Genomic DNA, 57,671 nt, shown 5'->3' on the forward strand with positions numbered 1-57,671 from the left:
GCAGCAACCGTTCTGATGAACAAACAAGTGGAGGGTTAACTCAAGGAGGTTCAATAAAGATGACATTGGCTATTGATGTATCGAATTTGCATAAAAAGTATGGAAATCACACCGCATTGAACAGTATTTCATTCCAAGTCCGTCCGGGAATATGCTTCGGCCTGCTTGGCCCGAACGGAGCTGGCAAATCGACGACGATGAAGATCATCTCCGGCATTCTCCAACCGAATAGTGGTGCGCTACGTGTATTTGGGATAGATGCCGTAAAAGAAGCCGCCAAGGTGCGGAACATAATCGGCTATGTCCCCCAAGGCATCACCTTGTATGAGAAGCTCAGTGCGTACGATAATTTGAAGTTTTTTGGAGAAATGTATGGCTTAAGAGGAAGCCAGTTGAAGGAACGCATCTCAACCGTACTAACACAGGTCGGGCTTCTGGATCGCGCTAAGGATGCAGTTGGCACCTTCTCTGGCGGCATGATGCGCCGCGTGAACATCGCTGCTGCACTCCTCCACCGTCCGAAGCTGCTTGTGCTGGATGAACCTACTGTCGGCATTGACCCACAATCGCGCAATCATATCTTCGAGATGATTCGCAAGCTGAAGCAAGAAGGGGTATCCATCATCTACTCGACTCACTATATGGAAGAAGTCGAAACACTCTGCGAGGAACTCGCCATCATCGACCACGGCTCGGTCATTGCCCAAGGCGTCCTGCATGAACTGCTCATGCAGCATGGCACGAATTCCGTATATGTCGAAACGGATAAGCAGACTGCAATTTCCTTCGATTCGATTCCTGGCACAGTGACTGCCCATGAAGAGGGCTGGATTATTGATACCGACGATACGCTGACAACGATGAACCGCGTATCTGAACTTTGCCTGCAGCAGCAAGCGAAGGTTACTCGTCTCGAAATCGTGCAGCCTTCATTAGAAACGGTGTTCTTGAACTTAACCGGTACATCCCTGCGGGATGCGTAATAGGCGCTTTGGAGCGCAAAGTATTCGCAAGAGAACGATTCAAGGAGGAGAATTCGAATGATTACCAGCTTCACACGCAAGGAAATTCAATTGCTGCTCAAGGAAAAGGGTACCTTCTTCTGGCTCATCCTTATGCCTATCATCTTCATCGTGGTGTTTGCCTCTGTGTTCGGCAATATGGGGAACTCCAGCATCACGTTAAATTATGTCGATCAGGATCAGTCTCCTGCTTCGAAAGCGATTGTTGCATCGTTAGCCAAAGTGCAAGGTTTCCAACTGAAGGAAGACACAGAACGCACGCTTGATCAACAAATTACAAGTATACGTGATGGCAAGCAATCCTCCCTCCTGCTCATTCCGCAAGGATTTGAAGCCAGCATGAAATCAGGCAAAGGCTCTGCTGAAATGACACTCTACCGCGACGAGAACGACAACACCTCAACGGCTCCAATCAAAGCCGTGCTTGGACGAATCGTCGATGAGCAGCGTCAGGTAAGCGCTGCGGAGCAGCTTGCAGCCAAAGGAATTCAGGGCGAAGAGATGAAGCAAATCTTCACCCCGCCATTCGTAGTTAAGGAGCAGATGGAGAACGTTGTTCCTGTTGATATGGTTAGTCAAGTCGTTCCTGGATATACCGTTATGTTCGTGTTCTTCATTATTATCTCGATGGTTCGCCGCTTCATTCGGGACAAAGAAAGCGGGATGACGGCGCGCCTGTGCAGCACACCAATGAAGCCGCTCAACTATTTAGTCGGCATGTGGGTTCCTTATATTATCGTTGTTCTCTTCCAAAGCGCGGTACTGCTGGCGTTCGGACACTTCGTTTATGGCATGCAGCTCGGTGATGTGCTCGCCATCGCATTAGTCGTCGCAGCACTTGGTATCTGTGTAACGGGTCTTGGCCTCTTCATCTCCCTTATCGCTAAGGGCGAGAATCAAGGGCTTGCCATTACCCAATTGATCGCGCTTGGCGGTGCGATGATTGGCGGACTGTGGTTCCCGCATGAAATGATGCCGAAGTTCATGCAGACGATTGGCCAATTGCTTCCTCAATATTGGGCGCAGGATGCACTGAAGCGCATCATTTCCCACGGCGCTCATGTACAGGATGTGTGGCTGAATGCAGTCATTCTGCTCGGTATCGGAATCGCTGCACTTGTACTCGCATGGGTACAATACCCACGCTTTATGAAGCAGTCGATCGGTTAAGTTTAGGTCAAATCGCGGGACAATCCTGAAATACTCGTAATAGCTTTTCCACTTATACAACTGCCCTATAAAGGCTGATTCTGTTAGGTACAGAGTCAGCCTTTTTATTGCCTCGAATACATCGGCATTACTGTCCATTATGGTATAATATATTCCATATGATAGGAGGTGCATTCATATTCTGACTCGAATAACACTCCTTCCCCTTGCCCTTCTCATTTAACAACAATGAAAGGTAGGTCTGTCATGATACATCTACGACGAAGATTCATTTCCATTATGCTACTCGGATGCATACTCCCTGCACTAGTCGGATGCACGAAAAAGACCACCATTTATAAGGCAGCAAGCCTGGATTGGGACGTGCAGCTTTCTCAACCAACAGATACGGAATCATTTACGCTGGATATGAAGTATCATGGACCAGAACAGCATATACAGGATTTATCATTCCGTCTCACAAATCCGGATTTTGAACGTTCTGATTCTATATCTGATCTTAACTCTTCACATTATGCCGCACATTACGAATACCGGATTAAAGGGTTAAAACAACTTCAAGAACCTATTCGTATTCGACTGGAATGGGATCATCAACAAGAAACTCTTACATTAGAAAAAGCTCTCCGTGAGTAACCCGGAGAGCTTCTGACATTTACAAATAGAATTAGTTCATTGCAGGCTCTGCTTCGTTTGCCAACTGCTCACGGACGAACTCTTCAATAGAGATAGTACGCTTCTCTATGCGCGCCTTCTCCGCCGCAAATGACATCATATGGCTTTGAACAGATATATCAGCGGATGTACGTCCTTGCAATGCACCGTCCGCTTCTACCAGCCTCAGGAAGTCCTTCACGAGACCTTGGTCACCGCCGCCATGTCCAACATGTCCGCCTGGTGCTTGCAGGCTGAGCAGCTCTCTAAAGCCATTTTTGAAATGAATGATTTCAATCTCATTCTTCTCCATGTGAGCACGAATTTCCCCAGTCGTTCCCATCAACTTCAACGTACGACCGGAGTCGTAAGTGAACGCCGTCATAGTGAATACCGCGGTTACCTCGTTCGCGAATTCCATGTTCACCACTTGATGGTCAACCACATCATTGTCGCAGTGGTATACGCAGCGGCCATATGGGCCTACCTTCAAGGCCTGAAGGCGAGATTCATAGCTCATATCATCCGCAATAACTGATGTCGGCCAGCCAATATCATCCGTCAAATACCACTTCGGCGCATAGTATGGGCACTCATCAGCGACAGGACACCCATCCAGACAGCGCTTCGTTGCGCCTTCCGGCGCACCTTCTGGGCGGAAGTGCGATAATGTGCCGAAGGAAGAAATATGGGTACACTCGGCACCAGCAAGCCACAACAGGATGTCCATATCGTGACAGGACTTTTGCAGAATCATTGGAGAGGACTGTGCCGAATTGCTCCAATTGCCGCGCACGAAGCTGTGCGCCTGATGCCAGTAAGCAACATTTTCATTATGCTGTATGGACATAAGGCGGCCGATTCTTCCCTCTTCCAACATCTGCTTGAGTGTAGCGAAGAAGTTCGTGTAACGCAGTACATGACAGATCGAGAAGACAAGGCCTCTCTTCTTCGCTTCCTGCCCCATCTTAATACACTCTACTGGCTCTGGAGACATGGGCTTCTCCAGCATCACGTGATAGCCTGCTCCTAGTGCTGCCATCGTAGGCTCATAGTGCATCTTATCTTGCGTACAAATAAACACAGCGTCAGCAAGCTTCGGCTGAGAGAATAATTCTTCCCAAGAGGAAAATTGGCGTTCTGCAGGAATGCCGTGCTTATCGGCAATACGCTGACGGCGGGCTGCACTCGGATCTGCCACAGCGACAACTTCCATCTCATACGAACGGCCAATCGCATAATCCGTATAGATTTCCCCGCGTTGACCGGCTCCAAGCAATGCTACAGTAACCTTCTTCATTTCCCATGCCTCCCTAAATGTCTGTCTCTATTGGTTCGTATTTGGTTCGTATAGATATTTCCCAACTTGCGCTCTCTTTTCATCCATCTTATACCATGCGAGAAACCGCTTGCAAGGAGTAAAATTCCTTTTTTAAAAATATTTTTGGATTATTCAGCTCAAATGTTTGAAATCATACACAACTTTCCTAGATCAGATTTCTACTTTTTAACATTGAACTTACCGCTTCGTTTCATTATACTTAGCAAATATAAGTAACAATGATGGCTTGGCCATCTTCATAGTGCAACAAATCCTCATCCTATTCCACGATGAGGTAGAGGTTGCGGTTGTTAAGAGTACATTCGCGGAGGCAGGAAGAAGCCAATGATTCGAATGGGAAGGAACAACCGCCGAAGTTCGCGTAACCCGCTTCCGGGACGCGTGCTGGGGTCGCTGTCGAATAGGCACGACACTGTCATACGCAGATTACCCGTCTACGTATGATGCGCTATCTTTAAGGAAGGGTATGATGGGGACGGTCAAACCGTTTGAACGTATACGCTTCAGCGGTTTTTTTATGTTCTCCGCTCCTTTCCGGTAATACTAAGATTAGAACAGGAGTGAGCAACATGAGTAAGCAACACAACGAGCAAGGGCTTCGCAGAAGCCTGAAGACACGCCATCTCACCATGATTGCGCTTGGCGGCTCCATTGGTACTGGATTGTTCCTTGCCAGCGGCGGCGCTATTGCACAGGCTGGTCCTGGAGGTGCGCTTCTCGCTTATGCTGCAGTCGGCATCATGGTATATTTCTTAATGACAAGTCTTGGCGAGCTGGCGACCTACATGCCGGATTCCGGCTCATTCAGCACATATGCTTCGCGATTTGTAGATCCTGCATTCGGATTTGCGCTTGGCTGGAACTTCTGGTTCAACTGGGCAATCACGATCGCATCGGAGTTAGTCGCAGCTACGCTTATCATTAAATATTGGTTCCCGAACAGCAACTCTTTCATATGGAGCTTCCTGTTCTTAAGCATCATCTTCTTATTGAATTTCATCTCCGTTAAAGGGTATGGAGAGTCTGAATATTGGTTCGCAATAATTAAAATCTCGACCGTCATCATCTTCCTAGTTACTGGCGTATTGATGATATTCGGCATCATCGGCGGAGAACGTATCGGATTCGAGAACTTCCATATCGGAGATGCGCCATTCCATGGCGGATTCTTTGCGATTCTTGGTGTATTTATGGTTGCTGGGTACTCGTTCCAAGGTACGGAGCTTGTCGGTGTTGCCGCCGGCGAAAGCGAAAATCCAAGCGAGAGTGTACCGCGAGCGATTCGCCAAGTATTCTGGCGCATTTTGCTTTTCTATGTTCTGGCGATATTCGTTATCGCAATGATCATTCCATATACACATCCAAGCTTGCTATCGAGCGAGGTCAATAATATTAATGCGAGCCCATTCACGCTCGTATTCGAGAAGGCCGGGTTCGCATTCGCCGCTTCAGTTATGAATGCAGTCATCTTGTCCTCCGTGCTGTCCGCGGGTAACTCTGGCATGTACGCCTCAACACGCGTGCTCTGGGTGCTTGCGAAGGAAGGCAAGGCGCCGAAGTTCCTTGGCAAGCTGAACAAACGCGGCGTACCGGTCAATGCGCTTATTATGACCAGCATCATCGGCATGATGGCGTTCCTTGCAAGCTTTTTCGGAGATGGGATTGTCTATACGTGGCTGCTGAGTGCATCCGGCATGTGTGGATTCATTGCTTGGCTAGGCATTGCAGTCAGTCATTACCGATTCCGACGAGCATTCAACAAGCAAGGCCATGACCTGAAGGAGCTGCCTTATCGTGCCCGCTTCTTCCCGTTCGGTCCGATTTTCGCCTTCGCGCTTTGTATGTTCGTCGTACTTGGTCAGAACTATCAAGCCTTCCTCGGAGAAGCGATCGACTGGCAAGGGCTGTTGATGACCTACATTGGTCTTCCGCTCTTCCTGATCATATGGTTCGGCTACAAGTTCAAGCATCGGACGAAGGTCATTCCACTTGAAGAATGCAAGTTCGATCATAAATAATCAATCTCTATATTGTCTATGAAGTAAATAAAATAAGGCTCTGCTTTACGCATTTAGTTGCGTAAAGCAGGGCCTTTGTTACGTGGTCCCATCGCTTTTTCCGGGTAGTGAAACTCCTGTATTCATTCCTCTGGATTCATTCGTGATGTGAATTCCTAATGTGAGTTTCGATTTCCCACACCAGCTCTTATGCTGATGTTCTGTCCCCTTATTTCTGAAGCTGAATATCGACAAGTAGGTCATCACTGTTATTCAACGTCGATACTCTGTATTCGAACGGAGTAGACAATCCTAGCTTGTCCATCATATCATGCAGGTCAGCACGCAGCTCCAGCTCGCTGCCTATATAGCGAATCTGGAACTGCACCCGGTTCGCCTTCTGTGCAGACCGATAGCGTTCTACTAGTCCCTTCACGTCCTTGACCTGCCGTTCTGGAAGCAGTACATCCGGACTCCAGCCGTGCTCCAACTCAGTAACGAATGAGCGCAGGCTCTTATCCGTCCCTTGGCGCATCTGATTCAAGACATGCTCATAAGGGTCGTTCGCCTTCGGAAGCTCCGTACTTTCCTCCCAATCATGATCGGTTCTCATCTCCGCGTCGGTGCGCATATAGTACGTGTAGCGTACTTGCTTGCCTCGATCCGGAAGCGGGTCGTCCCATGTCGCATCAACATGATACCATTTTCCATCCAGTTCAATCAGGTTCCAAGCATGGAGCAATCCGCCCGCCTTACCCTCGACAACCTTGGATGGAATGTTCGCCTCTTCCAGCATAGCCTGCATGAGCAGCGCATATCCTTGGCATACGGTTGTACCTTCCGTTAGCGCCTCATAGGCAGTAAATTTCGTCATACCCTCGTCATAGGTCACGTGACTGACAATATAATCATGAATTGCTTTTACTTTGAGATGCGGGGATTGTCCTGGACTCGTTATGTTTCTTACGATTTCCTTGGCTTGCTCCCTTACATATTGTGACTGTTCGTACGTCTCACGATAGTCCACATACACATTGACGACTGCAGAATCCGTACTGCCTTTCCATTGATAGGAGTACTTGCTGATGTTATACCGAATGAACGGATCCGAGTATAATGCTGCCGACAAGGACTTGCCTGCCATCTCTGTTAAGGATTTCGTGTCACCTTCGTATCGAAATGAAATGGCCGCTTCTCTGCGAGTGAACTGCTCGCTCAGCCATTGTTTCATCTCTGATTGACTATGCAGCGTTATCATAGATGAGCGCGCCTCAACCGTAGGCCATAAAGCGAAGCCAACCATGATTCCTAACAGAACACTTCCCAGCATCAGCATTCGGAATATAGAGACTCTAGGGAATCGAATCCATCTCCTCGCTCGCCTCTGCCTCGCTCGTTGTAGGCGCGATGGAGTCTGTGAATCGATGTACATGCCTTCACCACCTTCGCATCAGCGGAGAACATCCGCCTATGTGTGCTAGGTAGCGTAACATAGCGCTATCGCAAATACTGTCTAGTTATAGCATGCCCATCGCAAGTGTGGATTCGCTGCCTTTCTGTCGTGCTCGACATGCTGCGGCAGCATGAGCCGGGAATTGCATCGTATTCCGATGGATTGTAGCGATTCGAACATGAGGAATATGACGAGGGGTAGCGAACCGATGCAGCATTTGCCTATAAAAAATATAAAAAAGTTATTCTCAGTGACGAAAACATACAAACCCACCTCTCCCCAGAAGGTCAAGCCTTAGAGGGAAGAGATGGGCTTGCTTATCCCGATATATCCAATTGACGCTTGAAGAATGGGATCACTTCCGCCCAGAAACGCGAATCAGTCTCCGAACAGCTATGCCCATCCGTATCAACAAAGAGATGCGATTGCTCATACGGTAAGCGTTCAACAAGCTGCTCAAGCTCACTAGGGGGAATAAATCCATCTAGTCGAGAATGAACCATATAGATGGGAATCCTGCCTGCCGTCCGCACATGATGGTCGGCTAAGATTTGACCTACATCCAAGCCGTCGTATACTGCAACCGGAATGCGGGAGCGATAAAGCCATATTCGAGGTATAACCACTGCCAGCGGAAATGCCGGCAGCTTGCGCCGTCTGAGCTCCGCTTCCACCATGGACAGTGGGCGGGACGGCATGGAATCCGTTACAATTGCCCTTACGTTCAGCCCTTCTTCAAGAGCCAATACCGCTCCGAAGCCGCCCAAGGAGTGGCCGAGGACTGCAATCCGATCCGGATCTACATCCGGCCGTTGACGTACGTAGCGGACTGCGGCTAGCATATCATCACGGAATAACAGCGCCGATGGTGCCTTTACGGCCCCGCTCTCTCCGTGACTTGTCACGTCATAGACCAATACATTGAAACCTGCATCTACCAGCGGGATCGCATACCTCATCACCCTCGCTCGGTTCGATCCCCATCCGTGCGAGATAACGATAACCGGCGCCCGCTTCTTAGGGGAGTTCCCCTTGCCCCATATGAACCACCCTTGCAGAGATGCAGTCCCTTCGAACACCACTCGATCGAAGGGACGTTCCGGTTCCTTATGTATCGGAATCGGACGAGGGGACTGACTCTTCACCGCAAGCATCCAAGTACCACTTGCGGCACTGCCGGCTAGCACGAGTGTGCCTATTCCATATGTCCACAGCATAGCCATAGATTCGCCTCTCTTCATACCATTACCGTAGAATTGGTTCAAATTCTGATGTATGTATATCATTCACGCAATCACATGATTTCACACCCGTTCCACGCTCTATGGATTTCTGGTCATCGCCGAACGGGATCAAGCTTGCGAACCGCCTCAACGAACTGAATTGCATTTGCAGTGAGGGCTTCATCATTGCCGGAATTCATATATTCCTTGGGAAGAAGCTTGGAACCAAGTCCGAATGCGGACGCTCCTGCAGTTCCGTATGTGGATATCGTATGCAAGTCGACTCCTCCCGTTGCAATGATCGGAATGTGATCAAGAGGACCTCGGATCTCTCGGATATATTCGGGCCCCAATGTACCAAGCGGGAACAGCTTGACGGCCTTCGCCCCTGCCTTCCACGCCCGTACAATCTCAGTAGGCGTTAGTACTCCAGGCCATACATCGATTCCACGCTCAGCTGCATATGCGATGACTTCCTCATCCAAATTCGGAGAGATGAGGAACTGCGCTCCGCATTCCAATGCTCTACGAGCCGAGGCCAAATCAATCACTGTGCCTGCACCGATATAGGCCCGTCCTGCAAATCGCTCACGCCAATGGGAGATAATCGCTGTGGCTTGCTCTGTATTCATCGTCACTTCCATGAATCGAATGCCCCCTGCCACCAACGCCTCTGCCGCTCTATTAGCAAGTTCTCCTGTATAGCCGCGGAATATTGCGACAATGCGCTCTTGGAGCATTCGCTCTGTGATATCAGCACCGTAGGGGAAATTCTGAATATCTCGATCCGACATCGTCACTCGTTCCTCCCGATTCTCTTCTCTCTCTTCTCTTTCTAGTTGATCTTATACCGACACGTGTCTCAGCTTCTCTGCACGGCTTTTCGCAAAGGCTGCACTTCCAATAACGCCTCCGTCATCAATCAGCTCACCCTGGCGTATCGTCAAACGCTCCAAATAACCGTGATATACATAACGCTTCAAGGTGTCTCGTACAGGCTTCATAATACGTTCGCCCGCGAGTGCACCGCCGCCGCCGATTACAATCATATCCGGGCTGAGCAGCGAGATGGAATACGCCAAGCCCTTGCCCAGCACCTGTCCTGTATGCGTCATTATCTCGATTGCGAGCTCATCGCCCTTATCGTAAGCCTGCGAGACGTGAGCTGCGGTCAGTTCACCGCGCTCATATGGTGTGCGCAGCAAGCTCTCGCGCCCCTGCTCAAGCGCTTCCTTCGCTTGTCGCGCAATGCCCGTGGCGGATACGACCGTCTCTAGACAGCCCGTCAAGCCGCAACCGCAAGGCGTCGTCTCGCCATCAATCGCTACATGCCCCAATTCGCCTGCCATGAACCCACTTCCATAGTGAAGCTCTCCATTGACAACCGTCGCAGCCGCAAGCCCCGTACCAATCGTTATCCCGTGTACAACTCCTGCACCGCGTCCTGCACCGCTCATCGCCTCACCAAATACATACATACGCACATCATTATCAATAAAGACTGGTACGCCTACCTTAGCGCCAAGTCGACCAGATACATCTACGTTGTCCCACTTCAAGTTGGATGCAAACACACATACGCCGCGCACTGGATCAATGAAGCCCGGAATCCCAGCTCCAACCGCTATAAGAAGACTGCGATCCACCCCTGCCGTGATGAACAGTTCATCAACCATATCAGACATTTTATTCAATACATGCTCTACACCAAGATCAACCTCTGTAGGCCGCTTTACCTTGGCTATCAGCTCATATTGCTCATTGACCAACCCACATACAATGTTCGTCCCGCCCAGATCAATCCCAACCATATACTGCACCATTGATTGCTCTCCTCGCCTTCCCATTCTTTCTATTTGTTTTTTTGTAACTGCTTACATCACTAAATATACTCATATGTCGTATTTCGATTATAGCATGATGCCTTCCATCATTTGTGTGAAGATATCCTTTCATTTGATCATAGTTCACACGTATATGATCACATCGTACAATCCGTAATTCGAACCTGTCAATGCTCGCTTGCATCTCCTTCCATCGTCATAATTTCGCCTTAAAATCGCCTTAATATTGGAAACGAAATGACAGACGAGCGGCTGTGAAATCGATATAATAGAAACTGTGATCCTTATCACACTGCCGGGTAGGAAGACCAATGATTCAGGTTAGACGATCGATAACTGTCTTGCTTGATGGTAACGCTTATAAAGAGGTGTATATCCATGACGTATGTAGATATCAGTTCAATCTCGCCACAATTGTTCGTAACGATCCTATTTTTCCTGCTCATCGTCTGTCCGCTGCTTAGTCTTGGCGTTGTGCGCTTATTCCAGCAGCGAATCAAGGTAGGGATAACGTATATTGCATCGGCGCTTGTCTCTTACGTTATCTTTCTCATTGTGGCAGACTTCGTACACCGAACATGGAGCTAGAGACAGAGCTCATTAAATGTGTTTACCTGTTCGAATTCGGCGCTCTTACACCATACAAAAAGACCGTTTCAAAGCATGAAGTGCACCCCTTATAGTAGACATTGGATAAACACCCCTCGTGTTACGTCCGATGAATCTATTATAGGGGGTGCATTTTTTATGGCTATCAAAGGACAGAAGTTCAAAACATATTCAGAAGAACTAAAGGCTGAAGCTATTCGTCTACATGTCGAGGAAAAGTGGACTTATCGGCAGATCAATGAACATTTCGGAATTCATGATAAACAGAGGATGAAGAAATGGATGAGGAAATATCGTGAAAAGGGCGAATTTGGGCTTCTGGATCAACGGGGAAGACGCCAGCAATATATCGATCAAGACCGTTACCTAAATCAGCTAAAACGGGAGAACGAAATGCTAAAAAGGTGTTTAGAAATCTGGGTGCAGGAGGTACGACTCAAAAGTATAGAGCGATAAAGGAAGCAGCAGTCGAGTACAACGTTAGAGATTTATGCAAAGTGTTCGGTGTCTCTAGAAGTGGATATTATGCTTTTTTAAAGAGGCATGAGGTGGATCATGACAAGCCATTGAAAGACTTGATTCAGAATGTTTATCAGAAGTACGACGGTAAGTATGGATATCGACATATCCAGCTGTTCCTACTTCAAGATCACGGTGTATGGGTAAACCACAAGAGGGTTCTACGCTTGACGCAAACCATGAATTTACGATCTAAGATCCGCCGAAAGCGTCGTTGTAACTATTCCTCTTCCACAGGTGGACGAGTAGTTGAAAACTTGCTACAACGGCAGTTTCAAGCCGAGGTTCCCAATCAAAAATGGGTAACCGATGTCACTCAGTATCGTGTAGAAGATAAATGGTTATACCTTTCGGCCATCAAGGACTTGTTCAATAATGAAATTGTAGCTTATCAGATGAGCTTACATAACGATAATCAACTTGTTCTCCAAACGTTTGAGAAAGCCTTCAATAAGACGAAAGACGTGACTGGATTGATCGTTCATAGCGATCAAGGGTTCCAATACACGTCCTACGCTTACCATGACATGCTGCCGAAGGTTGGCGCCCAAATCAGCATGTCTCGGAAAGGCAATTGTTACGATAATGCCTCTATGGAGAGCTTCTTCTCGCATCTCAAAACGGAAGGGCTCTATCCTTATCATATCCGAAGTTTGGACGAGGCACAAAGGCGAATTGAAGAATATATTCATTTTTATAATCATAATCGACCACAAAGAAAGCTAAAGAAGCTGCCGCCAGTAGAGTACCGACGACAGCTTGCTGCTTAGGTGTTTTTTCTATGTCCACTAAATGGGGTCTTGACCAGCAGTCTACCTGCTTCGGAACGGTCTTTTCTTTTCTAAACTATAAGGGTAATTCTCATATAACATTAGGCAGCTTCTTGCTGACTCGATATGCCCGGCTCCACTTCGTATCACTTACGAAGTTGCACCTTCGCCTTCTTTCTTCTCTGTGCCAGTTACTTGCATTCCTGCCTCTTTGTAGAATTCAGACTTCTTCGTATTGAACGATTTCGTATAGTCATTGAACTGGATCTTCAACTGCTCAACCTGACGATAAGCCTCATTGCGATCAGATACAGCCTTCGTAATCGTCTTCAGCTTCGTATCCTTCTGCTTCAGCTCGTTATACAAGGCTTGCTCTTGCTGAATCCATTTCCCATACTTCTCGTACATGGAAGTGAAGGTTTCGTAGCGCTTCACATATGCGTTATATGCCTCTGTTGCTTGCTTCTTCAAGCCTTCTTCCTTCAAATTGCTGATTGCGCCATCGAGCTCGCCCATCTTCTTGCGAGCGTCGTCCAGCATGCTCTTCAGTTGATCCATTGCCTGTGTCCGCTCTTCAAGCGACTTGCTCGAATTGTCGATCAGCGTCTGTACATTGCGATTGTCCTGCTTGCCCTGAGACAGGATGCTATTGTATTGCTTGCTATCCTTCGCTTCCAGCGTGCTTAGCGTCTTCACCGCTTCAGCAACGTCCGCTTCCGCTGCGGATGCTTTCTCGAAGCCTTCAAATATTTGTGTCGTCGGTGCAGCGCCGCATCCAGTCAAGCCAATGAGCAGAACGGATGCCAACGCGACAGCGGCGGTTAGCTTTTTCCAACTAGCCAATGTGTTAACCTCCTATCCCTATGCTACAATCGTTTGTCGTGATGGAAATTGCATACGAAATGCGCATTCGGGTCGTACACTTCGAACTCGTAGCCCTTGCTTTGAATGTAATCAATAATGGCTGGCAATGCATCTAAGGTCTGCTGACGATCATGAAGCAAAATAACTTCAACATCTTCCGTCAGACCTGCCTTTACTTGCTCTAGTACTCGATTTGGTTGGCCGATATATTTCCAATCCCAGGAGTCGAGTGTCCAATCCCACATTTTAAACCCTGCATCTGCGATATCCTTACGGAATGACTCACCAATTTGCGGAGCGCTGCCATATGGGGCACGAATCATCGTAGGCTTGAAGCCTGTCAATTCTTCAACGATTCCCTGCGCTTCCTTGAATTCATTAATGAAGTTCTGGGAGCCGCCGCTCTTGTACAGCTTCGCATAATCATGTGTCATACTGTGAAGTCCTGGGTAATGTCCATCTTTCATCATGCGCTTCACGGCATCCGGGTATTGTCTCATGTTATCGCCAAGCATAAAATAAGTAGCTTTAATATTATGCTTATCCAATAAGTCCATCATATCATTGGAATATTTGCTCGGCCCGTCGTCAAATGTCAAGTAAGCGACCTTGCGCGTTAAGCCGTTATACTCCTTCGGTGATTCCTTCTCTTGTGATACTTGTGCTGCTGTTCCAAATGGAACGACTTCTGTCACGATCAATTCGCTGCCAGATGCTGAGTCTGATCCGAGCAAGCTCTTCGCTCCAGCGTATATTCCGACGCCGACGGCGACAAGAAGCATGAGCAATACGGTGCGTCCAATTAACTTTTTGCGTTTTTTACGGCGACGGTTGCCGGCCGACACCACACCTCGATCCATCATTATCCTTATCCACTTCCTTCTAGCGACTTGTTTCGACAACTACTATAATATAAATCTACCATTAGGGCATTACAGAAACATTACAACTCACTATATTTTATCAAAAAATAGAGACAATGTTGTTACCATTTCAAGAAAATGGTTACAAGACTATGAAAAAGTTAACAAAAAGGCCCTCTGACCACGAAGAATCGGTACAGAGGGCCTATCTATGACAATGAAGCATATGCTCATATAGGTCATACGACCCTCCTAAGTCGCTTCATTTTACAAGTATGATGTCGCTGTTTACGGTTCAACACCATTTGCTATTGTTTGACTCAATTCGAAGTCCCACAGTAAACACAATGGTCTCTTTTATCTATTTCTGCTCTTGATGCTCTTGATGCTCTTGCAGCTTTTACTTCTCCTCCTGCTTCGCCATCGCTGCCTTCAGCAGATCACCTAGGCTGTTTCCGATTGACTCCTGCTTCTCGTATTTCTTAATCAAATTCCGTGTCTCATGCTTGCGCGCCTTGCCTCCGCCCTCTTCCAGCTTCTCTGTAATATTGCATGCGAGACATTGTACATACTTGCCTGCCTTGCCGATCTTGAACTCCATCTTCTTATGGCACTGCGGACAACGGCGATTCGATAGCTGCTTCTCGTCAGAGCGCTTATATTCGCAAGACTTGCTGGAACAGATAAGACGTGTTCCACGTTTCGACTTCCGTTCCATCAGACGCGAGCCGCATTCCGGGCAATGACGGTTCGTCAAATTATGCGGTTTGTACTCGGCGCTGCTCGTCTTCACTTCTTTGACCAACTGCTCGGTCATATCCCGAATCTGATTCATGAACGATGATGTGCGCGCTTCGCCGCGGGCAATGCGCTCCAATTCCCGTTCCCAACGTGCAGTAAGCTCCGGTGAACGCAGCTGTTCAGAGGTAAGGCGAATCAACTGCTCTCCCTTGCCAGTCGGTTGAAGTGAAGCTCCTTGGCGCTCAATCGTATCCGAAGATACCAGCTTCTCAATAATATCCGCACGAGTTGCTGGCGTACCAAGACCGTGCTTCTCCATCTGTGTCAGCAATGTCGCTTCCGTATAGCGTGCCGGCGGCTTGGTGCGGTCTCTGCGCGTCATGACCCGCTTGACTGCAAGCTTCTCCCCTTGCGTCAAGCTCGGGAGACGCTGATCCTTATTCCACGCCGATTGATTGTCGTGCTCTTGCTCCTCATTCGAGGACGCATCGTCCCAATCGCCTTCATAGGCTTGGCGCCAGCCGCTGTCCAGCATCGTGCGGCCCTTTGCAAATAGTCGTTCGCCGCCAATCTCGATGGTAACTGCAACTTGCTCGTACTTCGCTGCAGGCAGGAACAGTGCCAGATAACGCCGCGCGATCAGGTCGTACAGCTTGCGCTCATCTGTAGACAACGCTGACAACCGCAGCGGCTCATCAGTTGGAATGATCGCATGGTGATCCGTTACCTTGCTGTCGTCCACAATACGCTTCGTAACAGACAGACTGCCGCGCATGAGTGACTTCGCAACCGCGGCATATGGACCAATCGCCATCGCGCTCAATCGCTCCTTCAATGTACCGACCATATCTGAGGACAAGTACCGGCTGTCCGTTCGCGGATACGTGACGAGTTTATGCTGCTCATACAGACGCTGCAGTACATTCGAGGTTTGCTTGGCTGAGAATCCATAACGGCGGTTCGCATCCCGCTGCAGTTCCGTTAGGTCATAAGCGAGCGGGTGCGGCTCACTCTTCGTAGACTTCTTCAGTTCCGTCACGACCGCTTGCCGACCATTCTGCAGCTTGGCTGCTGTTGCCTGCGCCGACTGTTCGTTGAAGATGCGGCCATCTCCATTCGCACCGCGCCATACCGCTTCGAAACCGCCGCAATCGACGTGAATGGTGTCATACTCTTCAGAGCGGAAATTCTTGATCTCCTGTTCGCGTGACATCATCATCGCAAGCGTTGGCGTCTGTACACGACCTGCAGATAATGGAGTCTCGAACTTGCAGGTTAAGGCGCGTGTCACATTCAAGCCGATCAGCCAATCCGCTTCTGCCCGGCAGCGAGCAGACTCATACAGCCGATCGAATTGATTGCCTGGCTTCAGCTGGCGGAATCCTTCCTTAATCGCCTTATCCGTCTGCGACGAGATCCATAGGCGGCGGAACGGCTTGTTCCACTTCACCATTTCCATGACCCAGCGCGCCAAGAGTTCTCCTTCCCGGGCGGCATCTGTCGCAACGATCAGTTCCTTAATATCCTGTCGCTTACACAGCTGCTGAACAACCTTAAATTGATGAGACGACTCCCGTAGCACCTTTAGCTTCATTTTCTGCGGGATCATCGGTAAGTCTTCTAGATTCCATGTCTGATACTTCTTATCATAGTCTTCTGGCTCCGCCAATCCAACCAAATGGCCTAATGCCCATGTGACAACATAGTCAGGCCCTTCAAAATATTGTTTATGAGACGTGCGGCATCCAAGCACCCGGGCGATCTCACGACCGACCGACGGCTTCTCTGCAAGTACGAGTGATTTCATACATCCATTCCTTCCCTTCATTCTGCTGCCCCTATTATAGCATGACCTTCAACCGACTTCTGGCTTCTGATATGATAAGGGTGTTGTGTTTAGCAATTTGCATGGCATATGTAGGGAAAGGAGAAACTAAAGTTATGTCGTTCAACACTTTTCAGCTGAAGCTGCTTGCAGCCATGCTCATGACATTGGATCATATACAGGCATACTTTCCGGACTCCGTACCTCTCGCTTTTCATTGGCTCGGCCGCATATCAGCCCCCATCTTTTTCTTCCTGCTTATCGAAGGCTATACATACACCCGCAATCGGAAGCGTTATATGCTCCGTCTTGCTGCTGGAGCTGCCAGCATGGCTATCGGAAGCACATTGCTCCTCCAGTTGCTGCCCGGCGGCTCGATCCCGAACAATATTTTTCTATCAATGCTCGGGGCGCTAGTCCTACTGGCATCCTATGAATGGTCGCTGCATTCCGAATCCGGTGCTGCAGGATGGATGCTCTGTTGTGCGGTAGCCGCTGCTATGGTTGTTGGCGTCGAATTCAGCTGGCTAGCCGTATCCATGACCCTCGTGTTCTATTTGTTCCGTGGACGCAAGCAAGCGATGGCAATTGCATATATCGCCTCGTCTCTCGTGTTCACAGTCGGGCTCGATTTGTTCGATATGTTCATTTACGGTGAGACAGCGATGTGGGTCGAAGAATATAGCTTGTGGACCTATTCGCAGTGGATGATGGTATTCGCCATTATTCCCATTGGGTTATACAATCAGCGCCGCGGGTATCAGTCCATGTCGGCCAAATATGGATTCTATTTGTATTACCCGCTCCATATCTGGATCCTGTATGCAGGCAGTATTATGTTTGAATGAAGGAAATCTATGAGCCAACGCTGACTAGCTCCCATTCTACAGCGAATTAAGCTGGCATCTACGAACAACAACATCAGAATAGAATTGGAGGATTCAATGTGCGTTTGGATGGTTTCAAATTAAAACTGCTCGGCATGACGCTTATGCTACTTGACCATATGAAGCAGTTTCTGCCGGATATGCCTATATGGTTCGGATGGCTTGGCCGCATTGTCGCTCCGATCTTCTTCTACTTCATCGTAGAAGGCTTCTTCCACACACGGAACCGAGGCAAATACATGCTCCGCTTATTTACATGGGCGGTCATTACCAAACTTGGCAACACACTGCTTACACTCGCCCTTCCAAGTGAGTCTGTCAGCATCATGAACAATATCTTCTTATCCTTGCTGCTGGCGCTTCTTCTCCTAACTGCTATCGAATGGACGAAACAGACTCGCAACTATGCGCTAGGAACCCTGTACATCATTCTTGCTATTATGGGCGGATCAATTACAGAAGCATCCATACTTGGTGTGGCCATGACGCTGATCTTCTACCTGCTCCACGAGCGCAAGGAACAGATGGCATTCGCATATGTAATCGTGATGCTGCTTATATCCCTAGGCCTCGGATCGCTCGGCGTCCCGACTGAAGAAGTATTCACCTATGACAATTTATTTGTCCTGAACTACCAGTGGATGATGATATTCGCAATTATCCCGATACTGCTCTACAACGGAGCACGTGGTTATCATGCCAAATGGTCCAAGTATATGTTCTATGTATTCTATCCGGCGCATATTTGGATTCTATATACAATCGGAGTGCTCATTCGAGGATAAAGGGAGTGGGCTATCTCCTCCATAGTTATTGAACAGCATGGAGCGGAACTGCCCTGTTTCTGTTGAACGCTATTGGATGGGATAGAACGGACAAGGTAACGTTATGATTTTTCACCTAAATACGACAGCAACCTTCCATTTGGATAGCCTTTGAAAGCACAGCTATCTTGTGTGCAGTTGTTGCGGATGTACAATCAGAGGTACCACCACTCCTTTTGAATTGTACACAATTTAATTTTGCAAAATACAATTGCATCTATTCGTGTTCCATGCTATAACTATTACAACAACTATGCCACATTCCTTCCCTCACAGCTGTCACATGTTTGGCGTGACCGATTTGAAGGAATGAAGCGTGTATGTACGTGTAAACTGCCATTCATCATTTCATCTCAATGATGACAACAAAGGAGAGAACGAATAATGACTACGGTATATGATTATTCCGTTAAGAAGCCTAATGGAGAAGTAACATCGTTGGATAGCTATGAAGGTCATGTGATCCTTATCGTCAATACTGCCAGCAAATGCGGCTTCACCCCTCAATTTACTGAGCTTCAGCAATTGTATGATCAGTATAAGGACAAAGGGTTGGTCGTTCTCGGGTTCCCTTGTGACCAGTTCGGCAATCAAGAGTTTGGAGACATGAAGGAGACGATGGAGTTCTGCCAATTGAATTATGGCGTCAACTTCCCTATGTTTGCGAAGGTAGATGTGAAGGGCGACAATGCAGAACCGCTGTTCCAACACTTGGTAACAGAGAAGAAGGGGCTGCTGGGAAGCACTGATATTAAGTGGAACTTCACGAAGTTTCTCATCGACCGCAAGGGCATTGTCGTGAAGCGATACGCACCGCAGACGTCCCCATCTAAGCTGAAGGAAGATATAGAAGCCTTGCTGTAAGGCACAACAGGAGATGAAACCATGACTTCTAAGCCGGACAACACCATGCAGCCTAGCGACATGCTCAAGCTGGATCAACAGCTCTGCTTCGCCATCTACGCAGCATCCAAGGAAGTAACGAAGCTCTATCGGCCTATGCTGGAGAAGCTGGAGCTAACTTATCCACAATACATTACACTGCTTGCATTATGGGAGCAAGACAATGTCACCGTGAAGGAGCTTGGCCAGCAGCTGTTCCTCGACTCAGGAACATTGACACCTATGCTCAAGCGGATGGAGCAGCAACAGTTGATTGAGCGGAAGCGGGGCGCACAGGACGAGCGGCAAGTATTCATTACCTTAACGAATAAGGGACGTGACTTGAAGTCAGCTGCCAGCTGCATTCCAGCGGAGCTCGTCAGCAAAGCGGCTGGCGCCGATATTCCAGTTGACAGCTTGATGCGCAATCTTCAGGAGCTTACCGCTTATCTGCAAGCTATCAACCATGTGGGCGAATAGTGCGTTGACTTTTGGGAAAGATGCTATATAATGATATCAACAAATTAGATACGGTTATTCGCCAATGAAGAGCATCCAACTCGGAGGCGTTCTCGTCAAGGCGTCGGCTTGCCCGGCGTGCCCTAAGTGAACCGGCACCGCCCGTTACCGCGGAACCAAGAGGATCTTCAGCATGCTTCCGGTGTGCTATCTGCTTACTTGCAGCGCTGAAGATCAAGTTGGGTGGCACCGCGAGCTAGCGCTCCTCGTCCCAATCGGATGAGGAGCGCTATTTGTATTTCTATTCGTACAACATTACTCGCGGTAAAGGAGACGGTTCACATGCTAGATATGAAATGGGTTCGCAATCATCCAGAAGAGGTGCAGCTGGCAGCTCGGCAAAAAGGAATAGACTTCAATGTTCAGGAACTGCTTGCATGCGATCAGCTTCGCCGAGAGCTGCTGCAGAACACGGATGCCTTGCGACAGGATCGCAATACCCTGACCTCCCGGATCGCAGCAGCGATGCGTCTAGGAGAACAGCAGAACGAAGTTGACACATGGAAGGCGCAAGTACGCCAATGCAACGACAAGCTCGCACAATTCGAAGCGAAGCTAACCGAGGCCGAGCAACAGTTCAGCCGCCTACAGCTGCTGGTGCCGAACATCACATCTGCAGATACTCCGGTCGGCGCTTCGGATGAAGATAATATAGAAGTGCGGCAGGTCGGGGAAATCCCCAGCTTCGAATACCCACTGCTTGATCATGTCGAGCTTGGCGAGCAGTTGGGCCTCATCGATCTTCGCCGCGGGGTTAAGGTGGCAGGCTCTCGCGGCTACTATCTGAAAAATGCTGGACTGCTTCTTCATCGTGCTGTACAGCAGCTCGCACTCGACCTGCTCATGGATCATGGGTTCACTGTAATGGATGTTCCACTCATGGTTCGTCAGGACGCGCTCGTCGGTACCGGATTCTTCCCGCTTGGCGAGGATCAATGCTATGCCCTGCCGGAGGATGGCCTGTGGCTTGTCGGCACATCGGAAGTAAGCCTCGTCTCCTATTGCAGCAACGAAATTGTAGACGTCACCGAGCCGATTCGCATGGCTGGCGTATCTGCCTGCTTCCGGCGCGAGGTAGGCTCCGCGGGCCGAGATGTTCGCGGCCTATACCGCGTCCATCAATTTGCAAAGGTGGAGCAAGTCATCATTGCACCGAATGATGCCGAGCTGTCGAATCAGCTGTTGGAGGAAATGGTAGGCTACTCGGAAGCAATCCTGCAAGCGTTGGAGCTTCCTTACCGTGTAATGGCGGTATGTACCGGGGATATGTCGCAGAAGACGCATAAGCAATATGATATCGAGACATGGATGCCGTCACGTCATCAATTTGGAGAGACACATTCTGCCTCGAACTTGCTAGATTTCCAAGCTCGCCGCTGCAACATTCGCTATCGCGACGAAGCGGGAGATCTCCAATATTGTCATACGCTGAACAATACAGCAGTAGCCAGCCCACGCATTCTTATCCCACTGCTGGAGAATCATCAGCAGGCTGATGGATCCATTCGCATTCCAAAAGCCCTTCAGCCGTATATTCGTGGTATGGAAGTAATCAAGCCGCAATAAATTACAAGAAGGCCGCTGGAGATCATGCCTCCAGCGGCCTTGCTTCCTTAGCTTTATGGAAAATGCAGCCCTCTTCCCTTCCCCTTGCGGCGGCTGAACAAGCCTGCGATGAGGAACAACAGCACGACGAGCACAACCCCAATCGAGTCTACCGCCACGTCAATCGCATGTCCGGTTCGATTCGGGACGAAGCTCTGATGCCACTCATCGGATGCTGCATATGCTATAGAAATGACGGCGCCAATAACAATGGCCATCCAACGTTCCCATCTCATAGCGAGCAATGTTCGAATGACAAGAAAAGCTAATATCGCGTATTCCGTTACATGTGCTCCCTTGCGAATGAAAAACTCCACAAAATCATATGGCTGCTTCCAAGTCACCAAACCTCCATCATACGTAAACTCAATATGCGGCAGCCACTGCTCCAGTATCGGCAGCGGCAGCCAGGCCGCGAGAGTCGGCCGTAGATCTTGGTCTGCATACGTCTGGGAAGACTTATAGAAAATAAAAGCCATCCATGCTGCTGTGGCAACCAGCCACCATACCATTTTCTTATTCCGTACCTTCATGTGTACTCCTTCCTTACATGCGCTCCTCCAGAAGAGGTCGCACATCCGTCCGCTTCTCTCCTCGAATAGACATTACTGCATCGGCATTTGATCGCAGCTTCATCTTCACCTCGAACTTGCCAAGCTCCGTCGAACGGCCTTGCGCGTCTATTTTACCATATGTAACGAAATCCTCTACGGGGAAGGAATGACGGAAGTATACCATCGCTGAGCCGAAGTCTGGCTTGCTTCCGATTTCTTCAATAACCTTATCCGCAGTCGTACCCGTTCTCCCCTGCCATATGACCTCGGCCAATCCGTCCTCTGAAATCGCAATGATGCTTGTAACATCCTTAATATGATAGCGGTAGCGAAGCGCCTCCCCTTCTGGGAACACAATGTTCGCCTCGAAACCTTCTGACCGCGGCTTGATCTCCCGGTTCGGATAGACAAGCGGCAGACGCAGCGCTTCCTGTCGGGCTGTTTCCAGGTCTCCCGCCCGTATCAACTCGTCACGCTTCACCCGCTCCGGTGTGCGAATGATGGCGGCCCTCTTCTTCACATCCCATTTGACCTTGCCACCGAGCGCTTCACTAATGAATCGCAGCGGCACATAAGTATGGCCCTCTATTATTCGAACAGGGGCATCAAGCGCCACCTTTTTCCCATTTACCCATGCGATAGGCTGTTCCGCAACCAGCTTAATCGTACGTGATTTATCGGCAGAGTATACCCATACCGTTTTGGCAGCTGAATCCCATTTGTAGGTGATATCCTGCATGCCTTTATTGCCATCCTGAATGAAATAGCTATAATCATCAAATGCAAACAGCGGAACGACGATATGCTGCTGATCCCATCGCCACTCCGTTATATCGTATCCATTGAAGTACACCTTCGTCTGCTGCTTAGCGGATGGTGCTGCTTGTTCGGCCTGTGCCTGCATTGAGGAACCGAACCATACCAACATGCTTATCATGATGAGCAGCCACTTTCTCATATTCGTTCCGCTCCTTTCACAATCTTTACTTTCCTTAGGGATTCTACTTCTTTAGACATATCCCTGCTAGAAAAAGTTTCAAATTTCGACGAAAGACGAGGATAATGAGGCTCCAATCATTACTATGTTAGCAACATTTAATGTCTTGCAAGGAAGCATACAAATGAACAATCACTGTTCAATTTCTTCTGATGACCTAGCAATGATAGTATGCTTATGTCCTTCGAACGAACTCTGCATAGCACATCGCCAAAAAAGCTCTGTCATTCGACAGAGCTAGTTCGAACATAATTTGTTATTCATACCACTATCGTTCATGTGCCATGCTTGCTATTTCTTCATTGCACATCGCAGCATCCATTTGCGTTCCTTGCGCTTCATATATCGAGGCAGTCCCCGGTAAATATGGATGCCCTCTTCCCATGCCTTCTTCGCATCTTCCTTCTGCCCCATCTGCTCATACAACACACCAAGCCGATAGTAAGCTTCACAAGAGGAAGCGTGAATATCTTGAAAAGACTGCAAGTAAGCTACAGCCTTCGCCTTATCCGAATTGGAATATATCGCAGCAAGCCGCAAATAGGGCTGCCCGTATTTGACTCGGGGATTCAATTCTAATGCGCGAACAATAGCCGCTTCTCCCAATTCGTTGTTACCTGTATGTAAATAGCAGGTTCCTAGATCATCCCAATACTCTGCTGATTGCTCCATTCGCTCCTGCAATGGTTCGAGATATTCGCGTGCTTCACGATAGCGTTTGCGTTCCATCAGCAGCCTTGCTAGTTCATGCTTGGATGACACATCATGGGGATTCGCCACCAGCTGCTGCCGGAGCTTTGAAGTCCGACTCCATCTCTTAAGCGGTTGGAAGATGCTCGGGGATAATCCAATGAACTGCCGATCAACGAAGTATACAATCAACAGCAATACGATGATCGCAAGAAATGGGTTGCCAAGCAGCCATGTAAGCATACCGAAAGCTAGTAATTTACTCAACCTTGTTTCACACCCTCTACTAAGATGCAACTATCATACCATATTTTGGGATATCTAAAATAGAATAGATTCTCTTCCTTGCAAATGATGCTGTCACCATCGATAATAACGGTATTACACAACACCCCCTGCTTATTACAGGGATATGGCGAGGAGCTACACATGATGACCATACGTACAGAGAAAGAAAAAATGATAGCAGGCGACATGTATATGGCCGCAGATGAAGAGCTAGTTAGAGATCGTGAACAAGCGAGACGCCTAACCCGCATGTACAACCAAACGATCGAAACAGACTATAGCGAACGAACAGAAATACTTCAAAAGTTATTCGGTGCCGTTGGTGAAGGCGCATACATTGAACCTACCTTCCGCTGCGATTATGGCTATAACATTTATCTTGGCAAAGGATTCTATGCGAACTTCGACTGTGTAATGCTGGATGTATGCGAGATTCACATTGGGGACAACTGTTTCCTCGCACCAGGAGTTCATATCTATACGGCGACTCACCCATTGGATCCCATGGAGCGAATCTCCGGCGTTGAATTCGGCAAGCCAGTTACAATTGGAGATCGCGTATGGATTGGCGGTCGCGCGGTCATAAATCCAGGCGTCAATATCGGCAATAATGTTGTTGTGGCATCCGGTGCAGTGGTTACGAAGGATGTACCGGACAACGTTGTCGTTGCTGGCAACCCTGCACGAATTATTAAGCATATTGAAGTCTAGCACGACGATAGAACAGGCCCCGAACCAGTAAAGGTCGAGGCCTTCATTGCTTTGTAATGGGCCATATGAACGCTCCGATAAAGGATACCCCCTTACCAGCAAACCATTTGCTAAAATTGCAAAAAGAGCCTCTCCTGAACGGAAAGGCTCTCTGTCGTCATGTATGAATTGTCTTATACCTGAAGCAGCGTCAAAATAATGGACGTTAATCCGAAGCACAGATTAACTAAGCACAACACGGCCACAACCTGCTTCTGATTCAGACCGCCTGCCAGCAGCCGGTAATGAGCTTGTGTAGCATCGGCTTTGTAAACAGGCTGGCCATTCAGCATCCGACGAATGACAACGAATACGTTATCAAGAATCGGAACACCTAAAGCCAAAATCGGAATGAACAAGGACAATACGGTCGCCTGCTTGAAGGCACCATCCAAGGCAATTACGCCGAGAATAAAACCTAAGAACGTCGCACCTGCATCCCCCATAAACACCTTCGCCGGCGGCTTGTTAAATCGTAAATAGCCAATAGATGCTCCCACGAGAATAATGGCCATCATCGCAGATACATTCTGTCCTTGCGCAAGTGCTACTGCGAACAAAGTTCCACCTGATATCGCCGTTAATCCACCTGCCAGACCATCCATTCCATCCGAGAAGTTAATCACGGTTGTCACACCGAAGATCCACATAACGGTCAAAATGCACTGCAACCATGCTGGCAAGTTTACAAATTCATGCGTGAATGGGTTCGTAAAGCCTTCGAAGGTGATCCCTGATAGATACACGATAACTGCCGCGCATATTTGTACGAGCAGCTTCGGCAGTGCTGGGAACTCCTTGCCATGCGTCTTGTACCAGTCATCAACGGTGCCGATTGCCAGAATCAACAACCCGCCGCTAATAATCGCGATGGACTCGATCGCAGAATTCCGGACAAAAATAACATAGGATACAATAAATGCGATAAAAATGGCAATGCTCGCCGTAAGCGGGATCGGCTCCCGATGAATTTTCCGTTCATTGTCCGGCATAGGCTTGTCCACAAAATCAATGCGGAATGCAAGCTTGCGCAGTGGAGGTATCAAAAACATCACGATACATGAAGAGATCAGAAAAGCTAATAAATAATACATACCTTCCTCCTGTAATCATGCGTTAATCAGATATAATCAGTCTTACTGAAACATACTTTGCAACTATAACTCATATTATCACGAATAATAGCGGATATTGAAATTAAATTTTTTTTATCTAGGTTCTGTCACACCGAAGCCTCCCGTTTATAGGCTAGCACAGCTTCCTATGCTATCATTACGGTAAGCAGCATACACATCAACCATAAAGTCAATAGGTGAAAAATATAGAAAGGTGTGAGTCTTCTATGCAATATCGCAAACTGGGCAAGACAGGAATGAAGGTGTCGGTTATCGGCGTAGGTACTTGGCAATTCGGCGGGGAATGGGGACATGATTATACCCAATCAGAAGTTGATCGTATCCTACATAAAGCGAAAGATCTTGGCATTAACTTCATCGACACGGCTGAATGCTACGGAGACCACTTGTCTGAATCATTCATTGGGGATTACTTAAGCCGGGACAACCGCGAGGATTGGGTCGTGGCAACGAAGTTCGGCCATCATTTCCATTCCCACTTGAATCGGACGAATCAATATGGCGCACCAGAAGTATTGAAGCAGCTTGATGATTCCTTGCGTGCACTCAAGACTGAGTACATCGATTTATACCAATTCCATTCGGGCGATGACGAGGCATTCAACAATGACTCGCTCTGGACCATGCTGGACAAGCAGAAGGAAGCGGGTAAAATTCGTCATATCGGTCTATCCTTGAACAAAAGCAACAGTATGCATCAGACTACCAATGCAGCCGATATAGGCGCAAGCGTCATTCAAGTCGTCTATAACCGACTTGATCGAGGCCCCGAGCAGGATGTGTTCCCTTCCTGCACTCATCAGAACCTAGGCGTTCTTGCACGTGTTCCACTCGCTAGCGGCTTGTTAAGCGGCAAATACAAGCCAGGCACATCCTTCGCCGACAATGATGTGCGGCATCGTCATGAGCAACAGTTCATTGATGACCGTCTGCAGCAAGCCGAGCACATTCGCCAGACCGAGGTACCAGAAGGAGCAAGCTTAGCAGAGTGGGCGCTCGCTTGGTGCTTGCGTCATGATGCGGTTACAAGCGTCATTCCAGGCTGCAAGAACGAAGCCCAAGTCGAGGCCAATGCGAGAGCTGCACGACTCGTAACTGCGGATCATCCGCAGCTCTGGCAGAACTAATTCCGCCAATATCCTACTATCCGCATCTGCGAATAGTGCAGTATCAATAGACGAGAGGCTTACATGCCTCTCGTTTTTTGCGCATTAAGATGTGCCTCTCTTCACTTTCTACAGCTTGCCGATGTTCAGGCAGTTCAACAAAATGTGTGATATTTTTAATATTTTTTCGTAAATTACTTACTTTATTATAGTTAATATGATATGATCTTTTTACTACTAATTTAACGGATGATAAATGAACCAGGAGATGATACATATGCACGATGTAGAAACGATCGTTAAACAAAGACGTTCCGCGAACAAGTTCTTGAAGGATGTCGAAATCTCGGAACAGGAACTTACCGAAATGTTCTCGCTCACGAAGTTCGCTCCATCCGCCTTCAATCTGCAGCATACACATTATGTGGCAGTTACGGATAAAGACAAAATGAATATGCTGTACGAGGCTGCATTCAAACAATATAAAGTGTTGACCGCATCGGCTGTCATAGTTGTACTCGGTGATATGGATGCCTATAAGCATGTTGCCGCCATGAATGAGGGGCTGCTCAATCTTGGTGTCATCAGCCAACAGGAATACGATCAAATCGTAAGCAGTACGACGGACTTCTATCTTAATCGCGGGGAATCCTTCCGTCACGAAGATGCCGTACGCAATGCCAGCCTCTCTGCCATGCAGTTCATGCTGATTGCCAAGGATAAGGGCTGGGACACTTGCCCGATGATTGGCTATGATCCGGATAAGGTTCGCAGTGCGCTCAACGTCCCTGATCATCTCGTCCCCGTTATGATGATCACCATTGGCAAGGAGGATACGTCCAGCCAGCGTCCACGCGGATATCGCAAGCCTGTTCACGAATTCGTTACGTTCCAATCTTTCTAAGCTTCTTAATCCATAATGAAGAAAGCTTCCCGAAACAAGCCGTCTGGGAAGCTTTTTTAGGTTTGCGATTGTTGTGGACGACCAGCACGATAACAATCCCATGCAGGAGAGCCTATTGGCTCTTCCACATGGGATGATGAATGGACTTACTTTTTCAATTTGCGATTATTGAACCAGAGTGGAATGCGGAACACGAGATTGATGAATAAGACGACGAAGACGAGCACCGCTGCTGCCTTATCGGCAATCTGACTAGCATCCTCTACAATTGCCTCGGATTGTACATACCAGAGATGAACGGCAAGTGTTTCGCCCGGGGAGAACAGATTGAAGTCCCACATTTCTCCGGAAGTACTCAAGCCCGCAGTAAGAATAATAACCGCTGATTCACCGAATGCACGACCTGCTACCAAGCATATGCCTGTAATAATCGCTTGAAGTGCTACAGGAAGAACTACTGTACGAATCGTCTGGAACTTCGTTGTGCCAAGTGCATAGGCTGCATTGCGCAGATCAACCGGCACATCGCGGATCGCTTCTTCCGTAACACGGCACAGCATAGGCAGGTTAAGGAATGCCAAGCTTACTGCCCCGCCTAGTATTGTAAGTCCAATCTGGAAGTACTCTGCAAAGATTGCGAGTCCAAGCAAGCCGAACACAATCGAAGGAACGGATGATAAGGATTCCACACACATGCGAAGTCCTTCTGTAAAGCGATTTGCAGGCGCATATTCCGCCATATAGATACCCGCCCCAACACCAATTGGTACGGAGATTAGCAAGGACAAGATCAAGATGTAGAACGAGTTGAACAATACAGTGCCGATACCGCCCCCCGCATCCATCTCTTCCGGAACCTTCATTAAGAATTCCAAGGTGATGCCTGGCAGCCCCTTGCTCAATATGGTGTACAGCAGCCAGAAGATCAGCATCAGCACCGCTATTCCTAACGCATAGAACAGCCCTGTAGCCACCTGATTGTACAGCTTTGCGCGATTGTTTTGGCCGCTTGCTGTGAATGAACTCATGCGCGAGCGCCCCCTCTCTTGCTAATGAAACGAATAACGACAATCAGCAGGAAGGAGATGAGCAGAAGCAGGAATGCCATCATATGAAGCGCGTAGTTCCATGTTGAATCGAACTCCACGTTCGAGATTTGCATGACGATGTTGCTCGTAAGAACCGCAGTTGGCGTGAACAACGAATCGGCAAGCTGTGCCGTATTCCCGATAACCATAACAACGGCCATCGTTTCTCCAATTGCACGGGTCATACCCAGAATAATTGCTGCAACAATCCCTCGCTTCGCAGCCGGGAGTACAACTCTCATAATGACCTGCAAGCGGGTGGAGCCTAGCGCATAAGCCGCTTCCCGATATTTCTTCGGTACGGCTGCAATGGCTTCGTCACTGACCCGACATATTGTCGGCAATATCATAAGGGATAGAACGAGTGCAGCTGCCAGCAAGCCGTCTCCCAAGTTCTCCCCTGTCCATTCACGAATAAGTGGTATTAAAACTGTCAATCCAAGATAACCATATACAATGGAAGGAATCCCAACCAGCAAGTCGAGCACTGGTCGAACGAACCTCTTGAACCACATTGGAGAAATCTCCACAAGCAGAACGGCCATGCCAACAGAAATCGGAACGGCAATCAGCAGTGTAAGCCCTGTTAACAGCAATGTATTGATAATAAATGCACCGGCCCCGAATTTCCCGTCTTCCGGCGTCCAATCAAGTGATAAAAAGAAGTCTGATAGAGAAATGTCACGGAAGGTCAATATTCCCGTCTTCCCAATAAAGAAGATGACCAGACCGAGTACCACACATAAGGCTAGAATGCACATCAGAAATAAGTATTGGAACAGGCGGTTCGTAAACCGTACGCGAGCATATCGGTCGAACTTGCCTTTCTTCGTTGTCGAAAGGATGTTGGCTCCGCTAAGCGGTGCTAATTCTTGAACAGGCGTGCTCATTCTCGTTCCCCCATAGAACAACCAGCCCCCGACTTCCTGAGGGCTGGCCGTGAATGAAATCTCTTACAGCGAATCGTTCAACTTACTTCATTGCGGAAATTGGAATGAATTTCAATTTTTTCAACGAACCTTGTTGGAACTTCGCGCTTTGAATGTACTCAATGAATGCTTTTGTAGCGCCAGTTGGTTGACCTTTTGTCATGTAGTAGCCATATGCCCATACAGGGTACTTGCCATTGATTACGTTGTCCGAGGAAGCTTCTACGCCGTTGAATTTAACAGCTTTCACATCGCTGTTCACGTATACAAGGTCGATGTAGCCGATTGCGTTAGGCGTTGTTGCAACAGCTGTCTTCATGTCGCCGCTGGAACCAACTTCTTTGTAGTTGTCTTTCTTCTTCGTAATGTCGCCGCCATCCAATGCTTTCAATTGGTAGTTAACGCGCGTACCGGAACCGAAGGAACGAGTGATAACTACGATATCCGCGTTATCGCCGCCAACATCTTTCCAGTTCGTAATTTTGCCGGAGTAGATGCCTTTCAACTGTTCAGTTGTCAGGTTGTCTACCTTTACGTTTTTGTTCACGATTGTCGCGAATGGAATTACCGCTACTTTGTGAGCCACTTGACCTTCGAATGCTTTGAAGCCTGGAACGTCCATGCTTGCATCCCAGTCGCATGCGCCGATTTCAGCGATGCCTTTCTTAACAGCTTGTGGACCAGTGATAGAGCCTTTACCGGAAGCTGCAACTTTCACTTTTGGATGCAGCTTCTGGAACTCCTTCGCTGCTTGCAATGTCATTGGCAGCAATGCCGTTGAACCATTAATTGTTACTTTGCCTTTCAATTCGTCCTTAGCCAGAGCTGTAGACGCTCCTCCAAAAGCTGAAGATACAAGGAATAAAGATGCGAGAATTGCCAAAGATGCGATTTTTAATTTTCTCATTGTTAATGCTCTCCCTTCGGAACTGTTTATTTCGTTAACGTAACCGCTTGATTATTAGCTACCAATTTCACTTGTCCATCCTCGATAACCGCAACTTGAGAACCGTCTGCGGAAGGGAATACTTCAGTAATCGTACCTTCAGTTGTATACAGCTTCGACTTGGAGCCATCTGCCTTCACCACATAGATGCTCGACTTGCCGTCTTTCTCTGTTGCAGCGATAATCAATTGGCCCTTCGCAGAAATAACAGCAACGGATACATCTACATCAGCTACGAGATCCGATACCTTCTTCTCCTTCGCTTGAACAACCTTCAATACGCTGTTCTCAACCTTACCCTCTGTATCACCACTCACATAGACAGCTCTTCCGTCTGGCAGCAGGTTCGGATACAGCTTGTTGTCCGACGTAGTTGTCAGCTGAACCGGCTTCGCATCCTTCGCAGTCAGATCTAGTGTGAACAACTGGGAGCCTGCTCCGGAGAAGTCGATGGATAAGGAGTCTTCTGTGCTATCCTTGTCATTTTTCGCTACGCCTGTAATGTTAACTGCGTACAGAACCGTCTTGTCATCTGCCGACAGGCGGATGTCCGACTTGTTTTCTACTTTATCAGCCAGCACGCTTGTAATCTTGCCGCTGTCTACGTTCACGTAAGCGATTTTCTCTTGCTTGTCCCCTTGTACAAAGTACACTCTTTTACCGTCTGCGGACCATGTCAGATCGGTCTTTACGGAAGTATCTTTACCAATTGCTTGTGCAGTTCCAAGGCTCAGATCCATCAAGTACAATTGACTGGACTCATTCGTAAATACGCCCCACTTCAGGTCAGGCGATACTGCTGTGTTTGCTGCGTTCTCATTAGAAGTCAATGCATCGTATATCCGGTATGTAGAATTCCATTTATACAATTGAACCGTTCCATCAGATTCGCGAGCCGCTATCACTTCACCGTTGCTGTTCACGCGCGGGGAGCTGAAATCTCCCTCGAGAGGCCTCACACTAACAACATCCAGCTTGCTGCCGGAACCAGATACTTCTCCGCCAAGTGCTTCAACAAGTGCGTTAAGCTCCGCGTAGATCACACCTTTTTGCTCTAACGGTGCAACTGAGAAGTTCTTCGTAGCGCCATCAACTTCATAAGCGCCCGAGTTCAATCGAACCGTAATCGTCTGCGCTGGGTTGCCACCAACGAGTGTAATTCCGCTCTTGCTTTCTTGGATATCTGCGCCAAAAATATTGGCGATGTCGCGAACGGAGTACAATACCGTTCCTTTGACATTCAGTGTGCGAATATTGCTGCTTACACCATCAACCCCGATTGACAGATTGGATGCTTTTGCTGCTTCCTTCGTCACTGCTGCGATGCTTACTTGCCCTTTGTTTGCTTCCGCTGCGCTGACAGCACTAGTAGAAATGATCGTAGATAGTGCGAGCGACGTTGCGATGACCGTTAACATGTTACGATTCATGTCTTCACCCTTTTCTCATGGCAATAGGTAATGCAATAGGCTTCTGGAAGTATTTTCACATACGAATGTTAACGGGAATCGTGAGTAATATTTTGGAATTGTAAATTTTCGGATTTACGCAAACAAAAAAAAAAGCAGCCCTGATTACCCAAGGCCGCCTGCTCCGAATTCTCACATTTTTCGTTCACTCTACATACATTGCCTGCAGTTCGCTCTCTCTGCCAGATTTACACCTAATCCCTTATTCATTAATCCATTGATAGAACCATATCTCGAGTTCATCGTGTCGCTACTTCTTCTTGATGTACAGCATTGTATTGCCGCCGCGCATGAATTCATAAGGAACCGTACGTTCCTGTACCTCACAGCCAAGATGCTTGGCCTGCTCGATCACGATGTCTACTTGAGGTGGCCGCTTCCCTGCCAAGTCAATCAACGGGAAAATTCGTACTTCCTCCTTCGCTACACGAAGCAGCTCAACGAGCGTATTGCGGTGAAACGCTTCATCCAGCCGATCTCCGTACATGAAGAGGAAATGTGCGGAGAGAACCACATCAAACTCTCCGTCCTCGAAAGGGAGAGACGGAAGAGTCGCATGAACATACCGATGCGGTTCTTCTCTTCGATGTACTGAGCAGTCCCGCAATGCTTGCAAACGATGGGCTCGCAAGCCGTCGATATCACCGAAGAACCCCCACTCGTATTGTTCAGCAGCTTGCGCCATCTGCTCCATCGCATGCGCTACATCATGTATTCCCTTCCGCTGCAAATCATCAGCAGCATATTCATATGCGATGTCGCATGCCATAACATCAATCCCTTGACGAACTGCCGCTGCGGTGAAGGAACAAGCCCCTGATGGACAGTCTAGTATGCGCTTCCCTTGCAGATCTTCGATGTTCAAGTCGAACATGCTGATATATTCATCGTAGGTTCGCCCGATAAATACGATACGCTCCAAATCAAGCTTCATAGCTCTGTCATTCTGTTCAATCCCTGGCATCTTCATCTCTCCCACCTTTTATTCATTTACATCTGCTTGGAATAGGGGCCTAATTGATTCGCCGTAAAGCGATATGGGGAGTTCGGATTCTTGAGCCACATATTCCCCTTAACGATCAAGATATATACGGCAGCAAGGAAGTAAGCCGTCCCAATGATCCAATCGGATGTATGGACAATTCCTGTCGTTGTAATATGAAAAACATACCAGCACCCGACAGGGATGTGCAAGACTAACACAGAGAAGAGTCCGGGATTGTAGAGAGATCGTGCCTTACTATTTGCGAAAATACCATGCCAGATTAATTGAAAGAACCCCATGAACATGGGAGCGAGACCAAGCCATATCACTTCAGGGAACAAGACGGGCAGCAAATAAAACCCATAAGCAATAATCAGGTTAATAATCATAGCCGAATGCGGGTTCAGCGGATAATTGTGAGGATGCTTGCTCTTGAATAGAACTGCATTGAACAAGCCCCCGAAGTATCCGGGCCACCGATATTCTTCGAATTGGTGAACCAGAATTGCCACGAAGCTCAACCACAGCATCACCGTGATGTCAGGAATCACAGTTCCTCTTACCAACAAATAGATACACACCATGACAGCAACAACCATTCCAAGATCCTGCCAATACTTTCTGAGAACATCCATCTCGATTGCCTCCTATTCGCAGGGACACAGCCTCTGCATGTGTAATGGACTTCATCATCATTACAAGGTTGCTAGGTTCAAGAACGAGTTACTTCAGGAATGGCATCATTCGAGCAAATGCAAAAAATTCATGATTGTAATCTTGAATCTCGATGGAAATAGCGTGCAAACAACAAGTCAATCTGTGCTTCGACAGACGCAACTGCCACTCCCGTACCCGATTCAAGCAGAGGCTTCATTAAAACAGGGAGAAACACGGCACCGAATAGCTGCATCATCATCATTGTTAATCCTTCATGATTGTCCTCGCGCGTAATCTCTTGAATTGTACGCTGAACTTTGTCAAAGCCGACAGCTTGCAGAAATTGTCCATACTCTTGCTGAGAGGCAAACATGGCAGAGCCAGCAGTTATTGTACGTGAGATAATCGCTGGATATTGTTGAATGACCTGTACATATTGAATCAGGAACAAACGCAGTCGTTGCAGAGGCTCTATGCTGCGATCATCAAGAACGTTGAACGAGCTGCGGAATCCCGATAACAATATTTTAATCGCCTCATTGATCAGAGCATCCTTCGATCCGAAGTAGTAATTGATTAGTGCGATGTTCGTGTTGGAGCGCGACGCTACTTTGCGAATCGTAATCTGCTCAAATTCTTCCTCCTTGATCATATCCAGGGTCGCATTCAAGATCTTCTCCTTCGTCTCTAGCGACTTATCAGGTTGCTTCATTCCTAATCCCTCCCGCACATAATTTAAACAATGATTTAAACAATGTTTAAATCATTGTTTAACCATATACTACCACTCCTGTTTTATCCAATCAACCCTAATTTGATCCATCCTTCACATTCGCGTCTTCAGATGTGTGTCCTCGTTGCATATCTACGTTTTTCACATAAAATAGAGCTTATATTTATGCGAAATACTTATATCTACTTGAAATATTACTTACATATACTTAATATTAGAAGTATGAGGTGGAGAATATGTATCAAGAAGAGCGCCTTCTGCGCATATTAACGCATTTAGAAGAGCAAGACACGATGACTGTCGGAGAAATCTGCGCGATGTTCGACATTTCCAGAGATACGGCAAGGCGTGACATCGTGAAGCTGACAGAAAGCGGTGCCGTAACACGTACCCATGGAGGAATTACGCTCCCCCGGCTGGAACAGAAGATTGAAGCCTATGCTGCTCGACTGCATAATGAACCAGACGGCAAGATGCGCATCGGACGCCATGCCGCTAAGCTTGTTCAAGATCACGACATGATCTTTCTGGACGTATCGACCACAGTGCAGTGCATCATACCGCATCTAAAGCCTGCTCACGCAACCGCCGTGACCCATTCGATTGATAATGCTTGTATGTTGGCTGAGCAAGCCACGATACAGACCCATCTATTAGGAGGCATCGTGCAGCCGAAGACAAGACATTTATCTGGCTACTCGACACTAGATAAGCTGCGTGATTTTCAATTCGATAAGGCGTTCTTAGGCGCAGCAGGCATCTCGGAAGCAGGCATTTATTATCATTATGAAGAAGACATATATATGAAGAGAGAAATTGTTAGCCGTTCAAGACAGACAATCGTACTTGCGGATTATACGAAGCTCGGACATACCCATTACTATCGGGGGCTATCCTTGTCCGACATCGATATTCTCATTACGAACCAGCCACTGTCGCCTGAGCTAGCCAATGCGATGAAGGCCAATCATGTGCAAGTGATCATAATCTCTTAACCCATCAAGGAGGATGAATGCAATGATACGAGCCGTTTTGTTTGACTTTGACGGGACACTAGCTGATACCCTTCCATTGACACTTCATGTGTTCCAAGACATATTCAAGCGATATGACAATCGAATGGTATCGAAGGAGCAAATTATTGCGATGTTCGGCCCGACGGAAGAGGGCATATTGACTGCAAATATGAAATATAGAGGTCTATTGCCTTCCGCCATCGAAGAATATTTTGAACTGTACCGCAATTGGCATCCCAGCCTTGTACATGCTTCACCAGCAATTATTCAGATGCTGCAGCATTTGAAGGAGCATGGCATATCGATCGGCATTATTACTGGCAAAGGGCGGCGAGCGTATGAGATTTCCAGTGAAGCGCTCGGCTTGACTAAGTATGTGGATATCGCCATCACAGGCGATGAAGTAACGAGGCCGAAGCCCGATCCTGAAGGCATTCACGCGGCGCTGGACGCATTACATATTCGCGCCGACGAAGCGATATGGATCGGTGACAGCAACGCTGATATTCAAGCCGGCCTTGCCGCTAACGTGCATACGATAGGAGCTAAATGGTTCGATACTGTTCAGTCCGCCACATTCGAGACAGCTCCACATGACATCTACTCGAAGCCGGCAGAGCTTATCGAACTGATTGAACAATCGATAGAGAACCCAGCTCTCGATTGGAGACAGCTGCATTGGGCCAAGCGGATACAAGCTCTCGCACAGATCGGCTTAACGTACACAGAAAACGCTTACGACCGCGAGCGGTATGAAGAATTGCGCGACATTAGTGTCGATATGATGGCTAACTGCGCTGAAGCAGATAAGGAACAAATCCGGCTATCCTTCGCAAGCGACACAGGTTACGCAACGCCGAAGGTAGATGTCCGGGGTGTCATCTTCCGTGATGGGGAGCTTCTGCTCGTCAAAGAAAAGGCCGATGGAGCATGGTCACTTCCCGGCGGATGGGCAGATATCGGCTTCTCTCCATCTGAGGTTGTTGTGAAGGAAATCCAAGAGGAATCCGGCTTCCAAGCAAGAGCCATCCGACTGCTTGCCGTGCTAGATAAGCGGTTCCACCAGCACCCGCCAGAACCGTTTCATGTGTATAAATTATTCATCTTGTGTGACATTATCGGAGGGGAAGCTGCCAGTGGCACAGAAACGAGCGAGGTAGGCTTCTTCTCCGAACATGCGCTGCCGACATTGTCGGCTGAACGCAATACAGAAGCGCAGCTGCGCTTAATGTTCCAGTTGTACCACCATCCCGATCAATCCGTGATCCTGGACTAAGCAGCTTATCCATTCTCTGTTCCTGTACCTGAGACGCTTCCTATGCTATTCTATAATCTCATCAACAAAGAATGGAACGGAGTGGCGAAGTTGGCTCAGTTATATTTTCGATACGGCGCAATGAATAGTGGGAAATCCATTGAAATATTGAAGGTCGCCCATAATTATGAAGAGCAGGAGAAATCCGTATTGATCTTCACCCCTGCTGTAGATGATCGGGACGAGAGCGGATATATATCTTCTCGCATTGGTCTGCGCCGCAAGGCAATTTCGATCCATGAAGACACTGATTTATTTGAGATCGTACAGCATCATGAAGGACCCATTTCCTGCGTGCTGATTGACGAAGTCCAATTTTTGGATCATGCTCAAATTATGCAGCTTACCCGCATCGTCGATGAACTCGATATTCCTGTTATGGGCTTCGGATTGAAGAATGACTTCCGAAATGAGCTATTTGAGGGCAGCCGTTATATGCTGCTGTATGCGGATAAAATAGAGGAAATGAAAACGATATGCTGGTTCTGTGAACGCAAAGCAACGATGAATCTGCGCGTTGACGCCAATAACCGTCCTCTCTATACGGGAGAGCAAATCGTAATCGGCGGTAACGATACGTACTATCCGGTATGCCGGAAGTGCCATAAAAATCCGCCATTGCAATCCTAGAAACTTATAACGCCCTTGAAGCCACATGCTTCAGGGGCGTTCTCGTGCTATACATAATAAACCTTCCATGTCGCTTGATTAGTCCCGCGAGCCTTGAGCTTGCTTGGATACGTGCACCTCATACAACAAGCCGCTATCGAACAGCAATTCACGTATCTCTTCCTTCGTCATTGCCCCCTCTGCAGATGTGTATTCCCCCACAGCCATAGAAGGATACGACGCATAATGCTCATGCAGTCTCGGCAAACCTAATAGAGGAAGAACGATCAAATAAGAATCATCCGCCTTCACGGTATGTCGGCTCTCACTTTCCGAGATGAGAATATCATGAATCTTCCCTTTGCCACTCGACGCTGAACCTGTAAAAATAAGCCGTACATCTCCCCCGCCACACATTTCTATAAATACCTCAGCCATATGCACTAGAGCGCATGACGGCATCTTCGTCGTGTACAGCTCGCCGCCAATTCCAGATTGCAGCGCCTTCAGCAATAAGGCGACGGCCTGCTCCATCGGCGTGAAGAAACAGGTCTTCCCCCGATCCATCATACTAACAAGCTTCTTATTCTTGATCTGATCCAGCAGTACATGAGGTACACTCCCGTGTGTTCCTAGAACATTGCTGCTGCGAACAGCGATAAATCTCGTGGATTCGCTCACGATGTTGGCGTTTATTATTACATTCTCACCCATCGCCTTCGTCATTCCATAGCAGCTCGTAGGCTCCACGGCTTGATCCGTCGATGCAAATATAACCGCCTTAACCTGATTCGCAATAGCGGCCTCAATCACATATTGTGTGCCAACCACATTCGTCTTCAACGCTTCTTGCGGGTGCTCCTCACAAAAGGATACATGTGTGAGCGCAGCGAGATGGAAGATATAATCGACCCCTTGGCATGCCTGATGGAGGGAGTCTTGATCGCGCACATCGCCAATCCAGAACGCCAGTCTTGCATCCTCAAACTTGCGGCTCATAATGAACTGGCTCGTCTCATTGCGCGAATATACGATGATGCGAGCAGGACGATGCAGCAATAATTGTTCAACGAGGGCGTAGCCCAATGAACCGGTTCCGCCTGTTACTAGAATCGTAGCATTAGCTAACACGCTGTTCCCTCCTATAGACATAGGTTGCTGGTGCAAAATGAAGATTATACTACTTATAAAATGCACCCATAGATAGAAGGGTTTGGACAAACGATAGGTAGGCATCGAAAATAGGCCGCTTTACCCCTCGCACCGATTGAACACTGTTCTTATCCCACTGCTTCACTTGACGCACAATAGTCGACATGTGATCGATCCATTTCATATAACGGTTCGCCGCCTCTACCTCTATCCCTTAAAGTGAGAGATAAATCGAGCGGATCTTGCGTGATATCTGTACAAACAGCAGCGCTACTGGTTGAGCTGAACGATAGTCTGGAAGGACGGCTGGACTTCGATATTCGCCCATCCACCACAGAGCCCTCAGCACCTATATGAACACCCGTGAACATATTCTGGGGGATACTGCACCCTACAATCTCTGCGATTCGCCAGCTCCCTGTATGTTGTTACTGGACTTCACCTGTTATAATTATGCCAAGGCGGCAATCATATGTTCATGGATGAGCGTCGCATATACACGACCACTATTAACACATGTTCAATTTTCAATACAAAAGGAGTGCGGCTTGATGAACTGGATGGAAGAAGTATTGAAGCGCAAGGACGATCTGCTGCAGGATCTGAAGGGATTGCTCAGCATCGAAAGTGTGAAGGATGCCAGCACGAGCGAACCTGGCAAGCCTATGGGGCAAAATGTAGCTCGCGCGCTTGATTATGTGCTGGACATGTCCCGTCGCGACGGATACCGTGTAACGAACCTGGACGGATATGTAGGCTACGCCGAATATGGCGAATCGACGAGTGGCGAATATGTCGCAGCACTATGCCATGTTGACGTCGTCCCTGCAACCGGACATTGGACAACCCCGCCATTCTCCCCTGACATTCGTGAGGGCAAGCTGTTCGCGCGTGGCGCCATTGATGATAAAGGGCCTACACTTGCAGCTTATTACGGCTTGAAGATTGTGAAAGAACTCGGCTTGCCATTGAAGCACAATGTGCGCGTTATCTTCGGTGCAGATGAAGAGAGCGGGATGGAATGCATGAAGACCTATACGAAGCGTGAGAAAATGCCGCTATACGGCTTCGCTCCAGATGCCGACTTCCCCATTACACATGCGGAGAAGGGTCAAATCAATACCCGCTTCCTGCTGAAGCCAGACGATTCTGCTTCCGGGCGTCAAGAGGGGCAGCTAGAGCTCGTATCCTTCCATGGCGGCGGTGTTGAGAACATGGTGCCGGAATCTGCAACAGCAACGATCTCTGGCGAGTCTGCTGCGCTTGCAGAATTGGCAGCCAAGTTCGAGAGCTATTACACAGAGCAGCAATTGAAAGGTTCTTCCGAAGTGAATGGCAATCAAATGACGCTCAGCCTCAAAGGGAAATCCGCCCATGGCATGGAGCCTCATCAAGGCATCAATGCTGCACTGAAGCTGTTCGGATTTTTGCGTTCGTACTCCTTCCAAGCCGATGCTGACCGCTACATTCGCTGCGTCGATGCTTATTTGACGGACGATCACTTGGGCAGCAAGCTGGGCATTGCGTATGAGGATGACATTACAGGGCCATTAACCGTCAATGCAGGTATTTTCGAATTCGGAGCGGACAAGCAGCCATTCTTCCATCTGAACATTCGCTTCCCAGTCACACAGGATCTACCGACGATTCTGGATACATTGGCAGCGAAGATGGATGCATTCGGCTTCCTCGTAGAGGAGCCTGACTTGAAGGAGCCGCATCATGTCGATGCAGAGCATCCAATGATCAAGGTGCTGCAGAAGATTTATGCGGAGGAAACACAGCTTGAGCCTACCTTGCTGACAACAGGCGGCGGTACATACGCTGCATTCATGGAATATGGAGTCGCATTCGGCGCCTTATTCCCAGGAAGAGAAGAGATGGCTCACCGCGTAGACGAATACATCGAGATCGAGGATTTGTTGAAAGCAACTGCGATTTATGCCCGCGCCATTTATGAATTGGCGAACTTGGACGCATAACAATAACAGAGGTGTCATCCTGCTGAATACCATTCAGCGGATGACACCTTTTTTACGTAAAAGACATTCTTATTTCAGTGCACTCAAATGTTCATGCACAAGCTTCCATTCGCCACTGGTTTGCTTGAACACATTGGTCGCTCTTCCGCTCCCTGCTGCCTGCTTCCCTTGATAAAGGCCGCTCCACTGATACGTGTACAAACAGACAGCCGTCTGTCCGTCCACGGCGATCCACTCCACATCTGTCGCACAATAGACTTCATCCTGAATCACGTCCCACGCATGTTCGAAATACGCCCTAATCTCAGCCATCGTTGAGCAGGTACGATCCGAGAACCAGTACACGGCACCATCATCCAAACATGCTTGCACATTTGTGAATTGATGCGTATTTGTCGCTTCGATGTAACGTTCCAATGCTTGCTTATAGCCCATTGAACTGTTCCCCTCCCCATTCATCTTATCCCATTATTTTCAACAACCAACTCACTGGAATCAATCCAAAATTCTTCATGGAAGGGGTTCACCACGATATACGAATGGAACGAAATAGTCAGATAAGCTGAGCTGTTACACAGCGTCTTCCCCATCCTTGACTTGGACAAGCGGTAATCGAATGATGAATGTGGTTCCTACACCAATCACACTATCCACCTCAATGGAGCCGCCATGCTTATCAATAATATTGTAGCTCACCATCAGTCCTAGCCCTGTCCCTGTATCCTTCGTCGTATAGAAAGGCTGACCCAGTCTGCTCACTTTATCTGCTGGAATCCCACAGCCTTCATCCTGTATGGATATAGCCGCATAGTCGCCCTCCAGCTTGGCTCGTACATAAATGCTGCCTCCCCCTGACATCGCTTCGATTGCGTTTTTGATCAAATTAATGAACACCTGCTTGATCTGATTCGGTTCACAATCCACCCAAAGCGCCTCTTCCGATAAATCGGTTACAATATTGCTGTTCTTCAAAGTGGATTGCACACTCATAAAGGCGATGATTTGTTCCATGAGATGGATCAGATCTGTCCTTCGACTATTGACCACATTTGGCTTCGCGAGAATGAGCAGCTCATTGGCAATTACTTCGATGCTCTTCAGCTCGGATTCCACGATATCGAAATACTGCTCCTTATCTGTCTTCATCGTACGCATCAGCTTCAGGAAGCCGTTAATCGACGTCAGTGGATTCCGAATTTCATGCGCAATGCCGGCAGCAAGCTGCCCCACGATGGACAACTTCTCGGACTGCAGCATTCGCTCCTCTTCCTTGCTCCGATCGGTTATATCTTGATAGACCCCTATAGTCGCCTTCTCCCCATGAAATGTCGTGGGCAGCGAGAAACCTTCAACCCGCTTCATCTCTCCGTTTGCACATCGGATATCATATTTTACTGGCCCGAGCTTAATACCCTCCCGATACTTGCGTCTTCGCTCATACACAAGGTTGTGATTCGTAGGCTCAACAATATCAAGCACTGGCTTGCCAAGAATGCCGGCTGCTTCATCCGCACCAATTAAATTAATCGAGGCACGGTTCATATAATGTATAATTCCATTATGCGTCACGATGACAGCGAGGGGCAGCATTTCCAATAACGATTGGAAGGAATCCTCCTTCTCCCTCAGGATCGCTTCCGTCTGCAGATGCACTCGCTCTGTCTGTTTGCATACCGTAATATTATGAAATTGAGAAAAAAAGAAAAGCGGCTTGCCGCTCTTATCCAGGACAAGCGATACGGTAAGCAGCATCCATATCACTTCTCCTAACTTGCCTATGTAACGTTTCTCAATATGAAAAGACGAAATCTGTCTGTCCAGCAGCTGCTGAATATGTAGGATACTCTCTTCCAGATCGTCTGGATGGGTAATATGCTGATAGTCCAGAGAGAGCAATTCACTTTCTGTATAGCCGATCATATCGCATAAGGCTTGATTTGCTTTCATAAATCGTCCTTCCAGCGAGACGATCGCCATCCCGATCGATGCATTGTTAAAAGCTAAATCGAACATATCAATTTGCTCCAAATGCATGTAAATCTCCCCTCCAATTCATCACAAACCCACATTTACCCATTTATCATTATAAATCGCTCTTCCTATCATCATCAATTAAAATCTTGCCAAATTCCCACAATCGGCGCAAAGAGGTACCGGCTCACCTGCATCAATATAAACTGGTACCCATAAAGCGAGTGGATCAGTACGCAGATTGTTGGAAGATAGCCTACGAGAAGGACGGAATCAAGGGACTAGCGACTTGCGCAAGAACCAAAAGCGTTAAAAAAGGATGACCCCTGTACGATACAGGAATCATCCCTTAAGTGTGGCTTAACTTTTGTTACGGCTCCAACAGGTCGTATTTCGTTTTGACCCGGCCCAGCTTTTCAAGCATAGACCTAGAGAGTGTAAATCAGCACACTGTGTTCCGATCCATTTTTTTAGATGGCGGATTGTACTATGGAGTGCAACAGCTAAAAAGGCTCATGTCAGATTCGTGTAAAATGGGAGTCACCATACACCCATTCATACAGAAGAACAAACATGAGCTACACCCATCTTAGCATATTTTAACGTAGTAAATTAGAAGACCAAGGCTTCAATGAGAACGGCAATCGCCCTTGTAAATGTCTAGGTTGGATACCTGATAACGAAGCTTTCATGAATGAGCTGTCGCACATTGCTTGACAATCCCGTCTAACTAATAAACCGCAATTGGCCCATAGGGACCATCAATAATTTCTATTTTCGTTTCAAAAATATCTGTCAAAACCTCTGGATCCATAACCTCTTCTACTGTTCCAAAAGCGGCAATTTGTCCATCTTTCATTGCACAAATTCGATCAGAATATTTGGCTGCAAAATTAATATCATGCATAACAGTCAGAATTGTTCTTCCAAATTCATTAGCAGCAAGCCTCAAATGCTCCATCATTTGAACAGAACGAGCAACATCAAGATTGTTCAGCGGCTCGTCCAAAAGTACATATTCAGTCTCTTGGCACAGAACCATTGCTACATATGCCCTTTGCCTTTGACCACCAGAAAGCTCATCTAAATATCTATTTTCTAGATCAGTCAATCCTAAAAAATCGATATATTTAGAAATAATAGCCTCATCTTCTTTCGTTAATCTTCCCTTGGAATAAGGAAAACGTCCAAATCCAACTAGTTGTCTAATCGTAAGCCTCGTTACAAAATGATTTTCTTGACGCAAAATCGTTAAAATCTTTGCTAAGTCTTTTGATTTAGATTCAGTAACATCCATATTCGCTACCTTAATTTGGCCTTCATCCAAATCCAAAAGTCTTCCAATCATCAAAAGTGTCGTAGACTTTCCAGCACCATTTGGTCCAATTAATGAAGTGAGACCCGCTTTTGGTATTTCAATATTCAAAGGACCTATTTTCACCTTGTCCGAATACAATTTTCTAACATTATCAATCTTTATCATAGAGCCCTCTTCCTTAAAACTGCAATTAAGAATATGATTCCACCAAATAATTCAATAATAACGGAAACGACGCCTTGGGCATTGAATACATGATACATTAAGAAGTATGCACCGGTTATTATCAAAAACCCTATAGCAAGAGACATTGGAAAAACATATCTATGATCATAGGTTGGCGCTGCTTGATAAGTCAAAGTTGCAACTAAAAATCCATAGAAAGTAAGTGGTCCAATCAAAGCCGTTGAAATTGACATCAAAATAGAAACTAATATAAGCGTATAAATGATACTCGATTGATGCTTTACTCCAAAAGAAGTAGAGACATCCTTTCCAAGTGACAATACATTTAGATTCTTAGAATGAGCAAGAATTAACAATGCTACAATGATTACTATAGGAATTACAATAGGAAAATAGGCAGCGTCTGCATGATTAACAGACCCAAACAATCTTGCCTGTAAAATATCAAACTCAGAAGGCGAAAGAAGTCTTCTCATAAAAGAAGACACAGATCTTAGCCCAGTGCCGATAATAATTCCAACCAAAAGCATAAGCTGCAAGTTTCCGTACTTTCCAGACAGCAACCACCCATAAAGGATCAAACTCATCATGACCATAACAATAACTTGAATGATAAAAGGTACAATACCAGTAAAATTCACCAATGCACCAACACCAAAGAAAAATATGGTGCTCGTATGAATGGTTGAGTATAGTGATTCAAAGCCTAAAAGTGAAGGGGTAATAATTCTATTATTCGTAATCGATTGAAAAGCAACAGTGGATAAACTCTGACAAATGGCAGCAATAATCATGGCAACAAGAGCTACCATCCTTCTTTTAGCAACTGGAATAAAAGAAGGCGAATCTATCGGAACTGGATTGTTATAAACTAAAAGTCCATATGAAGAAAGGAGGCCCAAAACAAGTAATGTTATGAGCAATATCCAATAACGTTTTTCTTCTTGCTTAGAACGAAAAGCTCTAGCTGATCTATTTTTGTTATGAAGGCTAGAATCGATAACGACATTGTCGTTATTTCTATATTCCAATGCGTTCATCTTAGCCTCCTTGGTTTTCTTTGTCTCAACAAAATAGCAATAAATACGACTGCACCCATTATTCCGAGTATTAAAGATACAGGTACTTCAAAAGGCATGATAATTGTTCGAGAAATGATGTCACAAACCGTTATTGTACCCATTCCTATCACACATACCCAAGGCAAATTACTTCTAAGATCGTCTCCCCTAAACATGGAAACAATATTGGGGACAATTAATCCTAAAAAAGGTAAGTTTCCGATAACAGCTGCAACAATTCCAACTGCTAAAGAAATAAGACCCGTACCCAAAAGAACGACTCTATTGTAATTGACTCCAAGACTTGTTGCAACATCTTCCCCTAGTCCAGCTAAAGTCAGTCTATTCGCATACATAAAAATAAGAAACGTAACGACAACAATGATCCATAAATATTCATATCTTCCAATTTGGACTGCCGCAAAAGAACCTACAAACCAAGATTCAATATTTTGCGTACTTTGAAAAAGGAGTCCAATAAAAGTGGAAACTGCAGAAATGACAGCTCCAAGCATCAACCCAATAATTGGGACAATTAAAGACGAACGAAGTTTCACTCTTCTTAAAAATAAAAAGAAAATCATAGTTCCTATAAAAGAAAAAACAATTGCACCCGTCATTCTTAGAACTAACGTTGGTGCAGGAAATAATAAATAAACAACAAGAAGTCCTAAACCCGCCCATTCAATAGTTCCTGTTGTGGTAGGCTCAACTAAACGATTCTGTGTAATAAGTTGCATAACAAGTCCTGCCATGGCCATGGCAGCCCCAGTAAGCATTAATGCAGCTGTTCTTGGAACACGAGTAATGAAAAACATCTCCATTCCATCCTCTTGTCCGCGTATATCATAAACTCCGGTAAATAGAGATATAATTCCTAAAATAATAACAACGATAATCGCAAATATAAAGGGTTTTGTCCATAACTTGTTATGGTTATAAAGCCGGGGTTGAGAATTATTCTCAACCCCAGAAATTTTTTGTATTGTCTTTTTCAGCACGATGTTATGCTCCTTTAGACTACTTAGCTAAAGTACTTGCCATGTTTTTAAAGATCTCAATGAAAGTTTGGATTGATTCATTTGTATAAGTGTCATTTGGTGCGAATATAATCTGTCCTTTAGAAACAGCAGTTACTTTTTGAAGAGCAGGTGAATTATTAATCACATCTTTTGCGGGAACAGCTTCACTTTCAGAAGATATTGCAGCATCACGATCTAGTACGAAAATCCAATCCGGATTACTTTTTGCAATAGCTTCAACAGAAATCTCATCACCTTTATGACCTGATGTAGCATTTGCAATTTCTAAAGCTGGTTTCCATCCAAACATTTCAAACATAGGTCCCCAAACACGTCCAAAACGTGGAGCTGAGAAGCCAATATTCCCACCAGAAACTTCAACACCCATAACTGTAGCCGTTCCGTTATAGGCAGACTTAGCGTCTTCGATAGATTTATCAAAATCAGCTACCAATTGTTTAGCTTCTTCATTTTTATCAAAAATTTGTCCTAAAATAATTGTGGAATCCTTAAGTCCTTTTACTAAGTTTTCCCCAGGCTTATCAGCTTTCTCAGAAACATCAAAATTCAGATCAATAACGACTGCATTCGGCACTAATTTTTTAATCGATTCATAATGGTTAGCAAATCTTTGACCGACAATGACAAGTTCAGGGTTTGCAGCTGCGATAATTTCAAGATTTGGTTCACGGTGATTCCCAATGTTTTGAACTGCTTCATCTTTTACATACGGTGATTCCTTAGGCATTACATCCTTTGGAGCAGCTGCTAATTTAATGTTCCAATCAGCCAAAGTTTCAAAAGTTCTGCTATCCAAAGCAATTACATTTTTAGGGTTTACAGGAACAGTAACTTTTCCATGAGCATCAGTAATTTCAACCGTTGAAGCTTTAGCAGCTTGGTTTTCTTGCCCAGTTGTTTCCGTTTTTCCATTTCCATTACTTGAAGTTGAGCAAGCTGCCAACATTACAACAAAAATTGCTAAAAAAACAGTTACTTTAAATTTTCCCATTTCCCATACTCTCCCCTTATATAATCTTAATAGTCAAACGGATTATTGAATTGATGAAATTATTATCTATGTATGTTTTTATGCGTGACTTAAATTATGATTATCTCTATTTCACTATGGTGCACAGCGACAATATAAAAACAGGATCGATAATGATTATCAATTGCAACACTATACTTAGTATATCAATTCAAAATATATTGTCAATTATTTATTGCCAGCTTACATAAATTTATGGAACACCAGGCTATATAAGTCCAGTTAATCACAGAAGATTGTCCCACGAAAAAGCTATGGCCAATAAGGGACAAATCATAACACTGCCAAGGGAGTTTCTTATATGATTATAGAAGCTGTTATTAATCTAGCGATAACGATTGCTGCCGCCTACCTGTGCTGTTATATTCGTTTTTGCAAAAGTAATTTGTCAAAGAGTCGTCATGATTGGCGTAATTAAGGGGTGAGATCATGTCCACATCGCAGATTGCGTTGTCGGTCATGTCGTACAACATACGACATGGTGAAGGAATGGATCACATGTATGATGCGAACCGCATCGTGGAAGTGATTCGTGCGTCTGGAGCAGACATCATCGGTTTGCAAGAGGTCGACCGTTATTATTCGGCTCGAAGTAATTACGAGGATACCATCGCGGTGCTCGCTGAACAGATCCTTTCACATCAGCATTACCCGCTCAGCAGCGATGAGAGCGAACAGCGCGGTCTGCTTGCAGCTGTTCTTGATGTAGACGGAATAAATCTACATTTCTACACTACACATTTGGGATTAGCACAATCGGAACGGGTCGAACAAGTGAAGGAGATAATCAACATCGTCGCGAGCCATACAATGGAACCGTGCATCATTACGGGAGATTTCAATGCACATCCAGACTCTGTTGAAGTTGCTAGCATGTCTCCAGCATTCTGCAGCGCTTTCGCAGATGAGCATGATGCCTTCACCTTCCCTGCAGGCAATGCTGTCGAGACGCTCGATTACATATTCGTCAATCATCAATCGGGAAATATCGGAGATAGAACGGTTATTCATTCTTCACTTGCATCGGATCATTATCCGATTGCAGCCAAGCTGCTGCTATAGCGCCGAACCGTTATAGGGTTCATATCGCTCATCCACACGCACAACAAGAGGCTGCTCCAGAGATAGAATCTCATTGAGAGCAGCCCCATTTAACGATAGGCCCGATGAGCGACAATCCCGGGGCTCCATAGGAATGGAAATATACTTGCGCCCTCTGAAAGCGTTTGTTGCAAAGATCCAGTTCGCCGCCAAGCCTAATGTATCTATTACCTCTCTTGGTTACCAGACATCACTTGGAACGCCTCTATTAGAAATTCCTGTTCTTCCTCTGTAAATGGAATGAGGATGTTTGATTGATCCGTTGGTGCATCTGCCTGCGCCACCGATGCAGGGCTTATTTTCGCAACGGTATATTCGTACAGCTCCATAAATCGCTGCATGAAACTCTGTGCTTCCCCCGAATCTGGACTTACCTGGCTTGCAATCAGCTGTTTCAATTCCGTGAGCAATGCAAAATACTTTCGATCCAGTTCTGCACGTTCTTCATTGCGAAAATTATAAATCGGATTGCCCTCTAGGTTGTGCGACTCTATGTGCTCTTCTTCCCACAGAATCGAATGCACGATAAAGCAGAACAACCGCAAATCAATGATAGGATGATTCGAAATGATCGTCCCCATATGATCCAATTGATCTATCATGAGCTGAATCCGCTCCTGCTCCGCTATAAGCTCCTTTTTCTTGAACGCAATCACGCTGCGAATATGCGCTTGTTCTACCTGTGGCTTGTCTAATAAATCAGCGATATCTTTCAAGGAAAAACCGATGAACTTCAATGCTTGGATTTGCTGCAAGCGGCTGAGATCATCTGCATTGTACAGCCTGTGTCCGCCTTCTTTGTAATCACTTGGTGTTAGCAGCCCAAGCTTGTCATAGTATCTAAGCGTTCGAATGGTCATTCCTGTGCGGGCAGACAACTGCCCGATCGTCAGCATATCGGTTGTCATGGGGTATCCTCGATTCTGTCTACTTTTTCAGGTAAGGTATGGCTGGATAACGATAGGCTTTCTTAAGCGCAATCCTTATCATCGCATATAAAATGATCACCGTTTCAACAAGTAAGACTATGTACTTGAACCATGGCGGCAGTGCATAGCTCACAATAAAGCACGGCAAAATGGTTAGATGAAAATTCAATGCTGTGCGGCTAGCATCACGATAATACGATTCTGTCCTTCTTGTCACGAGGAACATTACAAGAGGTGGCAGGACGCCAAGAATTAATGAGATGGCCAGCATGAATTGGACGATTGCAATTTCTTTGCGTGTTGGTTTGTTCATCGATTGTCACCTTTCTACTTGAATTTCTCAAGTACTAGCATAAAAGGTGACGCGAGTAGAGGTTCAACCCCTGCCTATAAGCGGTATGACAAAGCAACATTACGGTCATTGAGTCCTTCTGGACTCATGGAATTAGTTTATTTATAACTGATAGGCTCATATTAAAAACGCCGACTGAGGGGAAAACATAAAGAGAGAGTTCTTGATGCTAGAACGATGGAAGACGAAAAGCTCTAAATAAAACAAAGAGCAACGCAAAAAGAGGGAGGGATACAAGAAAAACTGTACAGACCGAACAAAGAAAAATTCAGAGGAAGCTTCGGAGATAGATTGATAAGGGGTAAACTGAATCGAAAACGGAAATGCGAATCGAGCGAGTACCTAGAGATTCGAAATAGTCGCGAAAGAATGGGGAAGCGGATCAAAATAAAATATCCGCTGGAGAAGCTGCCAGCGGATACGATATGACATCGGTAAAGTCGACCAAGCTGCTGCTGTTCCGGTCTGCTATACCTGCTTCTGCAAGGTTCGCTGAGCCTTGCTTACAATTCGCGCTGTTGCCTTTGAGTCAGACTCATTCGTCCAGCGCTCGCACAGCTCCCTTACCCAGTCCGGATTCGTCTTGCTCGCATCATTCAGCCAGTTGCCAACCGAATCCTGCACATACTTCGCCGGATCAGATCTGAGAGGCTCTAGCAGCGGAAGCGCCTGCCAAGGGCTCTGCTTCAATGCCTCAATATGCTTCGTCCACACGCCTCGTGGGCGCGTCGCTTCCGTAGCGAATCTCCGTACATTGGCATCCGTATCAGATGTCCAAGTGGATAAGATGGATATGGCCCCCGACAAATTCGACTCGATATGAGCGCGCACAGCCATCCATGCAATCTCCCTAACGCCGAAATGAGAGTCGGCCGCAAATCGATGAATACGTGACAATGCTTCATCGATAGACATGGAGTCATCACCGCCTGCCATGTAAGCCCCCCAGCATCGAACGGAATCTGAGCGATGTTCGGCGATCGCCATAAACGGCTTGGAATCTGTAACGGGCGCATCCTCTGTGCTGCAAAATTCATAGAGTTGCTGCCCTATAAGCCGTATCGCCTTCATGCCGCGTATACTATCCGTTTCCTTTATTTCTAGAAGCAGATCGGGAAGCTTCTTCTCTAAGCCAACTTCCGGCAATACATGCTCCAGCAAAGTCATATGATCTACAGCAAGCCACTCTGTTAAATTCACGCTTTCTATTATTCCTGAATGTAATAGCTGCTGGACTTCAACTGGAATATTTGCTTCTTTCGTTGCACCTTTTCGCTGCAAAATCGTATCTGGGATGGAACAATCCAATTTAATTGCCTCCTTTACCTCAAGACGAGTAAATCTGGCTCATCATCATAGAGAACATATCCCTTACGTATTCTACAAATGGTAATAGATCCCTCTATCCTGTTCCCTTCCCCTCTACCCTCTAACCTCCTCCAATAAAAAACGACCGTTTCCCATCAGGGAAACAGCCGTTGTATAACAGATGAAATCATCTGCTTCATATAGGATGACATCAATTACTTGCTAAGCGTATCTGTCAGTACAGGCACGATTTGCTTCTTACGGGAAACAACGCCCTTCAGCAATGCTGTATTGTTTTCCAACGTAACATTGTACGCTTTCTCAACTGCGTCTGTCTTGGAACCAAGTGCCAGCGCCACAGAGTCACTGTTCAAGATATCTGTTACCACGAATACGAAGAGGTCAAGACCTTTCGTTGCGATAATGTCGTTCAAAGCCGCTTCCACTTCAGCTTGACGGGACAGTATATCGTTCACGTCTACTGCGTTTACTTGTGCGATTTCAACCTTGGAGCTGCCCATGGAGAATTCTTTCGCATCAAGAGAAATCAACTCAGCAATTGTTTTCTGGCTCAAGTCAGCACCAGCTTTGAGCATGTCCAATCCGTACTTCTCAACGTCTACACCAGCGATCTCAGCCAACTCGCGAGCAGCTGCTACGTCTTGCTCCGTGCAAGTTGGGGATTTGAACAGCAAGGAATCCGAGATGATTGCGGACAGCATCAAGCCAGCGATGTTTTTGCTGATCGTTTTTCCGTTTTCTTTGTACATTTTGTTCAAGATCGTCGCTGTGCAGCCTACAGGCTCAGCACGGTAGTACAATGGACCGCTTGTCTCAAAGTTCGCAATGCGGTGGTGGTCGATAACTTCAAGCACTTCCACTTGTTCGATATCGTTTGCGCTTTGCTGACGCTCGTTATGGTCAACAAGAATAACCCCTTTTACTTCATTCGCTACCGTCTCTACCAGACGAGGCGCTTCTGCTTGGAAGGTATCCAAAGCAAATTGTGTTTCTCCGTTCACGCTGCCAAGACGAACCGGTTCAACGTTGAAGCCCAATTGTGTTTTCAAGTCTGCATATGCGATTGCGGAGCAAATCGTATCGGTGTCTGGATTTTTATGTCCGAAAATAAGTACCTTTTCCATTTCGCTAACTCCCTTTTTACACGAGATTTGTAGTGAGAAGAGTATAACGTAGATCGTCTTCTTCATTCAAGATTATACCGCAAATGTTGGTAAAATCCCATTCCATTAGTAGGAATATTATTGTGAAATAAACGGTGTTGAACGCAAAAAAGCAGCGTCTTGTACCTGATCTACGAGAAACCGTGCAATATGGGTATTTGATATTTTCGTACCCGGCATATCATATTGATCAACCTTTACTGACTTCATGACATCGCGTTCATGCACGAACGGCAATCGCACAAGCGTCCAATCCAGATCGCTATCCCGAAGCACGCCGAGCTCCCGCTGCCTGTCCCGAATAAAGTCCCCATAAAGTAAGCGAAATAAGCGTGCGCCCATTCGGTTCATCCAGGACTTGCGATCCCCTTCAATATCAAGCGATCCTCCTGCAACCCCAATGTACCTTCGAATACCTGCTTCCTTCATGGTTTTCAACAAGCGCAGCGTCACTTCACTATAGATTGGCTTGTCCCGCATTGGCTGACCAAATGCATTGACTACAGCATTACTGCCTGCCAGGAGGGAACGAATTGCAGTTTCGTCCGATACGTTTCCTTCTATTATAATGGCGTGCGGTGACTTCAATTGGACTCGCTCTGGACGACGAGCCAGAATGCGAACCGAATACCCTTGCTCAATTGCTGTCGCAGCCACATGCTTCCCTACTGTACCTGTTCCTCCTACGATCGCAATCGTTTGCCTAGACAAAATCCTTCTCCCCCATTCTTAGAAATACCAATACTCTTTGTTACGTGTCCATCCATACAATGATCCATATTTTTCATATCCATGCCATACTTCTTCCACCAATGCCATTCTGACGACGAGAACCTGTTCCGGTTCCGCCTTTACAATACCTTATCACCCGCTTGATGTTGGTTTAACTTTGTTTGTTTATGATTAGAGGCGTAAACAGAAGAAAAACAAAATGAAAACTAAATGAAAAAGGAGTCATGAACTCATGCGAACTCATCGTTTCATGAAATGGACAGCAACCGTACTTGCTTCCGCATTCTTACTTGCAGGCTGCTCATCTGGACAAGCTGCGAACGAAGCAGTCGACGCTTCCAAGCTGACCTTGGATCAAATTGTGGAAAAGGCCAAACAAGAAGGGCAAGTCAACTCGGTCGGCATGCCTGACACTTGGGCGAACTGGGTGCAAACGTGGAACGATTTAGGAACGAAATATAGCTTGAAACATACGGATACGGATATGTCCAGTGCTGAAGAACTGGCGAAGTTCGAGTCGGAGAAAGACGACGCAACCGCTGATATCGGCGACGTCGGTATCGCATTCGGACCGCTTGCGAAGCAAAAAGGTCTAACGCTGCCATACAAAACATCTTACTGGAACGACATTCCGGACTGGGCTAAAGATGATGAAGGACACTGGCTGCTCGGCTACACAGGTACATTGTCCATCATTTCTGATAAGAACAAAGTGGCAAACCCGCCGAAATCTTGGGCAGACATTAAAAATGGAACATTCAAAGTCGCTGTTGGCGACGTGATGAAGGCAAACCAGGCACAATTCGCTGTTCTTGCGGCTGCTTACGCATTCGGCGGTGACGAGAAGAACATTCAACCGGGCATCGACTTCTTCGCAGAGCTGGCGAAACAAGGCCGTCTCGCTTCCAATGATGCAGGTCTTGCGAACTTGGAAAAGGGCGAAGTCGAAGTTGGATTCCTGTGGGACTTCAACGCACTAGGCTACCGTGACAAAATCGACAAGAACCGCTTCGAAGTTGTCATCCCGCGGGAAGCTTCTGCAACAAGCGGCTATGCAACGGTTATTAACAAGTACTCGAAGCATCCGCATGCAGCGATGCTGGCACGTGAATACATTTTGTCCGATGAAGGACAATCCAACTTGGCTCGTGGCTATGCTCGTCCAATCCGCTCCAACGCGAAGCTGGCTGTCGATGCAAAGGCAATGCTTCTCCCGGATGAAATGTACAAAAATGCACAGCCCGTGAAAGATTTGAAGGCATGGGAAGAAACAACGAAGCAGCTCCCACAGCTGTGGCAGGAGCAGGTACTCATTCATGTCAAATAACATCACGAACCGCTCGCACAATCCCAATAAGCTCATCTTCATCATGCTGGACGGCCTGCGCTATGACACCGCCGTCACGCAAATGGGATATATGCATCACTTGGTGGAATACGGCAAGGCAGCGCGCTACAAAGTGCGCTCCGAGCTGCCAAGCCTGTCTCGCCCGCTCTATGAGGTGCTGATGACCGGAACTCCGGTATGGCGCCACGGAATTGCAACGAACCAGACTGTGCGGTTATCGCACGAGCGCAGTCTGTTCCACTTAACTCGGGAACAAGGACTTACGAACGCGACTGCTTCTTACTATTGGGTAAGCGAACTGTATAACTCAGCTCCATTTCAACCAGCTGTTGATCGCATTCAGCTTGATACAGACAAGCCGATTCAGCATGGCATCTTCTACTTCGAAGATCACTATCCTGACTCGCACTTGTTCGCTGATGCGAACTTCTTGCTCACGCAATATGCTCCAGACTTCTTGTACGTCCATTCGATGAACATCGATGATGACGGACATAAGTTCAGTGGGGATTCGGCGCAATACCGCAACCGGGCACTGGCGGCGGACATTATTCTTGCAAGCGTGCTGCCAGCTTGGATGGAGGCAGGCTATCAGATTATTGTTACGGCTGACCATGGCATGAACAATGATGGCAATCACGGCGGAACGACAGACGCCGAACGCCATGTTCCACTGTTTGTCATTAGCAATCTGGTGACCCCTGGCGTCTATGAACAGGAAGTACCTCAATTGCAGTTGGCGCCGCTCGCCTGCCGCTTGCTCGGCATTGCCCCATCGGAAGCGATGCAGCCGCTATCTATGTTGGAGTTCAGGCCGGCGTCTCCGTAAGGGGACGCCTTTTGTTCACCAATTCGCTTTTGATCATTCTAGAAAGTTAACGTGCAGTGAGGCACGAAGGCTTTCTAGAATGGAAAAAAACATTCCCTTAGACGCGGTCGCTCATCATGAGTTACCTCGATAGAAGTTTTTTTATCACGGAGTGATTCAAGAAGTAACTCGGCATCGAATCTTGCATTCACTCTCGAATAGTGTCTGCTTTCGAAGTATGTTTCCTTCGGAAACATTTTAGCTGCTCATGTAGTCTCGCCTACACTCCGCTGCTCGTTACAAGTTTTGTGAAGCAAAACTCTCGTCGGAAGCATATGCTTCGAGTTTATGCAACCTTCTCGGTGCTGAAAAGCGAACTTTTGATCATTCTAGAAAGATTACGTGCAGTGTGGCACGAAGGCTTTCTAGAATGGAAAAAAACATACCTTTAGACGCGGTCGCTCATCATGAGTTACCTCGATAGAAGTTTTTTATCACGAAGTAAATCAGGAAGTACTGATTTTGGAAAGGAGTACGCACATGAAACGGATCAACAGCATGCTGTACATCACGATTATCCCGCTGCTTATCTTTGTGGCGCTATTCATGTTCGTCCCGCTCTTCACGATGATTTCGGGAAGCTTTCAAGAGGATGGCGGCGGGGCATTTACATTCAATCAATACAAAGAAATTTTTACGAACCCTTATTACTGGAAGGCATTTGAGAACAGTATTCTCATCTCCCTGCTGTCCAGCCTTATCGGCATCATTGCCGCCGTATTTGCAACGTATGCCCTTACCCGTTTTCCGAAGCGCGTACAAGAGCGGCTGCTTGTCATTACGAACCTGACATCGAACTTCGCAGGCATCCCGCTCGCCTTCGCCTTCATTGTCCTGCTTGGCAACAGCGGACTGTTCACGCTGCTGTTCCGCCAATTCGGCATTGATATGACGGCATCATTCAATCTGTATTCATGGTCGGGATTGACCGTTATTTATGTGTACTTCCAGCTTCCGCTGGCCATTATGCTGCTCTATCCGATGTACCATGCGATTCAAGACAACTGGAAGGAAGCCGCTTCCCTGCTGGGCGCATCACCGTTTCAATTTTGGAAGCGTATCGGTCTGCCTGTACTTCTGCCGGGAATCGCGGGCACATTCAGTATTTTGTTCGCGAATGCCATGGGTGCATATGCATCAGCTTATGCCCTGACAGGAAGCAACTATAACCTTGTACCTGTACGTATCGGCGCACTCGTCTCGGGAGACATCTTCGCTCGTCCCGAGCTCGGCAGCGCCTTGGGCGTACTGCTCGGCTTGACGCTGCTTGCAGCCATGCTCGTCAATGAATGGCTAACGCGCAAAGTTCGGAGGGATCTGCGATGAAACGATTGGCTCATTCTCTGCCAACGCTCGCCTTTGCAGCGGTATTGCTCTATTTGTTCATTCCGGTCATCGCTACCATGCTCTATTCCTTGGCGACATCATGGAATCAAACCATTCTACCCGAAGGCTTAACATTGAAATGGTTCGGAGAGCTGTTCCAGGATACACGCTTCATGCAGGCATTCGGTCGTTCCCTGCTGCTCAGCAGCGTCGCTACCGTAACAGCGGTAATCGTTATCGTGCCGGCTACGTTCGCGATTTCCTTGTACGCACCGAAGCTGGAGCGCTGGGTTCAAACGCTCGTCATGCTTACCTATGCCGTTCCTGGCGTTATTATGGCTGTCGGCTTGATTCGCGCCTACTCTGGCAAAGGCTTCTCCATGATTATCATCGTCTTCGGTGCCTATGTCATCGGCATGCTGCCGTTCATGTACCAAGGGACGCGCAACAGCTTGCGCGCTGTTCAGGCAGGATCATTGATGGAAGCTGCCGAGTTACTGGGGGCCAGCCGCATGAAAGCATTCCTGCGCGTGATTGTTCCGAACATTATGCCGGGCATTCTTGTATCTGCACTCCTCTCCTTCTCGATTCTATTCGGAGAGTTCGTGCTCATTAATATTCTCGTCGGAGGACGCTTCGAGACCATGCAGCTCTTCCTGTATGCACAGCTGAACAAGAGCGGCCATATCGCGAGCGCCATTACCGTAACCTACTTCATTCTGATGGCCATATTGAGCGCGTGGATCGTGAAGCTGACGGGCCGCACTTCCAAGCCAGTCGCAGAGCCTGAAGAAGACATCGTGAGCAGCAGCATTCCGACTACCCAAGCAACAATGAGCAGGGAGGCTTCTTAAATGAGCTACGTACAGATGAATCAAGTAATCAAGACGTTCCATAAACAAAAGGTGCTGAACAGCATTGATCTTCATATACAAAAAGGCGAACTGGTGACACTCCTCGGCCCAAGCGGCTGCGGCAAAAGCACATTGCTTCGC

The 57,671-nt window shown here is 47.1% G+C and carries 57 protein-coding genes and 1 riboswitch (2 of these 58 running past the window's edge); of the genes, 26 read left to right on the forward strand and 31 right to left on the reverse strand.

What is annotated here, in order from left to right; all coding sequences use genetic code 11:
* From BLS15_RS02950 to BLS15_RS02965, 4 genes are all read left to right on the forward strand, one after another.
* Positions 1-39: the end of an ABC transporter permease subunit gene (locus BLS15_RS02950; protein WP_021254736.1), read on the forward strand. 708 nt of this gene lie to the left of the window's left edge; the window shows 39 of its 747 coding nt (coding positions 709-747); its start codon lies off the left edge, out of view; the stop codon is at positions 37-39.
* 20 nt (positions 40-59) lie between these two features.
* Entirely contained in the window at positions 60-983 is a 924-nt protein-coding gene (locus tag BLS15_RS02955; RefSeq protein ID WP_021254737.1) for an ABC transporter ATP-binding protein, read from the forward strand.
* A gap of 57 nt (positions 984-1,040) precedes the next feature.
* The gene (locus tag BLS15_RS02960; RefSeq protein WP_021254738.1) at positions 1,041-2,192 is read left to right on the forward strand and encodes an ABC transporter permease; all 1,152 of its coding nucleotides are present in this window, start codon (positions 1,041-1,043) and stop codon (positions 2,190-2,192) included.
* 363 nt (positions 2,193-2,555) lie between these two features.
* A complete protein-coding gene (locus tag BLS15_RS02965; protein ID WP_139170627.1) occupies positions 2,556-2,828 on the forward strand; it encodes a hypothetical protein in 273 nt (90 codons plus the stop codon).
* Positions 2,829-2,859: 31 nt separating this feature from the next.
* Here BLS15_RS02965 and BLS15_RS02970 read toward each other — a convergent pair whose 3' ends face one another.
* Positions 2,860-4,146, reverse strand: a complete 1,287-nt coding sequence (locus BLS15_RS02970; protein ID WP_021254740.1) for a Gfo/Idh/MocA family protein — start codon at positions 4,144-4,146, stop codon at positions 2,860-2,862.
* Positions 4,147-4,455: 309 nt separating this feature from the next.
* A riboswitch (Lysine riboswitch) is annotated at positions 4,456-4,647 on the forward strand.
* 110 nt (positions 4,648-4,757) lie between these two features.
* Here BLS15_RS02970 and BLS15_RS02975 point away from each other — a divergent pair.
* Entirely contained in the window at positions 4,758-6,206 is a 1,449-nt protein-coding gene (locus tag BLS15_RS02975; RefSeq protein ID WP_021254741.1) for an amino acid permease, read from the forward strand.
* 208 nt (positions 6,207-6,414) lie between these two features.
* On the opposite strand, the gene BLS15_RS02980 is transcribed toward BLS15_RS02975, so the two are convergent.
* The 4 genes from BLS15_RS02980 to BLS15_RS02995 form a co-directional block, all read right to left on the reverse strand.
* Positions 6,415-7,617: a transglutaminase domain-containing protein gene (locus tag BLS15_RS02980; protein ID WP_028532112.1), complete on the reverse strand. Its 1,203-nt coding sequence runs from the start codon at positions 7,615-7,617 to the stop codon at positions 6,415-6,417.
* Positions 7,618-7,955: 338 nt separating this feature from the next.
* Entirely contained in the window at positions 7,956-8,861 is a 906-nt protein-coding gene (locus BLS15_RS02985; RefSeq protein WP_021254743.1) for an alpha/beta hydrolase, read from the reverse strand.
* A 113-nt stretch (positions 8,862-8,974) separates the two neighbouring features.
* Positions 8,975-9,655, reverse strand: coding sequence for a bifunctional 4-hydroxy-2-oxoglutarate aldolase/2-dehydro-3-deoxy-phosphogluconate aldolase (locus tag BLS15_RS02990; protein WP_021254744.1), 681 nt, complete (start codon positions 9,653-9,655; stop codon positions 8,975-8,977).
* 51 nt (positions 9,656-9,706) lie between these two features.
* Positions 9,707-10,684: an ROK family protein gene (locus BLS15_RS02995; protein WP_021254745.1), complete on the reverse strand. Its 978-nt coding sequence runs from the start codon at positions 10,682-10,684 to the stop codon at positions 9,707-9,709.
* 399 nt (positions 10,685-11,083) lie between these two features.
* On the opposite strand from BLS15_RS02995, the gene BLS15_RS03000 reads away from it, so the two are divergent.
* The 3 genes from BLS15_RS03000 (at position 11,084) to BLS15_RS03010 (ending at position 12,603) form a co-directional block, all read left to right on the forward strand.
* On the forward strand, positions 11,084-11,293 hold the full coding sequence (locus BLS15_RS03000) for a hypothetical protein (protein WP_021254746.1): 210 nt from the start codon (positions 11,084-11,086) through the stop codon (positions 11,291-11,293).
* A 159-nt stretch (positions 11,294-11,452) separates the two neighbouring features.
* Positions 11,453-11,770 carry a helix-turn-helix domain-containing protein gene (locus BLS15_RS03005; RefSeq protein WP_021254747.1) on the forward strand — a complete coding sequence of 106 codons (318 nt, stop codon included), beginning with the start codon at positions 11,453-11,455 and terminating at the stop codon, positions 11,768-11,770.
* Positions 11,719-12,603 (forward strand): IS3 family transposase, encoded by an 885-nt coding sequence (locus BLS15_RS03010; RefSeq protein WP_090509802.1) that lies wholly within the window; start codon positions 11,719-11,721, stop codon positions 12,601-12,603. Before BLS15_RS03005 ends, BLS15_RS03010 begins: the two co-directional genes overlap by 52 nt.
* A 150-nt stretch (positions 12,604-12,753) precedes the next feature.
* Here BLS15_RS03010 and BLS15_RS03015 read toward each other — a convergent pair whose 3' ends face one another.
* The 3 genes from BLS15_RS03015 to BLS15_RS03025 form a co-directional block, all read right to left on the reverse strand.
* Positions 12,754-13,446, reverse strand: coding sequence for a YkyA family protein (locus BLS15_RS03015; protein WP_021254749.1), 693 nt, complete (start codon positions 13,444-13,446; stop codon positions 12,754-12,756).
* Positions 13,447-13,469: 23 nt separating this feature from the next.
* Entirely contained in the window at positions 13,470-14,330 is an 861-nt protein-coding gene (locus BLS15_RS03020; protein WP_021254750.1) for a polysaccharide deacetylase family protein, read from the reverse strand.
* Between the two features lie 400 nt (positions 14,331-14,730).
* Entirely contained in the window at positions 14,731-16,878 is a 2,148-nt protein-coding gene (locus BLS15_RS03025) for a DNA topoisomerase III (RefSeq protein ID WP_021254751.1), read from the reverse strand.
* A 134-nt stretch (positions 16,879-17,012) separates the two neighbouring features.
* Between BLS15_RS03025 and BLS15_RS03030 the strand changes: the two genes are divergently transcribed.
* From BLS15_RS03030 to serS, 5 genes are all read left to right on the forward strand, one after another.
* Positions 17,013-17,744 carry a TraX family protein gene (locus tag BLS15_RS03030; RefSeq protein ID WP_090509807.1) on the forward strand — a complete coding sequence of 244 codons (732 nt, stop codon included), beginning with the start codon at positions 17,013-17,015 and terminating at the stop codon, positions 17,742-17,744.
* Between the two features lie 98 nt (positions 17,745-17,842).
* Positions 17,843-18,568, forward strand: coding sequence for a TraX family protein (locus BLS15_RS03035; protein WP_021254753.1), 726 nt, complete (start codon positions 17,843-17,845; stop codon positions 18,566-18,568).
* 423 nt (positions 18,569-18,991) lie between these two features.
* Positions 18,992-19,471, forward strand: coding sequence for a glutathione peroxidase (locus BLS15_RS03040; protein WP_021254754.1), 480 nt, complete (start codon positions 18,992-18,994; stop codon positions 19,469-19,471).
* A 21-nt stretch (positions 19,472-19,492) separates the two neighbouring features.
* Positions 19,493-19,969 (forward strand): MarR family winged helix-turn-helix transcriptional regulator, encoded by a 477-nt coding sequence (locus BLS15_RS03045; protein ID WP_021254755.1) that lies wholly within the window; start codon positions 19,493-19,495, stop codon positions 19,967-19,969.
* A gap of 321 nt (positions 19,970-20,290) precedes the next feature.
* Complete coding sequence (gene serS, locus BLS15_RS03050; RefSeq protein WP_090509812.1) at positions 20,291-21,574, forward strand: serine--tRNA ligase; 1,284 nt, start codon at positions 20,291-20,293, stop codon at positions 21,572-21,574.
* Between the two features lie 53 nt (positions 21,575-21,627).
* On the opposite strand, the gene BLS15_RS03055 is transcribed toward serS, so the two are convergent.
* The 3 genes from BLS15_RS03055 to BLS15_RS03065 all read right to left on the reverse strand — a co-directional run bounded on the left by BLS15_RS03055 (position 21,628) and on the right by BLS15_RS03065 (position 24,121).
* Positions 21,628-22,146 (reverse strand): VanZ family protein, encoded by a 519-nt coding sequence (locus BLS15_RS03055; protein ID WP_021254757.1) that lies wholly within the window; start codon positions 22,144-22,146, stop codon positions 21,628-21,630.
* A gap of 13 nt (positions 22,147-22,159) precedes the next feature.
* Positions 22,160-23,125 (reverse strand): copper amine oxidase N-terminal domain-containing protein, encoded by a 966-nt coding sequence (locus BLS15_RS03060; protein ID WP_065292833.1) that lies wholly within the window; start codon positions 23,123-23,125, stop codon positions 22,160-22,162.
* Positions 23,126-23,455: 330 nt separating this feature from the next.
* Entirely contained in the window at positions 23,456-24,121 is a 666-nt protein-coding gene (locus BLS15_RS03065; protein ID WP_090509815.1) for a tetratricopeptide repeat protein, read from the reverse strand.
* Positions 24,122-24,286: 165 nt separating this feature from the next.
* On the opposite strand from BLS15_RS03065, the gene maa reads away from it, so the two are divergent.
* A complete protein-coding gene (gene maa, locus BLS15_RS03070; RefSeq protein WP_021254760.1) occupies positions 24,287-24,853 on the forward strand; it encodes a maltose O-acetyltransferase in 567 nt (188 codons plus the stop codon).
* Positions 24,854-25,026: 173 nt separating this feature from the next.
* Here maa and BLS15_RS03075 read toward each other — a convergent pair whose 3' ends face one another.
* Positions 25,027-25,986: an MraY family glycosyltransferase gene (locus tag BLS15_RS03075; protein WP_021254761.1), complete on the reverse strand. Its 960-nt coding sequence runs from the start codon at positions 25,984-25,986 to the stop codon at positions 25,027-25,029.
* Positions 25,987-26,234: 248 nt separating this feature from the next.
* Here BLS15_RS03075 and BLS15_RS03080 point away from each other — a divergent pair, with 248 nt between their 5' ends.
* Positions 26,235-27,155: an aldo/keto reductase gene (locus tag BLS15_RS03080; protein WP_090509820.1), complete on the forward strand. Its 921-nt coding sequence runs from the start codon at positions 26,235-26,237 to the stop codon at positions 27,153-27,155.
* Between the two features lie 256 nt (positions 27,156-27,411).
* Complete coding sequence (locus BLS15_RS03085; protein ID WP_090509824.1) at positions 27,412-28,038, forward strand: nitroreductase family protein; 627 nt, start codon at positions 27,412-27,414, stop codon at positions 28,036-28,038.
* Positions 28,039-28,184: 146 nt separating this feature from the next.
* Here the strand turns inward: BLS15_RS03085 and pstA are convergent, their stop codons facing one another.
* From pstA to BLS15_RS03120, 7 genes are all read right to left on the reverse strand, one after another.
* Positions 28,185-29,066: a phosphate ABC transporter permease PstA gene (gene pstA / locus BLS15_RS03090; protein ID WP_021254764.1), complete on the reverse strand. Its 882-nt coding sequence runs from the start codon at positions 29,064-29,066 to the stop codon at positions 28,185-28,187.
* Positions 29,063-30,016 (reverse strand): phosphate ABC transporter permease subunit PstC, encoded by a 954-nt coding sequence (gene pstC / locus BLS15_RS03095; RefSeq protein ID WP_090509827.1) that lies wholly within the window; start codon positions 30,014-30,016, stop codon positions 29,063-29,065. Before pstC ends, pstA begins: the two co-directional genes overlap by 4 nt.
* An 82-nt stretch (positions 30,017-30,098) precedes the next feature.
* On the reverse strand, positions 30,099-30,962 hold the full coding sequence (locus tag BLS15_RS03100) for a phosphate ABC transporter substrate-binding protein (protein WP_090509840.1): 864 nt from the start codon (positions 30,960-30,962) through the stop codon (positions 30,099-30,101).
* A gap of 26 nt (positions 30,963-30,988) precedes the next feature.
* Positions 30,989-32,431 (reverse strand): stalk domain-containing protein, encoded by a 1,443-nt coding sequence (locus BLS15_RS03105; protein ID WP_090509842.1) that lies wholly within the window; start codon positions 32,429-32,431, stop codon positions 30,989-30,991.
* A 289-nt stretch (positions 32,432-32,720) separates the two neighbouring features.
* Complete coding sequence (locus tag BLS15_RS03110) at positions 32,721-33,434, reverse strand: class I SAM-dependent methyltransferase (protein WP_231515088.1); 714 nt, start codon at positions 33,432-33,434, stop codon at positions 32,721-32,723.
* Positions 33,435-33,460: 26 nt separating this feature from the next.
* Positions 33,461-34,090 carry an HXXEE domain-containing protein gene (locus BLS15_RS03115; RefSeq protein WP_021254769.1) on the reverse strand — a complete coding sequence of 210 codons (630 nt, stop codon included), beginning with the start codon at positions 34,088-34,090 and terminating at the stop codon, positions 33,461-33,463.
* 128 nt (positions 34,091-34,218) lie between these two features.
* The gene (locus BLS15_RS03120; RefSeq protein ID WP_021254770.1) at positions 34,219-34,824 is read right to left on the reverse strand and encodes a TetR/AcrR family transcriptional regulator; all 606 of its coding nucleotides are present in this window, start codon (positions 34,822-34,824) and stop codon (positions 34,219-34,221) included.
* Between the two features lie 257 nt (positions 34,825-35,081).
* Here BLS15_RS03120 and BLS15_RS03125 point away from each other — a divergent pair, with 257 nt between their 5' ends.
* From BLS15_RS03125 to BLS15_RS03135, 3 genes are all read left to right on the forward strand, one after another.
* The gene (locus BLS15_RS03125) at positions 35,082-35,840 is read left to right on the forward strand and encodes a DeoR/GlpR family DNA-binding transcription regulator (protein WP_021254771.1); all 759 of its coding nucleotides are present in this window, start codon (positions 35,082-35,084) and stop codon (positions 35,838-35,840) included.
* Positions 35,841-35,862: 22 nt separating this feature from the next.
* Positions 35,863-37,137 (forward strand): NUDIX hydrolase N-terminal domain-containing protein, encoded by a 1,275-nt coding sequence (locus BLS15_RS29910; protein WP_021254772.1) that lies wholly within the window; start codon positions 35,863-35,865, stop codon positions 37,135-37,137.
* Between the two features lie 90 nt (positions 37,138-37,227).
* Positions 37,228-37,806 (forward strand): thymidine kinase, encoded by a 579-nt coding sequence (locus BLS15_RS03135; RefSeq protein ID WP_021254773.1) that lies wholly within the window; start codon positions 37,228-37,230, stop codon positions 37,804-37,806.
* Between the two features lie 78 nt (positions 37,807-37,884).
* On the opposite strand, the gene BLS15_RS03140 is transcribed toward BLS15_RS03135, so the two are convergent.
* Positions 37,885-38,916, reverse strand: a complete 1,032-nt coding sequence (locus BLS15_RS03140; protein WP_021254774.1) for a polysaccharide biosynthesis protein — start codon at positions 38,914-38,916, stop codon at positions 37,885-37,887.
* Between the two features lie 572 nt (positions 38,917-39,488).
* On the opposite strand from BLS15_RS03140, the gene pepV reads away from it, so the two are divergent.
* Positions 39,489-40,919 (forward strand): dipeptidase PepV, encoded by a 1,431-nt coding sequence (gene pepV, locus BLS15_RS03145; RefSeq protein ID WP_021254775.1) that lies wholly within the window; start codon positions 39,489-39,491, stop codon positions 40,917-40,919.
* Between the two features lie 69 nt (positions 40,920-40,988).
* On the opposite strand, the gene BLS15_RS03150 is transcribed toward pepV, so the two are convergent.
* The 6 genes from BLS15_RS03150 to BLS15_RS03175 all read right to left on the reverse strand — a co-directional run bounded on the left by BLS15_RS03150 (position 40,989) and on the right by BLS15_RS03175 (position 47,489).
* Entirely contained in the window at positions 40,989-41,354 is a 366-nt protein-coding gene (locus BLS15_RS03150) for a YybH family protein (RefSeq protein WP_021254776.1), read from the reverse strand.
* A gap of 135 nt (positions 41,355-41,489) precedes the next feature.
* The gene (locus tag BLS15_RS03155) at positions 41,490-42,953 is read right to left on the reverse strand and encodes a PAS domain S-box protein (protein ID WP_028532133.1); all 1,464 of its coding nucleotides are present in this window, start codon (positions 42,951-42,953) and stop codon (positions 41,490-41,492) included.
* Between the two features lie 667 nt (positions 42,954-43,620).
* A complete protein-coding gene (locus BLS15_RS03160) occupies positions 43,621-44,373 on the reverse strand; it encodes an iron ABC transporter ATP-binding protein (protein ID WP_021254779.1) in 753 nt (250 codons plus the stop codon).
* On the reverse strand, positions 44,370-45,434 hold the full coding sequence (locus tag BLS15_RS03165) for an iron chelate uptake ABC transporter family permease subunit (RefSeq protein ID WP_021254780.1): 1,065 nt from the start codon (positions 45,432-45,434) through the stop codon (positions 44,370-44,372). Before BLS15_RS03165 ends, BLS15_RS03160 begins: the two co-directional genes overlap by 4 nt.
* Positions 45,431-46,456, reverse strand: a complete 1,026-nt coding sequence (locus BLS15_RS03170) for an ABC transporter permease (protein WP_139170629.1) — start codon at positions 46,454-46,456, stop codon at positions 45,431-45,433. Before BLS15_RS03170 ends, BLS15_RS03165 begins: the two co-directional genes overlap by 4 nt.
* 19 nt (positions 46,457-46,475) lie before the next feature.
* A complete protein-coding gene (locus tag BLS15_RS03175; RefSeq protein ID WP_028532135.1) occupies positions 46,476-47,489 on the reverse strand; it encodes a siderophore ABC transporter substrate-binding protein in 1,014 nt (337 codons plus the stop codon).
* Positions 47,490-47,957: 468 nt separating this feature from the next.
* Between BLS15_RS03175 and BLS15_RS03180 the strand changes: the two genes are divergently transcribed.
* On the forward strand, positions 47,958-48,590 hold the full coding sequence (locus tag BLS15_RS03180; RefSeq protein WP_028532136.1) for an endonuclease/exonuclease/phosphatase family protein: 633 nt from the start codon (positions 47,958-47,960) through the stop codon (positions 48,588-48,590).
* A 206-nt stretch (positions 48,591-48,796) separates the two neighbouring features.
* Here the strand turns inward: BLS15_RS03180 and BLS15_RS03185 are convergent, their stop codons facing one another.
* From BLS15_RS03185 to BLS15_RS03205, 5 genes are all read right to left on the reverse strand, one after another.
* The gene (locus tag BLS15_RS03185) at positions 48,797-49,537 is read right to left on the reverse strand and encodes a MerR family transcriptional regulator (protein WP_028532137.1); all 741 of its coding nucleotides are present in this window, start codon (positions 49,535-49,537) and stop codon (positions 48,797-48,799) included.
* Between the two features lie 19 nt (positions 49,538-49,556).
* Positions 49,557-49,871 (reverse strand): DUF4870 domain-containing protein, encoded by a 315-nt coding sequence (locus BLS15_RS03190; RefSeq protein WP_028532138.1) that lies wholly within the window; start codon positions 49,869-49,871, stop codon positions 49,557-49,559.
* Positions 49,872-50,378: 507 nt separating this feature from the next.
* The gene (locus BLS15_RS03195) at positions 50,379-51,218 is read right to left on the reverse strand and encodes a DNA alkylation repair protein (protein ID WP_021254786.1); all 840 of its coding nucleotides are present in this window, start codon (positions 51,216-51,218) and stop codon (positions 50,379-50,381) included.
* 215 nt (positions 51,219-51,433) lie between these two features.
* Positions 51,434-52,363: a manganese-dependent inorganic pyrophosphatase gene (locus tag BLS15_RS03200; protein ID WP_021254787.1), complete on the reverse strand. Its 930-nt coding sequence runs from the start codon at positions 52,361-52,363 to the stop codon at positions 51,434-51,436.
* A gap of 117 nt (positions 52,364-52,480) precedes the next feature.
* Positions 52,481-53,113, reverse strand: coding sequence for an NAD(P)-dependent oxidoreductase (locus BLS15_RS03205; protein WP_021254788.1), 633 nt, complete (start codon positions 53,111-53,113; stop codon positions 52,481-52,483).
* Between the two features lie 253 nt (positions 53,114-53,366).
* On the opposite strand from BLS15_RS03205, the gene BLS15_RS03210 reads away from it, so the two are divergent.
* From BLS15_RS03210 to BLS15_RS03230, 5 genes are all read left to right on the forward strand, one after another.
* Positions 53,367-54,461, forward strand: a complete 1,095-nt coding sequence (locus BLS15_RS03210; RefSeq protein ID WP_028532140.1) for an ABC transporter substrate-binding protein — start codon at positions 53,367-53,369, stop codon at positions 54,459-54,461.
* Positions 54,451-55,311 carry an alkaline phosphatase family protein gene (locus BLS15_RS03215; protein WP_090509845.1) on the forward strand — a complete coding sequence of 287 codons (861 nt, stop codon included), beginning with the start codon at positions 54,451-54,453 and terminating at the stop codon, positions 55,309-55,311. Before BLS15_RS03210 ends, BLS15_RS03215 begins: the two co-directional genes overlap by 11 nt.
* 519 nt (positions 55,312-55,830) lie before the next feature.
* Positions 55,831-56,676: an ABC transporter permease gene (locus BLS15_RS03220; RefSeq protein ID WP_028532142.1), complete on the forward strand. Its 846-nt coding sequence runs from the start codon at positions 55,831-55,833 to the stop codon at positions 56,674-56,676.
* Positions 56,673-57,530, forward strand: coding sequence for an ABC transporter permease (locus tag BLS15_RS03225; RefSeq protein WP_028532143.1), 858 nt, complete (start codon positions 56,673-56,675; stop codon positions 57,528-57,530). The genes BLS15_RS03220 and BLS15_RS03225 overlap by 4 nt, the downstream gene beginning before the upstream one ends.
* Positions 57,531-57,671, forward strand: the 5' end (the start) of a protein-coding gene (locus tag BLS15_RS03230) for an ABC transporter ATP-binding protein (protein ID WP_028532144.1). The gene runs 876 nt beyond the window's last position; 141 of the gene's 1,017 nt are visible here — the first part of the coding sequence; its start codon is at positions 57,531-57,533; its stop codon lies beyond the right edge, outside the window.

The sequence above is a fragment of the Paenibacillus sp. cl6col genome (assembly GCF_900102125.1).
GTDB lineage: Bacteria > Bacillota > Bacilli > Paenibacillales > Paenibacillaceae > Paenibacillus_B > Paenibacillus_B suaedae.

Bases quoted from the DNA above. Each gene is read 5' to 3' on its own strand.
- BLS15_RS03110 (WP_231515088.1), bottom strand. From the start codon at position 33,434: ATGCCAGGGATTGAACAGAATGACAGAGCTATGAAGCTTGATTTGGAG.
- BLS15_RS03100 (WP_090509840.1), bottom strand. From the start codon at position 30,962: ATGAGAAAATTAAAAATCGCATCTTTGGCAATTCTCGCATCTTTATTC.
- BLS15_RS03180 (WP_028532136.1), top strand. From the start codon at position 47,958: ATGTCCACATCGCAGATTGCGTTGTCGGTCATGTCGTACAACATACGA.
- BLS15_RS03000 (WP_021254746.1), top strand. From the start codon at position 11,084: ATGACGTATGTAGATATCAGTTCAATCTCGCCACAATTGTTCGTAACG.
- pepV (WP_021254775.1), top strand. From the start codon at position 39,489: ATGAACTGGATGGAAGAAGTATTGAAGCGCAAGGACGATCTGCTGCAG.
- BLS15_RS03115 (WP_021254769.1), bottom strand. From the start codon at position 34,090: ATGGATGTTCTCAGAAAGTATTGGCAGGATCTTGGAATGGTTGTTGCT.
- BLS15_RS03075 (WP_021254761.1), bottom strand. From the start codon at position 25,986: ATGTATTATTTATTAGCTTTTCTGATCTCTTCATGTATCGTGATGTTT.
- BLS15_RS03020 (WP_021254750.1), bottom strand. From the start codon at position 14,330: ATGATGGATCGAGGTGTGGTGTCGGCCGGCAACCGTCGCCGTAAAAAA.
- BLS15_RS02970 (WP_021254740.1), bottom strand. From the start codon at position 4,146: ATGAAGAAGGTTACTGTAGCATTGCTTGGAGCCGGTCAACGCGGGGAA.
- BLS15_RS03005 (WP_021254747.1), top strand. From the start codon at position 11,453: ATGGCTATCAAAGGACAGAAGTTCAAAACATATTCAGAAGAACTAAAG.
- BLS15_RS03060 (WP_065292833.1), bottom strand. From the start codon at position 23,125: ATGAGAAAGTGGCTGCTCATCATGATAAGCATGTTGGTATGGTTCGGT.
- BLS15_RS03080 (WP_090509820.1), top strand. From the start codon at position 26,235: ATGCAATATCGCAAACTGGGCAAGACAGGAATGAAGGTGTCGGTTATC.
- BLS15_RS03185 (WP_028532137.1), bottom strand. From the start codon at position 49,537: ATGACAACCGATATGCTGACGATCGGGCAGTTGTCTGCCCGCACAGGA.
- BLS15_RS03165 (WP_021254780.1), bottom strand. From the start codon at position 45,434: ATGAACGCATTGGAATATAGAAATAACGACAATGTCGTTATCGATTCT.
- BLS15_RS03030 (WP_090509807.1), top strand. From the start codon at position 17,013: ATGTCGTTCAACACTTTTCAGCTGAAGCTGCTTGCAGCCATGCTCATG.
- BLS15_RS02955 (WP_021254737.1), top strand. From the start codon at position 60: ATGACATTGGCTATTGATGTATCGAATTTGCATAAAAAGTATGGAAAT.
- BLS15_RS03190 (WP_028532138.1), bottom strand. From the start codon at position 49,871: ATGAACAAACCAACACGCAAAGAAATTGCAATCGTCCAATTCATGCTG.
- BLS15_RS03120 (WP_021254770.1), bottom strand. From the start codon at position 34,824: ATGAAGCAACCTGATAAGTCGCTAGAGACGAAGGAGAAGATCTTGAAT.
- pstA (WP_021254764.1), bottom strand. From the start codon at position 29,066: ATGAGTTCATTCACAGCAAGCGGCCAAAACAATCGCGCAAAGCTGTAC.
- BLS15_RS03055 (WP_021254757.1), bottom strand. From the start codon at position 22,146: ATGAAGGTACGGAATAAGAAAATGGTATGGTGGCTGGTTGCCACAGCA.
- BLS15_RS03225 (WP_028532143.1), top strand. From the start codon at position 56,673: ATGAAACGATTGGCTCATTCTCTGCCAACGCTCGCCTTTGCAGCGGTA.
- BLS15_RS02985 (WP_021254743.1), bottom strand. From the start codon at position 8,861: ATGGCTATGCTGTGGACATATGGAATAGGCACACTCGTGCTAGCCGGC.
- BLS15_RS03175 (WP_028532135.1), bottom strand. From the start codon at position 47,489: ATGGGAAAATTTAAAGTAACTGTTTTTTTAGCAATTTTTGTTGTAATG.
- BLS15_RS03025 (WP_021254751.1), bottom strand. From the start codon at position 16,878: ATGAAATCACTCGTACTTGCAGAGAAGCCGTCGGTCGGTCGTGAGATC.
- maa (WP_021254760.1), top strand. From the start codon at position 24,287: ATGACCATACGTACAGAGAAAGAAAAAATGATAGCAGGCGACATGTAT.
- BLS15_RS03105 (WP_090509842.1), bottom strand. From the start codon at position 32,431: ATGAATCGTAACATGTTAACGGTCATCGCAACGTCGCTCGCACTATCT.
- BLS15_RS03045 (WP_021254755.1), top strand. From the start codon at position 19,493: ATGACTTCTAAGCCGGACAACACCATGCAGCCTAGCGACATGCTCAAG.
- BLS15_RS02995 (WP_021254745.1), bottom strand. From the start codon at position 10,684: ATGGTGCAGTATATGGTTGGGATTGATCTGGGCGGGACGAACATTGTA.
- BLS15_RS03150 (WP_021254776.1), bottom strand. From the start codon at position 41,354: ATGGGCTATAAGCAAGCATTGGAACGTTACATCGAAGCGACAAATACG.
- BLS15_RS29910 (WP_021254772.1), top strand. From the start codon at position 35,863: ATGATACGAGCCGTTTTGTTTGACTTTGACGGGACACTAGCTGATACC.
- BLS15_RS03085 (WP_090509824.1), top strand. From the start codon at position 27,412: ATGCACGATGTAGAAACGATCGTTAAACAAAGACGTTCCGCGAACAAG.
- pstC (WP_090509827.1), bottom strand. From the start codon at position 30,016: ATGAGCACGCCTGTTCAAGAATTAGCACCGCTTAGCGGAGCCAACATC.
- BLS15_RS03220 (WP_028532142.1), top strand. From the start codon at position 55,831: ATGAAACGGATCAACAGCATGCTGTACATCACGATTATCCCGCTGCTT.
- BLS15_RS02980 (WP_028532112.1), bottom strand. From the start codon at position 7,617: ATGTACATCGATTCACAGACTCCATCGCGCCTACAACGAGCGAGGCAG.
- BLS15_RS03210 (WP_028532140.1), top strand. From the start codon at position 53,367: ATGCGAACTCATCGTTTCATGAAATGGACAGCAACCGTACTTGCTTCC.
- BLS15_RS03200 (WP_021254787.1), bottom strand. From the start codon at position 52,363: ATGGAAAAGGTACTTATTTTCGGACATAAAAATCCAGACACCGATACG.
- BLS15_RS03155 (WP_028532133.1), bottom strand. From the start codon at position 42,953: ATGCATTTGGAGCAAATTGATATGTTCGATTTAGCTTTTAACAATGCA.
- BLS15_RS03125 (WP_021254771.1), top strand. From the start codon at position 35,082: ATGTATCAAGAAGAGCGCCTTCTGCGCATATTAACGCATTTAGAAGAG.
- BLS15_RS02975 (WP_021254741.1), top strand. From the start codon at position 4,758: ATGAGTAAGCAACACAACGAGCAAGGGCTTCGCAGAAGCCTGAAGACA.
- BLS15_RS02960 (WP_021254738.1), top strand. From the start codon at position 1,041: ATGATTACCAGCTTCACACGCAAGGAAATTCAATTGCTGCTCAAGGAA.
- BLS15_RS03215 (WP_090509845.1), top strand. From the start codon at position 54,451: ATGTCAAATAACATCACGAACCGCTCGCACAATCCCAATAAGCTCATC.
- serS (WP_090509812.1), top strand. From the start codon at position 20,291: ATGCTAGATATGAAATGGGTTCGCAATCATCCAGAAGAGGTGCAGCTG.
- BLS15_RS02990 (WP_021254744.1), bottom strand. From the start codon at position 9,655: ATGTCGGATCGAGATATTCAGAATTTCCCCTACGGTGCTGATATCACA.
- BLS15_RS03160 (WP_021254779.1), bottom strand. From the start codon at position 44,373: ATGATAAAGATTGATAATGTTAGAAAATTGTATTCGGACAAGGTGAAA.
- BLS15_RS03040 (WP_021254754.1), top strand. From the start codon at position 18,992: ATGACTACGGTATATGATTATTCCGTTAAGAAGCCTAATGGAGAAGTA.